This is a genomic window from Erythrobacter sp. JB1-15, assembly GCF_057365035.1.
In genome coordinates this window covers 1,429,069-1,483,221 of sequence record NZ_CP200295.1, presented here as the reverse complement: position 1 = coordinate 1,483,221, position 54,153 = coordinate 1,429,069, and the positions used below count along the sequence as shown (strand labels likewise).

Annotated in this window: 59 protein-coding genes and 1 tRNA gene (1 of these 60 only partly in view); 29 read left to right on the top strand and 31 right to left on the bottom strand. The window is 58.1% G+C overall.

The window, feature by feature from the left end; all coding sequences use genetic code 11:
* Positions 1 to 259, bottom strand: the 5' portion of a protein-coding gene (gene flgC / locus AC0V6L_RS07125) for a flagellar basal body rod protein FlgC (RefSeq protein ID WP_486153613.1). 173 nt of this gene lie to the left of the window's left edge; 259 of the gene's 432 nt are visible here — the first part of the coding sequence; its start codon is at positions 257 to 259; its stop codon lies off the left edge, out of view.
* 3 nt (positions 260 to 262) lie between these two features.
* On the bottom strand, positions 263 to 607 hold the full coding sequence (gene flgB, locus AC0V6L_RS07120) for a flagellar basal body rod protein FlgB (protein ID WP_486149597.1): 345 nt from the start codon (positions 605 to 607) through the stop codon (positions 263 to 265).
* Between the two features lie 294 nt (positions 608 to 901).
* Between flgB and AC0V6L_RS07115 the strand changes: the two genes are divergently transcribed.
* Together AC0V6L_RS07115 and AC0V6L_RS07110 are read left to right on the top strand one after the other, a co-directional pair.
* Positions 902 to 1,600 (top strand): MotA/TolQ/ExbB proton channel family protein, encoded by a 699-nt coding sequence (locus AC0V6L_RS07115; RefSeq protein ID WP_486153612.1) that lies wholly within the window; start codon positions 902 to 904, stop codon positions 1,598 to 1,600.
* A complete protein-coding gene (locus tag AC0V6L_RS07110; protein WP_486153611.1) occupies positions 1,597 to 2,028 on the top strand; it encodes a hypothetical protein in 432 nt (143 codons plus the stop codon). Before AC0V6L_RS07115 ends, AC0V6L_RS07110 begins: the two co-directional genes overlap by 4 nt.
* Positions 2,029 to 2,058: 30 nt before the next feature.
* Here the strand turns inward: AC0V6L_RS07110 and AC0V6L_RS07105 are convergent, their stop codons facing one another.
* A complete protein-coding gene (locus AC0V6L_RS07105) occupies positions 2,059 to 3,174 on the bottom strand; it encodes a GGDEF domain-containing protein (RefSeq protein ID WP_486153610.1) in 1,116 nt (371 codons plus the stop codon).
* Positions 3,175 to 3,378: 204 nt separating this feature from the next.
* Here AC0V6L_RS07105 and AC0V6L_RS07100 point away from each other — a divergent pair, with 204 nt between their 5' ends.
* The 6 genes from AC0V6L_RS07100 (at position 3,379) to AC0V6L_RS07075 (ending at position 8,865) form a co-directional block, all read left to right on the top strand.
* Complete coding sequence (locus tag AC0V6L_RS07100; protein WP_486153609.1) at positions 3,379 to 3,909, top strand: flagella basal body P-ring formation protein FlgA; 531 nt, start codon at positions 3,379 to 3,381, stop codon at positions 3,907 to 3,909.
* 78 nt (positions 3,910 to 3,987) lie between these two features.
* A complete protein-coding gene (locus AC0V6L_RS07095; RefSeq protein ID WP_486153608.1) occupies positions 3,988 to 4,290 on the top strand; it encodes a flagellar biosynthesis anti-sigma factor FlgM in 303 nt (100 codons plus the stop codon).
* 10 nt (positions 4,291 to 4,300) lie between these two features.
* Positions 4,301 to 4,636, top strand: coding sequence for a flagellar protein FlgN (locus tag AC0V6L_RS07090; RefSeq protein ID WP_486153607.1), 336 nt, complete (start codon positions 4,301 to 4,303; stop codon positions 4,634 to 4,636).
* A 154-nt stretch (positions 4,637 to 4,790) separates the two neighbouring features.
* Positions 4,791 to 5,867: a transglycosylase SLT domain-containing protein gene (locus AC0V6L_RS07085; RefSeq protein ID WP_486153606.1), complete on the top strand. Its 1,077-nt coding sequence runs from the start codon at positions 4,791 to 4,793 to the stop codon at positions 5,865 to 5,867.
* A 68-nt stretch (positions 5,868 to 5,935) separates the two neighbouring features.
* Complete coding sequence (locus AC0V6L_RS07080; RefSeq protein WP_486155070.1) at positions 5,936 to 8,059, top strand: flagellar biosynthesis protein FlhA; 2,124 nt, start codon at positions 5,936 to 5,938, stop codon at positions 8,057 to 8,059.
* Positions 8,056 to 8,865 (top strand): sigma-70 family RNA polymerase sigma factor, encoded by an 810-nt coding sequence (locus AC0V6L_RS07075; RefSeq protein ID WP_486153605.1) that lies wholly within the window; start codon positions 8,056 to 8,058, stop codon positions 8,863 to 8,865. The genes AC0V6L_RS07080 and AC0V6L_RS07075 overlap by 4 nt, the downstream gene beginning before the upstream one ends.
* Here the strand turns inward: AC0V6L_RS07075 and AC0V6L_RS07070 are convergent.
* The 4 genes from AC0V6L_RS07070 to AC0V6L_RS07055 are packed head-to-tail and all read right to left on the bottom strand — an operon-like array spanning position 8,777 to position 13,672.
* Positions 8,777 to 10,063: an acyl-CoA dehydrogenase family protein gene (locus AC0V6L_RS07070; RefSeq protein ID WP_486153604.1), complete on the bottom strand. Its 1,287-nt coding sequence runs from the start codon at positions 10,061 to 10,063 to the stop codon at positions 8,777 to 8,779. The two genes, AC0V6L_RS07075 and AC0V6L_RS07070, sit on opposite strands and share 89 nt — an antisense overlap.
* A complete protein-coding gene (locus AC0V6L_RS07065; RefSeq protein WP_486153603.1) occupies positions 10,064 to 11,434 on the bottom strand; it encodes a phosphotransferase in 1,371 nt (456 codons plus the stop codon).
* 6 nt (positions 11,435 to 11,440) lie between these two features.
* The gene (locus tag AC0V6L_RS07060) at positions 11,441 to 12,214 is read right to left on the bottom strand and encodes a M48 family metalloprotease (RefSeq protein WP_486153602.1); all 774 of its coding nucleotides are present in this window, start codon (positions 12,212 to 12,214) and stop codon (positions 11,441 to 11,443) included.
* Between the two features lie 30 nt (positions 12,215 to 12,244).
* Entirely contained in the window at positions 12,245 to 13,672 is a 1,428-nt protein-coding gene (locus AC0V6L_RS07055) for an aldehyde dehydrogenase family protein (RefSeq protein WP_486153601.1), read from the bottom strand.
* 189 nt (positions 13,673 to 13,861) lie between these two features.
* Here AC0V6L_RS07055 and AC0V6L_RS07050 point away from each other — a divergent pair, with 189 nt between their 5' ends.
* Both AC0V6L_RS07050 and mtnP read left to right on the top strand, forming a co-directional pair.
* A complete protein-coding gene (locus AC0V6L_RS07050; RefSeq protein WP_486153600.1) occupies positions 13,862 to 14,581 on the top strand; it encodes a glutathione S-transferase family protein in 720 nt (239 codons plus the stop codon).
* A 51-nt stretch (positions 14,582 to 14,632) separates the two neighbouring features.
* Positions 14,633 to 15,496 (top strand): S-methyl-5'-thioadenosine phosphorylase, encoded by an 864-nt coding sequence (mtnP, locus tag AC0V6L_RS07045; protein WP_486153599.1) that lies wholly within the window; start codon positions 14,633 to 14,635, stop codon positions 15,494 to 15,496.
* A 19-nt stretch (positions 15,497 to 15,515) separates the two neighbouring features.
* Here the strand turns inward: mtnP and AC0V6L_RS07040 are convergent, their stop codons facing one another.
* Positions 15,516 to 15,812 (bottom strand): YciI family protein, encoded by a 297-nt coding sequence (locus AC0V6L_RS07040; RefSeq protein ID WP_486153598.1) that lies wholly within the window; start codon positions 15,810 to 15,812, stop codon positions 15,516 to 15,518.
* A gap of 168 nt (positions 15,813 to 15,980) precedes the next feature.
* On the opposite strand from AC0V6L_RS07040, the gene putA reads away from it, so the two are divergent.
* The 4 genes from putA (at position 15,981) to dcd (ending at position 21,687) form a co-directional block, all read left to right on the top strand.
* The gene (gene putA / locus AC0V6L_RS07035) at positions 15,981 to 19,136 is read left to right on the top strand and encodes a bifunctional proline dehydrogenase/L-glutamate gamma-semialdehyde dehydrogenase PutA (protein ID WP_486153597.1); all 3,156 of its coding nucleotides are present in this window, start codon (positions 15,981 to 15,983) and stop codon (positions 19,134 to 19,136) included.
* Between the two features lie 40 nt (positions 19,137 to 19,176).
* Positions 19,177 to 19,716, top strand: coding sequence for a hypothetical protein (locus AC0V6L_RS07030; protein ID WP_486149563.1), 540 nt, complete (start codon positions 19,177 to 19,179; stop codon positions 19,714 to 19,716).
* Positions 19,662 to 21,044 (top strand): YncE family protein, encoded by a 1,383-nt coding sequence (locus AC0V6L_RS07025; RefSeq protein ID WP_486153596.1) that lies wholly within the window; start codon positions 19,662 to 19,664, stop codon positions 21,042 to 21,044. Before AC0V6L_RS07030 ends, AC0V6L_RS07025 begins: the two co-directional genes overlap by 55 nt.
* Before the next feature lie 88 nt (positions 21,045 to 21,132).
* Entirely contained in the window at positions 21,133 to 21,687 is a 555-nt protein-coding gene (gene dcd, locus AC0V6L_RS07020) for a dCTP deaminase (RefSeq protein WP_486153595.1), read from the top strand.
* 71 nt (positions 21,688 to 21,758) lie between these two features.
* Here the strand turns inward: dcd and AC0V6L_RS07015 are convergent, their stop codons facing one another.
* Complete coding sequence (locus AC0V6L_RS07015) at positions 21,759 to 23,621, bottom strand: vanadium-dependent haloperoxidase (protein WP_486153594.1); 1,863 nt, start codon at positions 23,619 to 23,621, stop codon at positions 21,759 to 21,761.
* 583 nt (positions 23,622 to 24,204) lie between these two features.
* On the opposite strand from AC0V6L_RS07015, the gene AC0V6L_RS07010 reads away from it, so the two are divergent.
* Positions 24,205 to 25,380, top strand: a complete 1,176-nt coding sequence (locus AC0V6L_RS07010; RefSeq protein ID WP_486153593.1) for a saccharopine dehydrogenase family protein — start codon at positions 24,205 to 24,207, stop codon at positions 25,378 to 25,380.
* An 83-nt stretch (positions 25,381 to 25,463) separates the two neighbouring features.
* Here the strand turns inward: AC0V6L_RS07010 and AC0V6L_RS07005 are convergent, their stop codons facing one another.
* Positions 25,464 to 27,611 (bottom strand): TonB-dependent receptor, encoded by a 2,148-nt coding sequence (locus AC0V6L_RS07005; protein ID WP_486153592.1) that lies wholly within the window; start codon positions 27,609 to 27,611, stop codon positions 25,464 to 25,466.
* A gap of 486 nt (positions 27,612 to 28,097) precedes the next feature.
* Between AC0V6L_RS07005 and AC0V6L_RS07000 the strand changes: the two genes are divergently transcribed.
* From AC0V6L_RS07000 to AC0V6L_RS06990, 3 genes are read left to right on the top strand one after another with little or no spacing between them, the layout of a single operon-like run.
* Positions 28,098 to 28,673: a hypothetical protein gene (locus AC0V6L_RS07000; RefSeq protein WP_486153591.1), complete on the top strand. Its 576-nt coding sequence runs from the start codon at positions 28,098 to 28,100 to the stop codon at positions 28,671 to 28,673.
* Between the two features lie 19 nt (positions 28,674 to 28,692).
* Positions 28,693 to 29,016 carry a hypothetical protein gene (locus AC0V6L_RS06995; RefSeq protein WP_486153590.1) on the top strand — a complete coding sequence of 108 codons (324 nt, stop codon included), beginning with the start codon at positions 28,693 to 28,695 and terminating at the stop codon, positions 29,014 to 29,016.
* 2 nt (positions 29,017 to 29,018) lie between these two features.
* The gene (locus AC0V6L_RS06990) at positions 29,019 to 29,531 is read left to right on the top strand and encodes a hypothetical protein (RefSeq protein ID WP_486153589.1); all 513 of its coding nucleotides are present in this window, start codon (positions 29,019 to 29,021) and stop codon (positions 29,529 to 29,531) included.
* Positions 29,532 to 29,582: 51 nt separating this feature from the next.
* On the opposite strand, the gene AC0V6L_RS06985 is transcribed toward AC0V6L_RS06990, so the two are convergent.
* A tRNA-Gly gene (locus AC0V6L_RS06985) sits at positions 29,583 to 29,657 on the bottom strand.
* A gap of 235 nt (positions 29,658 to 29,892) precedes the next feature.
* Between AC0V6L_RS06985 and AC0V6L_RS06980 the strand changes: the two genes are divergently transcribed.
* Positions 29,893 to 30,819: a tetratricopeptide repeat protein gene (locus AC0V6L_RS06980; protein ID WP_486155069.1), complete on the top strand. Its 927-nt coding sequence runs from the start codon at positions 29,893 to 29,895 to the stop codon at positions 30,817 to 30,819.
* A gap of 18 nt (positions 30,820 to 30,837) precedes the next feature.
* On the top strand, positions 30,838 to 31,449 hold the full coding sequence (locus tag AC0V6L_RS06975) for an LON peptidase substrate-binding domain-containing protein (protein ID WP_486153588.1): 612 nt from the start codon (positions 30,838 to 30,840) through the stop codon (positions 31,447 to 31,449).
* A gap of 4 nt (positions 31,450 to 31,453) precedes the next feature.
* Here AC0V6L_RS06975 and AC0V6L_RS06970 read toward each other — a convergent pair whose 3' ends face one another.
* The 5 genes from AC0V6L_RS06970 to argB all read right to left on the bottom strand — a co-directional run bounded on the left by AC0V6L_RS06970 (position 31,454) and on the right by argB (position 35,135).
* Positions 31,454 to 32,080 (bottom strand): MarC family protein, encoded by a 627-nt coding sequence (locus AC0V6L_RS06970; protein ID WP_486155068.1) that lies wholly within the window; start codon positions 32,078 to 32,080, stop codon positions 31,454 to 31,456.
* Positions 32,081 to 32,139: 59 nt separating this feature from the next.
* Positions 32,140 to 32,904 (bottom strand): hypothetical protein, encoded by a 765-nt coding sequence (locus tag AC0V6L_RS06965; RefSeq protein ID WP_486153587.1) that lies wholly within the window; start codon positions 32,902 to 32,904, stop codon positions 32,140 to 32,142.
* Positions 32,901 to 33,794, bottom strand: coding sequence for a bifunctional methylenetetrahydrofolate dehydrogenase/methenyltetrahydrofolate cyclohydrolase FolD (gene folD / locus AC0V6L_RS06960; RefSeq protein WP_486153586.1), 894 nt, complete (start codon positions 33,792 to 33,794; stop codon positions 32,901 to 32,903). The genes AC0V6L_RS06965 and folD overlap by 4 nt, the downstream gene beginning before the upstream one ends.
* Before the next feature lie 7 nt (positions 33,795 to 33,801).
* Positions 33,802 to 34,092: a YggT family protein gene (locus AC0V6L_RS06955; protein ID WP_486149539.1), complete on the bottom strand. Its 291-nt coding sequence runs from the start codon at positions 34,090 to 34,092 to the stop codon at positions 33,802 to 33,804.
* A gap of 122 nt (positions 34,093 to 34,214) precedes the next feature.
* Positions 34,215 to 35,135 (bottom strand): acetylglutamate kinase, encoded by a 921-nt coding sequence (gene argB, locus AC0V6L_RS06950; protein ID WP_486153585.1) that lies wholly within the window; start codon positions 35,133 to 35,135, stop codon positions 34,215 to 34,217.
* A gap of 188 nt (positions 35,136 to 35,323) precedes the next feature.
* Here argB and AC0V6L_RS06945 point away from each other — a divergent pair, with 188 nt between their 5' ends.
* The 4 genes from AC0V6L_RS06945 (at position 35,324) to AC0V6L_RS06930 (ending at position 37,077) form a co-directional block, all read left to right on the top strand.
* Positions 35,324 to 35,662: a BufA1 family periplasmic bufferin-type metallophore gene (locus tag AC0V6L_RS06945; protein WP_486153584.1), complete on the top strand. Its 339-nt coding sequence runs from the start codon at positions 35,324 to 35,326 to the stop codon at positions 35,660 to 35,662.
* Between the two features lie 152 nt (positions 35,663 to 35,814).
* Positions 35,815 to 35,994, top strand: a complete 180-nt coding sequence (locus AC0V6L_RS06940) for a hypothetical protein (protein ID WP_486149533.1) — start codon at positions 35,815 to 35,817, stop codon at positions 35,992 to 35,994.
* A gap of 81 nt (positions 35,995 to 36,075) precedes the next feature.
* A complete protein-coding gene (locus AC0V6L_RS06935; RefSeq protein WP_486153583.1) occupies positions 36,076 to 36,603 on the top strand; it encodes a thermonuclease family protein in 528 nt (175 codons plus the stop codon).
* 108 nt (positions 36,604 to 36,711) lie between these two features.
* Complete coding sequence (locus AC0V6L_RS06930; protein ID WP_486149529.1) at positions 36,712 to 37,077, top strand: DUF4870 family protein; 366 nt, start codon at positions 36,712 to 36,714, stop codon at positions 37,075 to 37,077.
* A 15-nt stretch (positions 37,078 to 37,092) separates the two neighbouring features.
* Here AC0V6L_RS06930 and AC0V6L_RS06925 read toward each other — a convergent pair whose 3' ends face one another.
* Positions 37,093 to 37,362, bottom strand: a complete 270-nt coding sequence (locus tag AC0V6L_RS06925) for a hypothetical protein (RefSeq protein ID WP_486153582.1) — start codon at positions 37,360 to 37,362, stop codon at positions 37,093 to 37,095.
* Positions 37,363 to 37,750: 388 nt separating this feature from the next.
* On the opposite strand from AC0V6L_RS06925, the gene AC0V6L_RS06920 reads away from it, so the two are divergent.
* The 3 genes from AC0V6L_RS06920 to AC0V6L_RS06910 all read left to right on the top strand — a co-directional run bounded on the left by AC0V6L_RS06920 (position 37,751) and on the right by AC0V6L_RS06910 (position 39,493).
* Positions 37,751 to 38,332 (top strand): thermonuclease family protein, encoded by a 582-nt coding sequence (locus AC0V6L_RS06920; RefSeq protein WP_486153581.1) that lies wholly within the window; start codon positions 37,751 to 37,753, stop codon positions 38,330 to 38,332.
* Between the two features lie 59 nt (positions 38,333 to 38,391).
* Positions 38,392 to 39,075, top strand: coding sequence for a hypothetical protein (locus tag AC0V6L_RS06915; protein ID WP_486153580.1), 684 nt, complete (start codon positions 38,392 to 38,394; stop codon positions 39,073 to 39,075).
* A gap of 61 nt (positions 39,076 to 39,136) precedes the next feature.
* On the top strand, positions 39,137 to 39,493 hold the full coding sequence (locus AC0V6L_RS06910; RefSeq protein ID WP_486153579.1) for an endonuclease domain-containing protein: 357 nt from the start codon (positions 39,137 to 39,139) through the stop codon (positions 39,491 to 39,493).
* A 140-nt stretch (positions 39,494 to 39,633) separates the two neighbouring features.
* Here AC0V6L_RS06910 and AC0V6L_RS06905 read toward each other — a convergent pair whose 3' ends face one another.
* From AC0V6L_RS06905 to AC0V6L_RS06845, 13 genes are all read right to left on the bottom strand, one after another.
* Positions 39,634 to 40,077 (bottom strand): hypothetical protein, encoded by a 444-nt coding sequence (locus AC0V6L_RS06905; protein ID WP_486153578.1) that lies wholly within the window; start codon positions 40,075 to 40,077, stop codon positions 39,634 to 39,636.
* Complete coding sequence (locus AC0V6L_RS06900) at positions 40,070 to 40,621, bottom strand: hypothetical protein (RefSeq protein ID WP_486153577.1); 552 nt, start codon at positions 40,619 to 40,621, stop codon at positions 40,070 to 40,072. The genes AC0V6L_RS06905 and AC0V6L_RS06900 overlap by 8 nt, the downstream gene beginning before the upstream one ends.
* Before the next feature lie 52 nt (positions 40,622 to 40,673).
* Entirely contained in the window at positions 40,674 to 41,717 is a 1,044-nt protein-coding gene (locus tag AC0V6L_RS06895; RefSeq protein ID WP_486153576.1) for a ribonucleotide-diphosphate reductase subunit beta, read from the bottom strand.
* A 210-nt stretch (positions 41,718 to 41,927) separates the two neighbouring features.
* Positions 41,928 to 42,218: a hypothetical protein gene (locus AC0V6L_RS06890; RefSeq protein WP_486149517.1), complete on the bottom strand. Its 291-nt coding sequence runs from the start codon at positions 42,216 to 42,218 to the stop codon at positions 41,928 to 41,930.
* A gap of 45 nt (positions 42,219 to 42,263) precedes the next feature.
* Positions 42,264 to 42,449, bottom strand: coding sequence for a hypothetical protein (locus AC0V6L_RS06885; RefSeq protein WP_486153575.1), 186 nt, complete (start codon positions 42,447 to 42,449; stop codon positions 42,264 to 42,266).
* A gap of 121 nt (positions 42,450 to 42,570) precedes the next feature.
* Complete coding sequence (locus AC0V6L_RS06880) at positions 42,571 to 42,918, bottom strand: PilZ domain-containing protein (RefSeq protein ID WP_486149513.1); 348 nt, start codon at positions 42,916 to 42,918, stop codon at positions 42,571 to 42,573.
* Positions 42,919 to 43,074: 156 nt separating this feature from the next.
* Positions 43,075 to 45,171 (bottom strand): ribonucleoside-diphosphate reductase subunit alpha, encoded by a 2,097-nt coding sequence (locus AC0V6L_RS06875; protein WP_486153574.1) that lies wholly within the window; start codon positions 45,169 to 45,171, stop codon positions 43,075 to 43,077.
* 492 nt (positions 45,172 to 45,663) lie between these two features.
* The gene (locus AC0V6L_RS06870) at positions 45,664 to 46,578 is read right to left on the bottom strand and encodes an alpha/beta fold hydrolase (protein ID WP_486149509.1); all 915 of its coding nucleotides are present in this window, start codon (positions 46,576 to 46,578) and stop codon (positions 45,664 to 45,666) included.
* Positions 46,579 to 46,639: 61 nt separating this feature from the next.
* The gene (locus AC0V6L_RS06865; protein WP_486153573.1) at positions 46,640 to 47,575 is read right to left on the bottom strand and encodes a TraB/GumN family protein; all 936 of its coding nucleotides are present in this window, start codon (positions 47,573 to 47,575) and stop codon (positions 46,640 to 46,642) included.
* Between the two features lie 25 nt (positions 47,576 to 47,600).
* A complete protein-coding gene (locus AC0V6L_RS06860) occupies positions 47,601 to 48,350 on the bottom strand; it encodes a hypothetical protein (RefSeq protein ID WP_486153572.1) in 750 nt (249 codons plus the stop codon).
* On the bottom strand, positions 48,347 to 49,951 hold the full coding sequence (gene nadB / locus AC0V6L_RS06855; RefSeq protein WP_486153571.1) for an L-aspartate oxidase: 1,605 nt from the start codon (positions 49,949 to 49,951) through the stop codon (positions 48,347 to 48,349). The genes AC0V6L_RS06860 and nadB overlap by 4 nt, the downstream gene beginning before the upstream one ends.
* A 362-nt stretch (positions 49,952 to 50,313) precedes the next feature.
* Positions 50,314 to 51,318 carry an MBL fold metallo-hydrolase gene (locus AC0V6L_RS06850; RefSeq protein WP_486153570.1) on the bottom strand — a complete coding sequence of 335 codons (1,005 nt, stop codon included), beginning with the start codon at positions 51,316 to 51,318 and terminating at the stop codon, positions 50,314 to 50,316.
* Between the two features lie 29 nt (positions 51,319 to 51,347).
* Positions 51,348 to 52,301 carry an ABC transporter ATP-binding protein gene (locus AC0V6L_RS06845; RefSeq protein ID WP_486153569.1) on the bottom strand — a complete coding sequence of 318 codons (954 nt, stop codon included), beginning with the start codon at positions 52,299 to 52,301 and terminating at the stop codon, positions 51,348 to 51,350.
* Positions 52,302 to 52,395: 94 nt separating this feature from the next.
* On the opposite strand from AC0V6L_RS06845, the gene AC0V6L_RS06840 reads away from it, so the two are divergent.
* Positions 52,396 to 52,614 carry a zinc-finger domain-containing protein gene (locus AC0V6L_RS06840; RefSeq protein ID WP_486149499.1) on the top strand — a complete coding sequence of 73 codons (219 nt, stop codon included), beginning with the start codon at positions 52,396 to 52,398 and terminating at the stop codon, positions 52,612 to 52,614.
* Positions 52,615 to 52,711: 97 nt separating this feature from the next.
* Entirely contained in the window at positions 52,712 to 53,167 is a 456-nt protein-coding gene (locus AC0V6L_RS06835; protein WP_486153568.1) for a hypothetical protein, read from the top strand.
* Positions 53,168 to 53,266: 99 nt separating this feature from the next.
* Here AC0V6L_RS06835 and AC0V6L_RS06830 read toward each other — a convergent pair whose 3' ends face one another.
* On the bottom strand, positions 53,267 to 53,941 hold the full coding sequence (locus AC0V6L_RS06830) for a hypothetical protein (RefSeq protein WP_486153567.1): 675 nt from the start codon (positions 53,939 to 53,941) through the stop codon (positions 53,267 to 53,269).
* Positions 53,942 to 54,153: the final 212 nt, after the last annotated feature.

The following is a 54,153-nucleotide window of genomic DNA, read 5'->3' as shown; positions in this document are numbered from 1 at the left end:
TCTTGGTTGGTGCCGCTTCTGACCGGACCAGCGTGTCTGCGGTCACGCTCGACAGGCCCGATGCGCGGTCAAGCTCGCTTTCAAACACCGCGCGAACAGGGCGGTACGCTTCGGCCTCGGTCGTGGTGACCGATCCGGCATTGGCGAGGTTGGAGGCGGCTGTGTTCATCCGCACCAATTGTGCGGACATGGCGCGTTCGGTCATGCCGAACAGGGTCATCCGGTTGCCATCAGGCCCAATCTGATTGCCTTCAGGCATGGCCTATTCCCCTTTCAAAGCGCGCGTCATCACTGCCGCTTTGCCTTTTACAAAAGCGAGCGTTGCGCTGTAGGCGACCGCGTTTTCAGCAAAGGCGATCTGTTCGCGCGACAGCTCTACCGTATTGCCATCCATGGATGGCATGGTGGGCACTTTGTAGACCATGTGTGCATCCGCGCTGGCCGTGCGATCACCCGACAAGCGCGCATCCAGCGCTTTGGTAAAGTCGATATCGCGCGCCTTGTATCCGGGCGTCGCCGCATTCGCGATGTTGGAGGCAAGCACTCCCATGCGCTGCGATCTCAATGTCAATGCATCAGCATGAATGCCAAAGATGTTCTGGTTCATTTGCGGCGGCCTTTTTCGACTATCACACAGCGGGTTTCTCCTTGTGCGATTCAATGTGTTCGGATGAGTTTGCAGAAAGCGTGCCAAACCTGGCCTTCAACGGGCGCATAGCGGTGCAGCGCGCCAACGCGGCGCCCGCGTAGAGCGCCAAAGCGGCAATGCGCTGCCGCCTTTGGCAAAAAGCTGCCCTTCCTATGCCTTGCAGGGATGCGGGCAGCAGGTGCGCGGCCTTAAATTTCCCCGCCTCGTGCCGTTCTCAACTTGAGGCACGAACCGCAATCAAAGGACGCATAAATGGGGTATGATTGGCCGGGGATGATTGATCCCGGCGCGCTTGTCATTGTGCTTGCTGGCACCGCTTTGGCGACTTTAGCGCGCTGCGGGTGGAGCGATCTGACGCTTGCGCTGCGCGCGCTTACCCGCATTGGCACGCCCGATTTTGCGGCCGATGAAAACCGCATGGCTCTTGCCCCCGCCATCGCCGAGATAAAGCGGCGCGGCCCGATGTGCACCGATATTCCCCTGCCGCCGGATCGCTCGCTTGCCAAAGTGCTGATCGCCTTCGCCCGCGCGGGCTCGCTTGACGCGCTGCACGATACGCGCCAATCTGAAAAAGCGCGCCGCACCCGCGTATCCGACCGCGCGGTGCGCACATTTGAATATGCCGGCGAACTTGCGCCCGTTTTTGGCCTGGTGGGCACTTTGTTTGCGATCAGCCAGCTTGGGCCCCTGGGCGGCGAAGGCCCGGTGGAAAGCGCCATGGCCGCGATTGGCACCGCCGTACTCTCGACGCTGTATGGTATGCTGCTGGCGCATCTCATCTGCCTGCCAATTGCCCGCGCGATTGACCGCAAAGCCACGCGCGAAGAGGAGCAGCGCGATGAACTACTCGAATGGCTCAGCATCAGCCTGGCAGGCGGCGCGCGCATGGCGGCGAAAACACCCGCGGGTGCGCCCTTTCTGGATCGCCCCACTGGCCGAGACGCTGCATGAACCACCGCCTTACCGCAAGCTGGCAGCTGATCCTGGCCGACCTTGCGCTCATTCTGTTTCTGGTGACGCTGGCCGCGCTTGCAGGGACAAGCGAGCGCAGCGCTGCAACCGAAAATGCCTTGCCCGGCTTGTCATCCACCGATCAGGCGGTGACAGCGCCGGTGCATGCGCTTTACCGCCCTTCACCCAATGTGGACGCATTCGGCGTTTGGCTGGCCGATCAACCCAATGATCCGCGCGCGCAGGTGACGATATATGCAAATTTTGCTGAGGGTTCGCAGGCGCAGATATGGCAGCGCGCGCGGGCCATGGCGGATGATGCGCGGCGCGCTGGCCTCAGCCCCAAAGTGGTGATCGCACCGGGTTCGCGCGATGATATCTATGCCAGCATCGCTTTTGACACGCCCCCGCAATTGCAGCAGCGATAAGGCGGCCCCACCGCTTATAAGGCGATCCGCTTAAACAGAGATGACGCGATTGCGCCCGGCTTCTTTCGCTTCATACAAGGCCGCATCCGCTCTCGCGAGCGCGGCGCGGGTGTCCGTGCCTTTTTCCACCTGAGCAATACCGCCGGAAAAAGTAACCTTACCAAACGGACGCCCGGTTTCGCGGTTCATCATCAGCTTGGCCGCCTGCGCGCGCCGGATCCGGTCGAGTTTGAGATGCGCAGCCTCTTTGTCGAGACCGTAAAACAGGAGCACAAATTCCTCGCCGCCATGGCGCGCGACAAAGCATTGATCATCGGCATTGTCGCTTAGGATATCGGCAATCGCGCACAGCACTCTGTCGCCTGCATCATGGCCATGGCGATCATTGATCAGCTTGAAATTATCGACATCGCAAAACCCAACGCATAGCGGCTCATCGCGCGATTGCGCGCGTTCGGTTGCGGTGACCAGCCGGCGTTCGAATGCGCGGCGATTGGGCAGATGCGTCAGATGGTCGATATCCGCTTCCATCCGCGCTTTCGCCAGATTTTCGCGCAATTGATCGGTTTCGCTGCGGCTTTTCGCCATCGCCGCCTCGACCTGTTCGATGCGTTCGATCACAGACCGCGACAGATCCACCACTCGCGATATTTCGCGCGGACCTTCTTCCGCTGTCTCACCTGCTGTGATGGAGCGGATTTCCGCATCAATCGACGCGCGGTAATCGCCGGTATCATTCTGCGCCGATTTGGCCGTCTGCGCGAACCGGATCAAAGTGTATTCAAGCTGGTCCATCAGCTTTTCAAGCTCGCCAATGCGGCTGGTGACTTCGGGGTCTTGCCGGATAACCTCATCCAGCCATCGCTGATCGATCGGTTCACCTGAAATTTCGCGCGTGGCAAAGGTCTCTGCCAGATCGGCATTGGAACCCGACAGCGCGCCGCAGATCGCGGCGAGATTCATCGAGTTGATTTCGAGATCATGCCGGAGAGAAAATTGGCTGATCCGCTCTAACAAATCGCGGCGCGCCTCGCGCACACGAGGGGCCGTCCCAGAAATGCGTGCCGCTGTATCAGCGCCAGCACGGTTGCCCGGTGACGGGCGGAACTCTTTATCCCTCTCATCGAGGTTTGAGTATGAAGGCATTGCAAAAACCCTGCGTCTGAACTGGGACAAAATCCCATAAACATCCGACACTTAAAGTACTACTTTAAGCGCGGTAACGGATTCCACCTAGTTGCGGCCCACATTGTTCGAATCGCGCAGCTTGGCACGAGGCTTGCTGCTGTCCCACTGTTTAATCGAAAATGCTTTGGCTGAAAACCATGCATTAACAATAGGGATAAAGCGGTGGAATTGTTAGTTAACTTTGGTTTCAAAAAATGTTTCATGGTGCCTGTTGCAGCAACGCTATGCCTGGCATCGCAGCCCGTTTGTGCCGCGCCGCCAGATCGCACCGATCCGCGCGCCATTGATGCCGCTGTCGCGCAGTTTACCGGCGCACAAATCGGTGAGATTGGGGGCGCGCGTTTGCCTGCCGATCACCGCTTGCAACTGGCCGCATGTCCCACCCCTTTGCAGACCGCATGGCACGGCACCAATCGCAGCACTGTGCGGGTCGAATGCGCTGGCCCTAAAGGCTGGCGCATCTTTATCGCGACCCGCCCGCTGCCCAAACCCGCCAAAGCGGCTCAGACTGTCAAACGCGGCGATCCGATTACCGTGGTGATCAAGGGCCGCGGATTTTCCGTCCAGCAAACCGGCGAAGCTTTGGAAGCGGGCACAATCGGCGACTGGATCACGATCCGCACCGCGCGCCAGGCCGATCCGGTACGCGCACGTATTGAACGGCCCGGTATCGCGACCATTCCGGCAAGCTGACCGGCTAGAACTTTCTGCCCCTTAAACAATCCGCACCTTTGCCGTTCTGTGTTTGAGACGACCAATTGGAGACCCGAAATGCCTTCTTTCGAACTGAGCAAATTGCAAGCGGCCACTCCCGCGCGTGCGCTGTCCGAAAGCGATCGGACACAGCTTAATGCCACTGCGCAAACCGCCTCAAAGACCGCCTCGCAAAGCGCAGGTGAGCCGGGTGTGGCGCTGGAAATTGGCGCGGGCATTGATACTGCAAAGCCACCCTTTGACAGCGACCGTGTTGAGCAGATCCGCGAGGCATTGCGCGATGGCAGCTATCCATTGGTGCCTGCAAAAATCGCCGATGCGATAATTGCCGCACGCATCAGCCCCACCATTGCAAACTGAGCCTGAACCCATGAGCTTTTCCGCGTCTCAAGATAACGCTGCCCTTACGGCAAATTTGCGGCAAATGGTTGCCGTACTGGAACGCGAGCGGCAGGCGCTTGCCGGGCTGGATGCCGATGATCTGTTTGAGGCCGCGCATGCGAAAGAGGCATTGTGCGATGCGCTTCAACCATTCTCAGCCGCCCCGCTTCACACAGAGGCGCGTGAACTGGCAGAGACTGCGCGGCAGCTCAACGATGTCAATCGCCGGGTGCGCAATCTGCTGGCAGCGAATGTGTCTGCGCGGATCGAAGCTTTGGGCGGAACCCCGCGCAGCGCTTACACCGCGCAAACGGCGTTGGGATAAGCGCGCCCTCTCCCCGCGCCCCCAACGCCCCGCAACACGCTGGCATACCGGCACGCTGGCACGCCCTGCGTAATACACCTTAACCATAACTGGCACGCCAATTGCTTTGCTGCGGGGAAACCCACGCACGCCAAGCAATAGGGCCTTGCCATTTATGACACAGCCATCGCCGTTTTATCTGCCGTCTTTGCCGCAGATCCGGTTGGACACAGACCCGCGCGCCAACCCGCAGGCCAACCCGCAAGCGCGCCGTGTCACGGCTCAGCCGGTGCTGGCAGGCCCAGCCGCGTCCGCAGGCCCCGCACCGTCAGTCAAAAGCGCCATCGCCGATGCCGCCCGGCGCACCAGTGTTGATTTCGACTTTCTCATCGCGCAGGCCCAGGTGGAATCCTCAATGGACCCCCATGCCCGCGCCCGCACGTCCAGCGCGACAGGGCTTTACCAATTTATCGAAAGCACCTGGCTGGAAACCATGCAGCGCCACGGGGGCCGTTTTGGCCTTGGCGATGTCGCCAGCCAGATCAGCAGCGATGCGCGCGGACGGGCGCAGGTCGCAGACCCCGCGGAGCGCAGCGCGATCCTCGCCATGCGGTCCGATCCGCAAACCGCTGCGTTCATGGCGGCGGGCCTGGCGGAGGACAATCGCGCGCATCTGACCCCGATCCTTGGCCGCCAGCCTGATCACGGCGAATTGTATCTGGCGCATTTTCTGGGCGCGGGCGGCGCGGGGCGGTTTCTGTCGGCCATGGCTGACAATCCCGATCAAAACGCGGCGAGCCTGTTTGCCCGGCCAGCCGCTGCAAATCGCGCGATCTTTTATGAACGCGGCGGACACCCGCGCAGTCTGGCAGGCGTGATGAATGTCCTCGATAGCAAGATGGAGCGCGCTGTAATTCAGGCTGAGGAGGCGCAGGCCGCAGGGATAATCCCGGGCACCGCGATCACCGCACAGACCCCGTACCCCATAGCAAGCGGCGCAGCATCTGCACCTGTCAATGCCGCGGCAATCACAATGCGCGGCCGCCGCTCGCTGTCCGCGTCTCTATCAGCGCCCCCTGTTCCATCACGGCCCCCGGCTGGCTCTGCCTCTCGCTTGCCCATTTCGAATGTCCTGCGCGATACATTTGGCGCAGGCGCAGGCGGAGGCACAGACACAGGCGGCGGCGGGTCTGATCAAAGCGCGGTCAAAATTGAGCGCGCCTATAAACAATTCCGGGCGTTCGGCCTGTGAGCGGTAATGTGAGCGGTAATGTGAGCGGCCCTGGGAGCGCACACGCCGCCCTGCCCCAAAGCCCGCTGATGGAGCGCCTGCGCGCAGCCCCTGCGGCCATGGCGCTGCCGGTTGGCATCTTTGCGCTGTTCGTGCTGATGGTGCTGCCGATCCCGCCGCTCTTGCTCGACATGTTTTTCGTGCTCAACATCGCTATTGCTGTCGCGGTGTTGATGGTGGCGCTGAATGCGCGCACCCCGCTTGATTTCTCCTCCTTCCCCAGTGTTTTGCTGTTCGCAACCCTGCTGCGGCTCGCGCTTAATGTCGCCTCCACCCGGATCGTGCTGGTGAACGGCCACGAAGGCGGCGCGGCAGCGGGCGATGTGATCGAGGCGTTTGGCCAGTTTCTTGTAGCTGGAAATTTTGCTGTCGGGCTGTTCGTTTTCACCATCCTGCTCATCATCAATATGATCGTCATCACCAAAGGCGCAGGGCGCGTGTCCGAAGTGTCTGCAAGGTTCGTGCTCGATGCTTTGCCCGGCAAACAGATGGCGATTGACGCCGATATCGCCGCTGGCCTGATCACCGCCGAAGAAGCCCGCGAGCGCCGCCGCGAAACCACGGTGGAGGCGGATTTTTATGGATCGATGGATGGCGCATCGAAATTCGTCAAAGGCGATGCGATTGCCGCCTTGCTGATCCTGGCTGTCAATGTGATCGCGGGGCTTGCGCTTGGCATGATTAGCCACGGCCTATCGCCAGCCGAAGCGGGCGAATTGTACATCACGCTGGCGGTTGGCGATGCTTTGGTGGCGCAGGTGCCCGCCTTGCTGCTTTCGATTGCGGCTGCGGCGATTGTCACCCGGGTATCGGATACGCGCGATCTGACTGGGCAGATTGGCGGACAGTTTTCCGATCCGCGCGGCTGGTTGCCGGTGGCCGTCATTCTGCTCGCCATTGGCGTTGTGCCTGCGATGCCGCAAACCGTATTCCTGCCCGCTGCCGCGATTGCGGGCGGGATCTGGTGGGCGCTCAAATCGCGCACGGGTCAGCCGGAACCCGAACCCACCACCGCCGAAGAAACCTCCACAGACCGCATCGACATCGCCGATGTCAGCGATGCGACCATGGTTACAATAGAGCTTGGCTATGGCCTTGTGCATCTGGTGGACGAGGCCAAAGGCGCGCCATTACTCACCCGGATCACTGGCATTCGCAAGCAATTGTCGCGCGAAATGGGCTTTGTCCTGCCGCAATTCCGTATTCGCGATTCGCTTGATTTTGGCCCCAATGATTATGCTGTCGTGCTGGGCGGGGTCACCATTGCCAGCGGCGCTGCGAAACCTGCCAAATTGCTCGCCATTGATACAGGCGATGTGCGCCCCGGCCCCTATGCGCAGCTGGGTGTGGTGGGCGAAGAAACCCGCGATCCCAGCTTTGATTGCCCCGCTGTTTGGATTGATCCCGGCACGCGCGATCACGCCATTGCTGAGGGGTTTCTAACCGTCGATCCCAGCACTGTGATCGCGACGCATGCCAATCAGGCTTTGATGGGGATGTGCGACCAATTGCTTGGCCCCGAAGAAGTGCGCGCGCTGCTTGATGATCTGAAAGAACGCGCGCCTGCCCTCGTCGAAGCGGTCCATCCCGAACCCCTTTCTCTGGCCGCTGTCACGCGCATTTTCCGCGCGCTGATCGCTGATGGGATTGGCCTTTCGCATCCCCAGCCCGTGTTCACTTCGCTCGCCATTGCGCTGCAATCGACGCAGGATTTCAATGCGCTGATTGATGCGGTGCGCGTGGATCTGGGCGCGCGGCTGGTGGGGCGGATTTGCACCCCGTCTGAAAAACTGAAAGTCATCACCCTGGATGCAGGGCTGGAAGCTACCGTGCTGGGCGGAATGCCTGATCCTGCCACGGGCCAACCCATGATCGAACCTGATCTGGCAGGCCTTATCGCGTCAAGCGCTTCTGACTATGCGACAGAGGCTGGCGCGCCGATTGCGCTGATCGTTCAGCCGCCCGCGCGCCGCGCCATCGCCCAACTTTTGCAGACCCGCGCACCGAGCTGCATGGTTCTGTCAATCAATGAATTGCCCGCGACCCAGCCTGTCGAAGTGATCGGCCTGATCGGCAGCACTCCTGATTCCGAAAACGCAGGCGTTTCCGAAAATGCAGGTGGGGCACCCACCAATCCGGCGATCGCGGCATGAAGCACGATCCCAAAAGCTTTGCTCAGGCGTCGCCCTATGCATCCACCTCGCGCGCCGAAGTCGAAGCGCGCGTGCGCCAGTTTCTGCCGCTGGTCCGGCGTGCGGCCTGGCATATCTATGGCTCTGGCCGCGAAGGGCTTGAGATTGAAGATCTGATCCAGGCGGGCATTCTTGCGCTGACCGAATGCGCGCAGAAACACACCGGCGCTGTCGAAGATGGCTTTGCCGCCTATGCCAAATTGCGCGTGCGCGGAGCGATGCTGGACCAGATCCGCAAGCTGATGAACGACACTCGCACCGCGCGCAAAAAACGCGCTGCGTTTGAACGGACAGCGGCGATTTTGCGCGGGCAATTGGGCCGCGATGCCACCCGCCATGAAGTCGCCAAGGCCATGCAAATTTCGGATGCGGAATTGCTCGAGATTGAAAATTCCAACGTCTCTGTCTCGTCAATCTCGGACGAATATGATGAAACCAGTTCTGCCTTTGCCGCGCAGGAGCCTGACCCGTTCGACATTCTGTCAGGCGAAGAGGATCGCGACCGTCTGATCGCAGCCATGACCAAACTGCCCGACCGCGCCAAACTGGTGCTACAATTGTTCTTTGTCGAAGAGCTGAACCTGACAGAAATCGCCGCCGTGCTGGAAGTGAGCGTACCGCGCGTGCACCAATTGCGCGCCAAAGCGCTGAAGGATCTACGGGCGCTGCTGGAGGGGGTTAGCCGTACATCCCCCGCTTCGGCCCCAAATACCCAAACAGATACGCACCCACTTTGCGCATTTGAATTTCTTCGCTGCCTTCGGTGATCCGGTAACGGCGGTGATGGCGATATATGTGTTCGAACGGCGTGTGGCGTGAATAGCCGATACCGCCATGGACCTGCATCGCGCGGTCGGCGGCTTCGCAGCACAGGCGGTTTGCCCAGTAATTGCACATGGAGACTTTGTCGCTGATCGTGCGCTCAATCTCCTCATGCGGCATATTGTCCATCTCCCAAGCGGTTTTGAAGATGAGGAGGCGCAGCATTTCTGCCTGTGTGGCGAGTTCCACCAGCGGAAACTGGATCGCCTGGTTCTTGGACAGCGCTTCGCCAAAGGGTTTGCGCATTCGCGCGTATTTGACGCTTTCATCGATGCAGAACAGCGCCGCCCCGCAGCTGGAGGCGGCCTGACGAATGCGGTTTTGGTGGACGAAACTTTGCGCCAGCGCGAGGCCGCGCCCTTCTACGCCGAGCACAGCTTCATCGGGCACCCACACGTCTTTGACAGACAGGCGCGGGTGATCGGTGGGCATGTTGAACGTCCACATCCATTCCTCAATCTCGATGCCGGGATCAGGATTGGGAACGAGGAAACAGGTGATGCCGCTCGCCTGCCCCGCCTCGCCTGCGGTGCGCGCAAACATTGCGCAGTGGGTGGCGGTGTGCATGCCGGTGATCCACATCTTCTCGCCATTGATCAGCCAGCCATCCTCGCCATCGCGGGCCTGCCGGACGGCGGTGGTTTCCATATGGGTCGCGTCCGAACCGTGATCGGGTTCAGTAAGGCCAAAGGCGACGCGGCGGGTGCGTTCGAACCCGCCGGTGATGAATTCGTGTTTCTGCGCCTCGGTGCCCCATTGATCGAACATCGCGACGAAGGGGAAATTGCCGACGATGGAGTGTTCGTTTTGCAGATCATTGTGGAGGCCCAGACCTTTCCTCGCAAAATGCTCGCGGATCACCGCCATCCAAAGGTTTGAGCCATCCTTGCCGCCATAGCGCCCCGGTGCAGAGAACCGCCAATGGCCGGCCTTGTCAGCGCGCGCGGTGGCTTCGCGCAGCAGCGCCTCCCATTCCTCACGCGGGAGGCCGCCCTTGTCCCAATCGGTGCGCGCATGTTCGCGGCGGTGATCAAAGAAGCGGATGTTGTCGTCCGCCTGCTCAAGCGGCTTGATCTCGGCCTCGATAAAGGCGTCGAGTTCTTGCAAGTAGGCCTGAAGGTCGGCGGGAATTGCGAAGTCCATTTAGTCTTCCTCGTCAGAATTAAGTGGATCCGGATCCAGCCAGAGCTCTTTAGCGACCGCCAAAGCTGGGTAAGTGGGTACGTCCGCCGCGAGCTTTTCGAGCGCATTCTGACGAAGATCACCCAGCACTCCCGAGGTCGACAAAGTGGTTTCTCCGGCAAGCAGAGCTTTCGACAACTCCCAATCGAGCGGATTAGTCCAGTAGACTTCTTGTCGCCTTATCATCTTGAGCGCATTTCGAGCCACTGCATGCTGAAAACGATCGTGCCCTCGCATCTGAGGCTTTATCGTCTCGAGCCATTCGAGCACCGCCTGAGCCAGTTCCCCATTCATGGCCTCACCCGGATTGTCCGGGAGCTCTTCTAGAACGCAAAATGGCTCCCGCTCTTCCTCCGGCGCATCCTCCTCCAACAGCATTAGCAAGTCCAATTCCTGCTCGCTTGTCCGCCGCGAGATCACCACGCGCTCCAGCATTCGATCCTCACCGCTGCGCCAAATCGCTGCCATTTTGAGGCAGCCGAGTGCCCACCAAACGGTGCGGTGGATCAGCCAGTAGCGGAAGCGTTTGCGGTCAACTTTGCGCCCGCCATTTGTCTCATAGGCTTCGAAATAGGCTTCCAGATTGGACAGCCCCAAAGCAGGCCTGTCATATCGGTGGAAGCGCCAAACGGCCATGCAGCCGAACGCCAGATCCTCGTGGTAATCGCCAAAATGCGCCAGCTCCCAATCGAGCACGCCGGTGAGCCAGCCATCTTCTACCAGCAGATTGCCCATCCGGTAATCGCCGTGGATCAGCACAGGATCATCGGCCTGCGGCGGGCAATTGTCTTCCAGCCATTTGATCCCCAGCGCGATGATCGGGCGGTCGCCGCCTGCTTCGTCAAATTGCTTGCGAAAATCGGCGATGGCATCGCGCGTGTTCAATTCGGGCACTGAACCGGGCACATCACCCGGTTTGATCGAGTGAATGCTGGCAAGGTTGGCCGCGCATTCGGCGATCAGCCGGTCTGGCTCATCTGTTTCAAGGATCTGTTTGGGATTGGGCGTGCCGGGCAGCGCCTCCATCACAAAGCCCGAGCCGATCCCGTCACCCGGCTCCAATTCTGCCACTACAACGGGCGCCGAAACCCCTGCAGCCTTTGCGGCGCGAATGACCGCAGCCTCGGTATCGTGGCCGAACGGACGATCTTTCATGAAATCCGCCGACGGCGCGCGGCGCAGCACAAACGCGCTGCCGCCGCTTTCAAACCGCCAGCTTTCCATTGTCGCGCCGCCGGTCAAGCGCGCAAGGCCGGTGGGGGCAGACAGGCCAGCACGCGCGCATACACGTGCCAGCCCTTCTAACAGGTCATCGGCGGCGGCATCCCCCACCGCGATTTAGCTGAGCTTTTTGCGCATCCGCTTTGCGCGCGCTTTCGGGCTGGGATGCGTTTTGGTCCATGCGAGCCCGCCGCTGGGACCGCCCATGGCTTGCAGTTTTTCAAGCGCGGTCACGCAGGCATTCGCGTCATAGCTGTTGGCCTGCATAAATTCGAAAGCGTAATCATCGGCTTGTTTCTCGTGCTTTTGGCTGTGCTGCGCGCTGATCACATCTCCAAAGAATTTGCCAAGCTCGGTGTTGGACAATTGCCGCGCGCGATCATCAGCGGTTTGCGCGACGGACAGCGCGGCATCGCGCTGCAACGCGCCCTGCATGCGTTTCTTGGTGTGTTCGCGTTTCACATGGCCGATTTCGTGGCCGATGACATAGCGGACCTCGTCATCGGTAAATTCATCCATCAACCCTGCGAACACGCGAATGGTCCCGTTGGCCATCGCAAAAGCATTCACATCGCGCACCAGATAAGCTTTGATATCAAGGTTCAGCCCGTCATAGCTTTCCAGCCCCTGCGACAACGCCGCCATGCGCTGGCCGTAAGGATTGTCCATGCCAGCGACGGGGTTCTTGTTATCCATGTCCGCGCTCATCTGGTCGAAGAACACTTTCATTTCGGCATCGGAATAACTCGCCGCCTTGGCGACTTTCTCTACCGACTTCATGATATTGCCAAAACTCTGCGCGCTGGCGGGGGCTGCAATGCTCATCCCGCCAAACAAAGTGGCCATCGCGACAAATTCGCGCCGCGATGGGGTATAATCGTGCTTACTCATAGTACCCTCATGCAAACAATAGGATCCGGTTTACGCCGGAACGTTTTGTTTATTCACCATAATCACTTGAGGATAGGTAAATTCCAGTAGGCCTTCTTTGCCATATTCCGCGCCAAAGCCTGATTGCTTGTGCCCGGCAAAAGGCGTGTGCGGGGTGAGTTTGAGGAACTGGTTGACCCACACAGTGCCCGTTTCCAGTTTCTCGGCGATTTCCACCGCCTTGTCCTCATCCGCTGACCAGACCGCGCCTGCCAGACCATATTCGGAATTGTTCGCGCGTTCGATCACTTCATCCTCGCTTGAGAATTTCATGAGCGGCATGACAGGGCCAAACTGTTCCTCTGCCACAATCCGCGCGTCTTCGGGCGGGTTGTCGAGAATGGTGAGCGGCACGAAATAGCCGGTGCCCGATGGATCGGTGTCGCCGCCGGTGAGGAATTTATAGCCTTTGTCCTTGGCATCCTCGATCAGTTCCAGAACGCGCTCATACTGTTTCTTGTTCTGGATCGGGCCAACGCCGGTGCCCTGTTCACTGCCATCGCCAACGGTCACGTTTTTCGCGTAATCGGCAATGGCCTGGCTCAATTCGTCATAGATATCTTCGTGGATATAGACCCGTTTTGCCGCGATGCAGATCTGGCCTGCATTGGTAAAGCTGGACCAGAACAATTGTTCAGCCACCTTTTTCGGATCAGCATCGGGCATTACGATGCTGGCATCATTGCCGCCCAATTCCAGCGTGATGCGTTTGAGATCAGCCGATGCGCCTTCCATGATCTTTTTGCCGGTCGCGGTGGAGCCGGTGAATGTGATCTTGTCGATATCGGGATGCGCGGTGATCAGCGGGCCAAGGCTGTCTTCGCCCGTGATGATATTCACAACGCCGGCAGGCGCCGCATCCGCGATCAGTTCGGCAATGCGCAGAGTTGTCAGCGGGGTGAAAGGCGAAGGTTTCAAAATGATCGTGCAGCCCGAAAGAATTGCCGGGCCGATTTTTTGCACCGCCATGGAAACAGGGAAATTCCACGGCACAATCCCGCCCACAACGCCAACGGGCACGCGGCGGGTGCGGATGGACTCCTTGTCATCATCCTTGTTCATTTCATCATCAAGGTCGAGTTCTGATTGCGTCGCCATCATATAGGCCGCGCCCATGATTTCGCCTTTGGCCTGAGCATGCGGTTTGCCCTGTTCTGCGGTCAGCAGGCGGTACAATTCTTCGGTGTTGTCCGATATCGCCTTGGAGATCGCCATCATTGCCTTGCGGCGCTCTTCGATCGGAGTTTTCTTCCAGCTTTCAAACGCGGCGCGCGCTGCGGCCACCGCTTTATCCAGTTCACCCGCCCCGCAAGCGGGCACCTGGCCGATCACTTCTTCGGTGGCCGGATTGACCACATCGAGCCAATTGCCTGTTTCGATCATCTCACCATTGATGAGATTTTTGTACTGTGTCGCCATCGGATTTTCCTCTCAAAAAACATGGTCGCAGCATCGCGGCCGCGCAGATTTGCTGTTTGCTTTATGAAGGTGGCGTGTTGCAGATTAAAACGCAACTGCGCATTCAATAGGTGCCTTTGCAAACTGGCGCTTCTGGTTGCGCTATTGTCATGGCAGCGTATGGCACGCCTCAGCAGGAGAACCGCAGATATGTCTGATAGCCCCATGCCGGGAAACAAAGCCGATCTCGTCTTTTACGGCAGCCCCGTTTCGCCTTTCATGCGCAAAGTGGCTGGTGTTTGCATTGAAAAGGATGTGCCGTTTGAAATTGAAGCGGTCGATGTGTTCAATCCGCCCAGCTGGTTCACCGAAATCTCACCGATGAAACGCATCCCGGTGATGCGCGACCGGTCCATCGCCAGCGAAGGCACGGGCGGCACAATCGCCGATTCCAGCGCAATTTCAGGCTATATCGAGAAAAAGCACCCCGCCGCGCCGCTTTATCCCGCAGAACCGTTCGCCCATGGCCGCGCGCTGTTTTTCGAAGAATATGGCGACACCGCGCTGGCCGCAGCGGTTGGTCTGGGCATTTTCCGCCCGATCTTTTTCGCGATTATGAAAGGCTCTGAGCCAGATGTGGCCGCCGCCAAAAAGGCGTGGGCGGAGCAGATGCCGCCCGTCCTCGATCACCTCGAAGGATCGCTGACCGGCGCGCAATATTTGGCAGGGGATGCGTTCTCGATTGCCGATATCGCGGTGGTGTCGTGTTTTATGCAGGCAAGCCTTGTGATCGAAACCCCGATTGATAATTGGCCCGCATTCAAGGAATATTTCGAAAGGCTCAGCGCGCGTCCGGCAATCGCACAACCCTATGCGATGGCAGACAGGTTTATCCGCAAAGCCTTGCCCGAACGCTTTGACCTAGCATAAAGCGCTGCTGTTTAACCCAATAGATACAGATTGAAGGCACGCGGGATAACCATGGCGAGCGACTGGTGCATCGGGATCATTGGCGGCTCAGGGCTCTACGAGATAGAAGGCCTTGAGGATGAACAATGGATCGCGATTGAAACGCCTTGGGGCGATCCGTCCGACGAGATTTTGTGCGGCACTTTGAACGGGGTGAAAGTGCGCTTTCTCCCTCGCCATGGCAGAGGCCATCCGATCAGCCCGACAGAACTGAATGCGCGCGCCAATATTGATGCGCTCAAACGCGCCGGCTGCACCGATATTCTGGCGATTTCTGCGGTGGGTTCGCTGCGAGAGGCGATTGAGCCGGGCCGCTTTGCGATTGCCGAACAATTCATTGATCGCACCGTGGCGCGCGCTTCCACCTTTTTCACCAGCGGGTTTGTCGCGCATGTTTCCATGGCCGATCCCGTCTGCCCGCGCCTGTCTGAAATGGCAGCAAAAGCGACTACGGCGTGCAAAGGCAAAGTGGCCACTGGCGCGACGTATCTTGCCATGGAAGGCCCGCAATTCTCCAGCCGCGCGGAAAGCCGGATGTACCGCCAATGGGGCGCGGACATTATCGGGATGACCGCCATGCCCGAGGCCAAGCTCGCCCGCGAGGCAGAGCTGCCTTATGCGCTGGTCGGCATGGTGACAGATTATGATTGCTGGCGAGAAGGCGACGCGGTCGATGTCGCGCAGGTCATCGCGCAGATGAGCGAGAACGGCGCATTGGCGCGCGAAATGGTTGGCAAATTCATGGCCGGCCTGCCCAAAAAGCGCAAAGCCTCCCCGATTGATACCGCTCTCGATGATGCCGTCATCACCGCGCCCGGCGAACATGACCCCGCGCTGGTTGCCAAACTGGATGCAGTGGCGCGGCGCATATTGTAAGCGAGCGCGCGTCTCCTGCCTACCCGATCCGCTTTGCCCAATCGCCTTTGAGTGGTTCAAATTCGTCCACTCTGATCGCCTGCCACACGCCGCCAGTGTAATAGGGATCCGCTTCGAAAATGGTGCGCGCTTCTGCTTCGTCTTTGGCTTTAATGACAAGCAGCGAACCGATCATTTCGCCGCCGCGTTTCAACGGCCCGCCAACGGCGTATTTGTCTTCAAGGCTGGCAACATAATCGAGATGCGCGGCGCGGTGGACCATGCGCAATTTCGCGCCCATTTCGCCATCGCGGCAGTGAAAGCAGAACATAGGCATGGCTGATACGCTCCTTTTCGCTTCCCCGACGCGCATCCCATCTAGCCAGCCAGTGATGCGCTATCAAGGTGCGCTATCAAGGTGCGAGAGGCTTGATCCGGCACGCGGTGAGGCGCAAGTTGCAATTGCAACTATTCGAGTCGCGCCAGCAAAGGATCATGCACGCCTGTGACCACGCCCGATCTGCCATCCGGCTCCACCCACCAGATTGATCGCGCAGCCCTGCGCCGGGCCTATCGCGCCGACGAAGACACCTGCATTGCCGAGCGTCTCAAGCAGGCAGCGCCCGCACGCCGGGTCAGCGCCGGCGCGGCCGCGCTTGCGATTGATCTGATTGAGGGCGCGCGCCAACAGAAAGCGAGCGGCATTGATGCTTTCCTCCAGCAATTCGGTCTCGACACCGAAGAAGGCATTGCGCTGATGTGCTTGGCCGAAGCGTTGTTGCGCGTACCCGATGCCGAGACCGCTGACGCGCTCATCCGCGACAAAATTGGCGATATTGATTGGGGCGAACATCTGGGCGAAAGCAGCTCAACTTTTGTCAATGCGGCGACTTTTTCGCTGATGCTGACAGGCGAAGTGCTTGATCCGCCCGAAGAAAAGCAGAAAGGCATGGGGCCAGCGCTCAAACGGGCAATGAACCGCATGGGCGAACCCGTCATCCGCACCGCCACATTGCAGGCCATGCGCATTTTGGGCGGGCAGTTTGTCTATGGCCGCTCAATCGAAGAGGCTTTGAAACGCGCCGCACCGCAGCGCGCCAAAGGGCTGACTCATTCATTCGATATGCTGGGCGAGGCGGCGATGACATTCGCCGATGCGGCCAAATATCGCGCTGCTTATGAGGGCGCGCTTGATCGACTGGCGAAAGAGGCCAAAGGCGGCGTTGGCCCATCACCGGGCATTTCGGTGAAACTGTCCGCGCTTCACCCAAAATACACCTTTCTGCACGCGGGCGAGGCGCGCGCCGATATTGTGCCTGTGGTCCGCGATCTGGCAATCAAGGCCCGCGATGCCGACATTCATTTCACCATTGATGCCGAAGAGGCAGAGCGGCTGGAACTCAGCCTTGATATAATCGAGGCACTGGTTGCAGACGACACCTTGTTTACTCGCGCCGATGGTTCGCGCTGGGATGGGTTTGGCCTGGCGCTGCAGGCCTATCAGAAACGCGGCGTGCCATTGTGCGATTGGGCCGCGAAATTGGCTCGCCGTCATGGGCGCAAACTGTTCGTGCGGCTGGTAAAAGGCGCCTATTGGGATGCGGAGATCAAGCTGGCGCAGGTTGGCGGCTTTACCGATTATCCCGTCTTCACGCGCAAGCTTGCCACCGATGTATCCTACCTTGCTTGCGCAGCGCGCTTGTTTGAGCATGACGATGCAATCCGTCCCGCCTTTGCCACGCATAATGCATACACGATTGCGGCGGTAAAACAGATGAGCGGCGGCAAACCATTCGAGTTTCAGCGCCTGCACGGCATGGGCGAAGAAGTGTATGATGCGCTGCGCAAACTTGAAGGCAGCGCGCCCACCCCAGTGCGAATTTATGCGCCTGTTGGCGGACACAAGGAATTGCTCGCCTATCTGGTGCGCCGCCTGCTTGAAAACGGAGCCAATACCAGTTTCGTCAACCGGATGGGCGATGCAGGGACACCCGCTCAGGACCTGGTGAGCGATCCTGTGGAAGAGCTTGACGCGCTTGCCCCGCGCCGCAATCCGGCGATCCCCCTGCCATGCGATATCTTTGCAGACCGGGTGAATTCAGCAGGCGTGGACCTATCTGATCCGCTGGTGACAGCCCCTTTGCAGGCGCAGCTTGATGCGCTGGCCACGCGCCAGTGGCATGCCGCCCCCACATTTTGCGAAGCTGATCCGGGCGAAATTGCCCCCATCACGATGCCGCATGATCGCGCAGCGGCAGTCGGCACGCGCCGCGATGCGACGCAGGCGGAAGTGGAGGCAGCCTTTGCGCGCGCTGCTGAAATTCAACCCGGATGGGACGCGTTAGGCGGCGAAAAACGCGCGGTGCTGCTTGAAGAAGCGGCCAATCTTTACGAAGCGCACACAGCAGAATTTCTGTCGCTGTGCACGCGCGAGGCAGGCAAGACGCTGGTCGACGGCGTTGCCGAATTGCGCGAAGCGGTCGATTTTCTGCGCTATTACGCTGCAGAGGCGCGCCGCCAATTTGCCGCCCCGGTGATACTGCCCGGCCCGACGGGCGAGGAAAACACATTGAGCCTGCATGGGCGCGGCGTGTTTGCGGCGATATCTCCGTGGAATTTCCCGCTTGCGATTTTCACAGGCATGATGTCGGCAGCGCTGGCAGCGGGCAACACCGTGATTGCAAAGCCTGCTGAACAAACTCCGCTGATCGCCGCCTTTGCGGTCGAATTGTGCCACAAGGCAGGCATTCCGCCAGAGGCCTTGCAACTGATGCCAGGCGCAGGCGATGTTGGACAAATGATCACCGCCGATCCGCGCCTTGCAGGCGTCGCTTTCACAGGCTCCACGCAAACGGCGCGCGCAATCAACCAGACACTGGCCGCGCGCGATGGGCCGATTGCTACCCTGATTGCGGAAACAGGCGGGCAGAACGCGATGATTGTCGACAGTTCAGCTTTGCCCGAACAGGTCGTGCGCGATGTGCTGGCAAGCGCGTTTCAATCAGCCGGCCAGCGCTGTTCGGCGCTGCGCGTGCTCTATCTTCAAGATGATGTCTATGACGATATGTTCGCGATGATCCGCGGCGGGTTTGAGGCGCTATCGGTTGGCGATCCTGCGCAGCTTTCCACCGATGTCGGCCCTGTGATTGATGAAGACGCGCAGGCCGCGCTTGAACGCCATATCGCCCGGCGCCAGCAATCAGGCCGCACGATTTGGCGCCATGCACATGCATCTGACCCTGTTCACGCTTATGGCCAAAGCTGCTTTGTCGCGCCCACCATTATCGAGATTGACGGCATTCTGGATCTGAAGCGCGAAAATTTCGGCCCTGTCCTGCATGTGGCGCGCTTTACAGGCGATCAGCTGGGCGCAGTGATCGATGATATCAATGCCTGCGGATATGGGCTCACTTTGGGCCTCCACAGCCGGATCGCTGCCACGCGCCGATTTGTGCAAAGGCGCGCGCGGGTCGGCAATTTCTACGTCAACCGCAACCAGATCGGCGCGATCGTGGAAAGTCAGCCTTTTGGCGGCGAAGGCTTGTCGGGCACTGGCCCCAAAGCGGGCGGCCCGCATTACCTTGCCCGGTTCGCGGCAGAGCGGGTGGCCTGTGTCGACACAACCGCAGCTGGCGGCAATGCGAGCCTGTTGGCAAGCTAACCCCTTGGCGAGCAAACGTTAGCGCGGTAAACGCTCCGCCATGACCCAACGCCTTCGCCATGCGGCCACTTTGCTCGTCACTTTGTTTGCGCTCACCTGGAGCGGGACCGCCTTTGCCGCTGTCCAGATCCATTTTCACAGCTTTAACGGCTCTGTCCTGTTTGGCCGCTATCCGCACACATTCATCGTGCTCGAAGGGACGCTTGATGCCACGGGCGAGGTGATCAAGGAAAATTACGGCTTTTCCGCCCGCAAGGCGAATATGTCTGTGCTCAATGGCCCGGTTGAACATATGGTGCTGGCGGAAAGCGATAAGAATGTGAAGAAGACCAATCGTCATTTCTCTATGACAATCACTGATGCGCAATACCGCCGGATTATCGCCGAAGTGAAGAAATGGCAGAACGCGCCGGGCAAGTATTACGACCTCGACACGCGCAATTGCATCCATTTCGTGGGCCGCATGGGCGAGCTTTTGGGCCTCAAGGTCGAATATCCCAAAAAGATGCTGCGCCGCCCGAAAAAGTGGCTGAACCATATCACCGCGCTGAACCCCAAATTGGGCGCAAAGGCGATTTGACGATACGTTTTGCCCCTGCCTCTGTCCCTGTTTCTGCCTTGGCTGCGGCTGCGGCGCTCGCTTTTGGGCTTTCGCCCGCGCTCCCCCTTGCTGCGCAAAATGCCGAAGCGCAGGCTGATAGGCCAGAGCTGGAAGAGGTCTGGACCATCACTGGCGGCCCCTATGGCTCCAAGCGAAAATTAGACCCGACTATCGCGGTCACACCCGGCACTGTCTTCATTGATGCCATGGTGCCCAAAGGAAACCGGGATCACGAAATCGTGCGTTCATTCGGCACCCGCGACGGCAGGCCGGGCGCGGTGATCCAGCATCCTGACGGCGAAGCGTTTGAAGGGCTGGGCGACAATATCGCTGCCAATGCGCGCTTCACGGTCACCGCTATCAGCGGGAAAGCGCAATTTGGGCGCGGGGGTGAATTGCTGGTCTATGACACGGCCACTCTCAAACTGCTGCACCGCATCAGAAACCCGCGCGCCGCCGCATCATATTACTTCGCCAGCACCGGAATTGCGCTTGTGGGGAGCCGCATTCTTGCTGCTGTCCCGCAGACCAATGACAATATCTCCACTGCCTGGGTGTTTGATGCAGCGACCGGCAAAGTTCTGCTGACGATCGACGAGCCTGACCTGCCCGATCCCAAGCTTGGCAAACCAAGACGCAGCGTGTTTGGCCGCAGCGTGGCAATGAATGACCGATATATCGCCATTTCTGCCAATGGCCGAACAGGACGCGGCGGCCTTTACGCCAAGGGCATCGTCTATGTTTTCGATGCGCGCGATGGATCGCTGCTTCACCGCCTCACATCACCCGGATCACCCAAAGCCAGCCTGTTTGGCGCTGGTCTTGCGATGTCGAAGGAACGCCTGTTTGTAACCGGGCTGGATGAAGTGAAACTCGATCCCGAAGGCGTGGCGACCGGCGGCGATATAAACTGGCCGGTGGGCAAGCTGCATGCCTTCAATCTGGCAACAGGGGCGCTTGAATACACTTTGTCTGATACCGGAGCACCCGAGACTTTAACCGATATAGGTGCCGGCAAAGAAGGCTGGGGCCTTGGCAATGCGATCAGCGCGGATGGGCCATATCTGATATCAGGCCTTCCCGACTGGTCAGGGGCGCGGAAAAACCAGGGCGGCTTTATCGTCTTTGATGAACGGACCGGCGAACAATTGCTGCGATATGCGCACGAAAGCGGCCCGGCCTATGGCAGGTTTGGCAAAGCCATTGCAGCGCGCGGCGGGCTGATTGCTGTCATGGGCGAATATGAAGAAGGCGGGCCGGGCGCCGAACGCGTAGTGCTTTACCGTTTGAAAGAGCGCGCAGAGTAAAGCGTGTCAGCGCCAATGCGCCGAGACACCCCCAACAAAGTTCCTCCCGCATCTTGCCCTAAGCCGCGCCTTGCGAGAACGTGTCCTCATGGCAATTCTTTCAGACAAATGGATTCGCGACCGCGCGCAGAACCACGGCATGATCGAACCTTTCGTGGAAGCGCAGCGCCGCGAAGGGGTGATTTCCTATGGCCTGTCCTCCTTCGGCTATGACGCGCGGGTTGCGCCTGAGTTCAAGATTTTCACCAATGTAAACTCAGCCACCGTTGATCCCAAAGCGTTTGATGCCGGCAGCCTGGTCGACCGCGAAACCGATGTGTGCATCATCCCGCCCAATTCCTTTGCGCTGGCACGCACGGTCGAATATTTCCGCGTTCCCGAAGATGTGCTGGTGATCTGTCTTGGCAAATCAACCTATGCGCGCTGCGGCATCATTGTGAATGTCACTCCGCTGGAGCCGGGCTGGGAAGGTCATGTGACGCTGGAATTTTCAAACACCACTCCGCTGCCTGCCAAAATCTACGCCAATGAAGGCGCGTGCCAGTTCCTGTTCCTCAAAGGCAATGAACGCCCCGAAGTGACCTATGCCGACCGCGCGGGCAAATATATGGGCCAAAAAGGCGTGACGCTCCCTCGGTTATAGGGCCGGGGTTGTAGGGGCGTGCTTCACTGGGCATAGTCGCAACAGAAAAAGCCAATTCAGCACGCCGCCTTTTAACGCACTCCGATCCGTTCAACGGGGCCATCAAATGTTGGCACTGACATCACAAAGGGATCGGTGGGATAGCCAATGGCTTGCTCTTCCAGCATGCCAATCGCGATCTCTTCTCCCATTCGCACGCTGTCGTAATAATCGGTGAAGTAATGAACGCCGGCCATATTGCGCCCGATGGATATGTTCGCGGCCAGCTTGTTCAATTCCCCTTCGAGTGTCAGCGGGCATTCGATCTGATGCGCCACCAGATTTTCGCCCGTCTCATCGGTGACGATCTTGATGTATTTCACCGCAAATTTCGTCCCCTTCTGGGCCGCCGTCTTGCCCGCGATCTGTTCTGCGGTGAAAAATCCTGTTTCGCTGGTGGTGTCGCCGTTTTGCGTGGTGTCGATCTGGACCAGAATGGCCGATGTGTCGAAAAACGCCTTGAGCACAGTGACACACGCGCCCGCGACCGTTGCATGGCCTGCGCCATAAGCGGGGTGCATGGGTGACCCTTCGGCAAAGGCCATAGGCAAGAGGATCGTGTCGGTGTCCTTGCCTTTGCCGCCGATGGCGCTGTTATGCGTGCGGATAGCGGCCGCTGTCGGGTTCAATCCTGCAAGCGTGCCCGTCAGCGCGCCGCAAACGCTGGGATAAGCGCTTTCAATCTCGCACGCTTTTTCCAATCGGCCTGCCAAAGCCTCGGGGCGCAAGCGTATGTGATTGTTGAATTTTTGATAACGCACCGCTTTCAATGCGCGCGTTGCCACTTCTGTGACCAGCGTCAGGATATGCGGCCCGCCATACAGCGCAAATCCGCCTGCATTGCTGGTTTTCATATCGCCAGTTGCCGCATTGGTCAGCACGCTGAAGCCGCTGCCACCCGACAGATTGTCAAACGCCGGATCGGTTGCTGTGCCCGCAGACCACAGAATAAGACACGCATTGAGATAAGCCTGATACAGTGCATCAAAATGCACATAGGTCGCCAGATCGCGCGGTGTGTGAATGAAGCGGCGTGTCGCTCCCCTCAATGCCTGCCCCGATGGCGAACCATCAGATGCGGTCACGCCGTAACCCTGTTGCACTTCGAGCCAATCGCCAAAGTCGATCATGTAATCATCGCGCACAGGCGCTGCGGGCACTCGCTGATCCACGCTCTGCGCGCCGTACCCAATATAGCCATCGAGAACGTCGCGATTGCCCGTCCGATCCGCATTGCCCATCAACATGAAGGCGGAGAGATAGGGGCCTTTATCAGAGCCGGGAGAAGATCCGCGAAAGATGGTTTGCGCATCCAAGGCGTTGCCGCTGCCCAGTTTGCGCGGGCGGCCTTCAAATTCACAGCAATCAGACACATGCTGGATGTATTCCATAGCGTTTAACCGGTCGATGGACGCTGTGAGATCAGGCGCATCGCCATGGTCGTCAAACTGCGCAAAAGGCACATCGCGCACCAGCGCCAGTTCATAAACCTCCGCCATTTCGAAAGTCAGTTCATCGCTGCCAAGACGCGGCGCGGGTGCCATGGTGACAGCTTGCGCATCGGGCCCTTCCAAATCGAAGACCAGACCTGCTGTGGGCGCTTCCCACAGACGGCGCGGCTGCTCCATCGGAACGCAAACGCGGGTGGTGAATGCCTCGATTTCGCCCACGTCGATGGCATGGCGGAACGCCTCGAAATGATTCTTATCTATAATCAGCCCGGTGATCTTGCAGTGATCAAGCCCCTTGGTAAAGCTCATCAAATACTTGGACGAGGCAAAGGCCTGTTCATCGCCATTGGCTTTGTGTTCGGGGTGGGCGCGATTAAAGGCGAGTTCCGCAGCATGTTCACGGAAACGCTTGGCTTCTATTCTACGGTCATTGTTAAGAGGCATCGCTTTATCCTTATTCATTTAAGAAACAGACTATGCGACCCGTCTATGATTTGGATAGATAGACGCCTTTTCGAATAAATATTTGTACAGATACGACTTTAATTTACGCGTTTACTAAAAACGGACTAATATTAGGTAATGTGAATAATATTGATGGCAGGCGGTTCTGAAAACGCGATGGGTTGAGGGATTTTTGCGCCGCGCATTTTCCTACAGAACCGGATTTTGCTTTAAACGCGCGGATGAATGCTGAAATCTCTCCTGTGTTGGCTCTCTTGTCGGGCGTGTTTGTGGTCTCGGCACAAGGGGCAAGGTGTGCGCTTCAAAAGCGGCTCAGTGCGCCGCACTACGGTGGCATGTTGGCAGTTTTGGGTGACACAGCGCGCGGCTACAGTGACGCTTTGCGCAAATTGGTGACGGTTTTGGGGCAAGAGTGACGCAATGGCGGTTTTACCCTCTGGACCGTGTAACATGCGGTCCATGTGTTCCTCACGCACGATGAACCGAGTGCTTGTGGCAGCGGCAGATCGGGCTTTGACACTGGCCTGCTCCGCGCGCATGGGAGAGGCAAAGGAGACACACAATGGCAGACACTGAATTCGACATCATCGTATATGGCGCAACCGGCTATACCGGACGGCTGGTCGCTGAATATCTGCACAACCACTACGGCGCATCGGGCAACGCGCCCAAATGGGCAATGGCGGGGCGTTCGGCGGATAAGCTGGAAGAAGTGCGCGACCTTATCGGCGCACCTGCAGATACGCCGCTGGTGGTGGCCAATGCCGACGACTTGGGCGAACTCGAAGCCATGTGCGAGCGCACCCGCGTCGTCATTACTACAGTCGGCCCCTACCAGCTTTACGGCGATAAGCTGGTGCAAGCCTGCGTCACCACAGGCACCGATTATGCCGATCTGTGCGGGGAACCTGCATGGATGGCGGACAAGATCGCTCAGCATCAGGATGCCGCCAAAGCGTCCGGCGCGCGCATCTGCTTTTCCAGCGGGTTCGACAGCATCCCCTTTGATCTGGGCGTCATGATGACGCAGAAGGAAGCGGCAAAACGCTTTGGTGCGCCAGCAAACCGCGTGCGCGGGCGCGTGCGGGCAATGGCGGGCACGTTTTCAGGCGGGACCGCAGCCAGCCTGACGGCGACGATGAAAGCGGCAGCGAAAAACCCCGCGATCTTCAAAACGCTTGCAAGCCCCTTTGCGCTGACACCTGGTTTCGAAGGGCCAAGCCAGCCGACCGGCATGGTGCCGCAATATGAAAAAGACCTCGACAAATGGGCCGCGCCGTTCGTGATGGCGCCAATCAACACCAAAAACGTGCACCGCACCAATTTCCTGCTTGGTCATCCTTATGGTGAGGATTTCCAGTATGATGAAATGATGCTGACCAGCCCGGGCGAAGCGGGCAAGAAAATGGCCGAGGCGGCGGCTGATATGATGAAAAACCCGTTCGGCTCAAAACCGCCAAAGCCGGGTGAAGGCCCATCCAAGGAAGAACGCGAAAACGGCTTTTACGATGTGCTGTTTGTCGCCGAAGGTCCGGATGGAGAGAACCTGCATTACGGGGTCAAAGGCAAATATGATCCGGGCTATGGATCAACCAGCCGCATGATCGCAGAAACAGGTATGGCGCTGCTGGAAAGCAAAGCAGAAGGCGGCGTTGGCACACCTGGCGCGTTTCTAGGTGAAGCGCTGGTCAAGCGCCTTGAAGAACACGCCGATCTGACATTTACACTGGAAAACTAGGCGAAAAAAGGGCGGCCATTCGGGGGGATGAATGGCCGCCCTGCTCCCGGGTCGCTTGGGAACTTGAGAAACGGTGTGAGCTTTTAGAAACTGAACCGCACGCTCGCGCGGAAATTGCGTCCGGGCAAAGGCACAAAATCCTTGGTAAAGCTGGTGTGACGGCGGCCGGTTACATCAAAGATGTTGTCCGCGCTCACCAGCACAGTCACGCTGTCATTGGTGGGGATCGGCTGCCAGGACGCGCCAAGGTTTACGAGAGTGAACGCATCAGTGGTGGTTTCAAACGCGGCCACATCGTTCTGCTCGGCGAACCATTCCACTTCGCCGCGCACGCCAAACGCGCCCATTTCCGCATCAAGTGCGGCCAGCAGGCTGAATGGCGGCAAACGCGGGACAGACCCATCTGTCCCGCCCATCATGGGATCGCCATGGAGATCAGCCGAAACATATTCAGCCCGCAAATCGGCGGTGAGGGCAAACGTGTCCTGCTGAACCAGCGGAACGATCAAATCGGCCTCAAACCCAAAGAAGGACGCATCTTCCTGAAGGATCTGGAACACGGGCAAATCATCTTCTTCATCGCCTGTGGGCGACAGGAAAATGAAATCATCAAATGACTGATAGAACACCGCAAGATTAAACCGCGTATCGCCAAGGCCTGCGCTTACGAACGCTTCCAACCCCCATGCGCTTTCGGTGTCGAGATCCGGATCACCAATTTCAAATGCCTGCGTTGCGATATGCGGGCCATTGGCGAACAGCTCTTCACCAGCGGGCGCGCGTTCGGCGCGCGAACCGGTCAGGCCAAAGCGGGTGCCGCCTTCGGTAACGAGGACGGCGGACAATGCGCCGGAAAACAGGTCAAAATCACGATCGAGCGCAAGGGCATCAGAGCTGACATCGACATGCTCATAGCGCCCCGCTGCCTCGATCTGCACGCCGCCAAGGTCAAATTCCTGCACCGTGAACAGCGCAAATTGGGTTGTGAAGTTGGGCGGCACGAACGCTTCTTCGCCCACGGCGGAAAAATCGCGCGCGGTGTATTGCGCGCCAATAACGCCGCCTTCGCGCTGGATCAGTTCGGCGCGCGCTTCGAAACTTTCGGTGTCGAATACAGTGCCAACTTCATCGCCTTCAAATTCGGTGTGCGTGTAATCGGAATAACCTGCACGCACATTCAAGGCTGAGAAGAACCCGCCGCCCAGCACGATTTCAGCGCGCATATCGGCGCGGAATTGCTCAAGGCCGATTGAGACAACTTCTTCGCCCTCTTCCTCTTCGCCTTCTTCTTCGCCTTCTTCGCCATGCGCATGTTCGCCGCCCGGACGGCCAATCAGGCCGTAAAAGGTATCGTAATACCCGAGAGAGGCCCCAATGCTGTGTTCGCCAAGAAAGGCGGTAAACCCGCCATTGACCGTCCAGGTTTCGGTCCCGCTATTGGGCAGGAACCCGCGTTGATCGGCGGTTTCGCGCAGTTCTTCGGCTTCTTCGAATTCGCCTTCTTCTTCCTCTTCAGCAGCATCTGCGAGCAAATCAGCGCGCAAATCATCGGTCAGCTGAAAACCGGGAATGGAAACATTGCCCGTATCGCGCCAGCTGCCATCGACATGCAGCACCAGGTTGGGGCTGACAGCGAAATCGACAGATGCACCGCCCGATATGAGATCAGTCGCGGTGTCTGCGGCGGCAAGGGCATCAACACTGAACCCGTTTTCGGGCACTTCGCGCGGGATACGCTTGTCGATCACATTGACGACGCCGCCGATTGCCTGGCTACCGTAAAGCAAAGACGCAGGCCCGCGCAGAACTTCGATCCGTTCAATGGTGAGCGGTTCGGCCGTGACGGCATGATCGGCGGATGTGTTGGACACATCTGCGGTGCCCAGCCCATCGATCAGGACCCGCACACGCTCCCCGTCAAATCCGCGCAGGATTGGCCGCGATGCGCCGGGGGCAAAACTGCTGGCCGAAACACCGGGCAATTTGGCCAGCACTTCGCCAACCTGTCCATTAAGATCGCGCTGAATGTCCTCTTCATCGACAACCGATTTGCCAGCAAGGAAATCGAGCTCTTTCAATCCTTCAGCGCTGACGATGATCCGGTCGCGGCCTTCGGCGCCATCGCCCGTTTCATTTTCCTCGTTAGCAAGAGCAGGAGCCGCGCCCATTGCGGCCAAAAATGCTGTCGCAATCGCAAAGCGCGAAGCACCATTCACTTTGAGGCTGGTCATTATAGCTTCCCGTCAAATCCGTGTGATAATATATCATTCATCTAACGTGATGGGTTCGCAGCGCAAGGGGCAAACGCCTTTTTCATGCCTGCGGGCGCAAAAACCAAACTGGCGCTGCACCTGCGGCATGAAGGACACACTGATCACCGGCAGACGGCAAAACCAAGGGCTCGGTGCAATCTGGCTGCGCTACCTGCGGTGCTTCGCTTGCTCCGGCCTAGAGCGCGGGAATGGCCGATTTCGCTTCTGCGGGCGCGTCATATTGATTGGCGAGACTGTGCTTCAATACTGCTGCGAACCATTGGCCTGCAAAATTGATGATAAAATTTTTTTGTAAATCAAACGACTTATCCATTTTACTTTGATTTCATTGGAAACGAATTTTGTAGGGAAAGACTAGCCCTCGCCAATTCTTCTGAATTGCCCAAGTGACGAGTGTTTTGATCGATTCCGTTGCTTGAATAATTCGCGAAATTTCGTATAGTAATGACTATGGCCGAAATCCTAGAACCCGAACTTGCTGATCCTCTCGAAGGCGTCCGCGAAGATGCGAAAAGCATGCTTGCATCGCTGTCCGCGCGCCAGAAAGAAGTGCTTGAGCTTAAGTCGCGCCGCCCCACCCCTTCGAACAAGGAAATTGGGCGCAGCGTTGCTGGCGGTGCGATTTCGCCCAGCATGGTTGAAAAGCACCTCACTCGCGCGAAGGTCAAAATGGGCGCGGAAACGATTGACGATGCCATCGTCGAATTTGTGATGGCCAGAGCGCTTGTGAAAGACCCCACGTGGGGCTTTGGAGACCTCGAATTGGGTGAGGCTGTCGTCCAAAAACTGGCTCGGGCGCTGCCATCGGATGTCGGGCACCAGTTTTGGACCTCACCTGAGTTCAAAGACTTTGTGAAAGACCTCCGCGGCAGCGGCCCGAAGGCTTGGGATGCCCAATTTGGGTCGGCATGGCGATTGATACCAATTGTCATGATAGCCGTCACAGCGCTGCTCTTAGTGGGCAGTTCATTGGTGATTGCTAACGCTCTGGATGAAAGGCATGCTGAACAGCCTTCGTAACCGCCATCGGAGACGAAGTATGACCCTGCACACCACTGTTCAACACATGAGCGATGAGTTCCATTCCATGACGAATGAGCTCGACACATTGATCGAAAGCCTGTCCGGCCAATTGGCAAACGCCACACAAGTGCGCCGTGAAGCTGGCATGACCGGCGTTGAAAGCCAGCGGACCATCGCGCACCTGACTGATGCCCTTTCGCGCGCTACCGAGCTGCGCAAAAGCCTGACTTTGGCACACAGCTCTTCAGAAAAAGACGCAGCCAAAGCCGATCTGCCATTCACATGCCCAGACTTTGCTTCGCTTGAAACACCTTATCTGCGTGCTGTGGGCGACAGCTAAGAATGTATTTGCCGGACCTCGCGATCCCCGCAGTTGCCGTATTCTTCGCGTTTTACGGCGCTGTGTTGATGTTGGCTTGGTTGCTGGGCGGTGCACCTGAACGGACGGGCGTTTACACGCTCGCCGGAATGTTCATCGCCCAAGTCGCCTTGTATTCAGTTTTCGGCGACCCTCGCTTTGAGGATGTCGATGCTGTCGCAGCAACATCGGACGCGATTGGTCTGGCTGGCTTTACCGCTATCGCGTTGAAAGCCGATCGGCGCTGGCCGCTATTTGCAGCGGCCATGCAGTTGGTCAGCCTTATGGCGCATTTTACGCATGGATTTCAGGCCATGATCGGCCAATCCTATGCTGATTTTAAATCGGTCCCGACAATCGCAGCCATCGCCTTTCTGCTTGTCGGCTTAGTGTTCCACCGGGCGCGGCTGTTTTCGCGCGGATTTGATCGCGACTGGGTTCCGTTCAAGGAATATGACGAGTACCGAAAACTCGCGAGAGAAGCGGAAGAATACTGATTGTCGCAAAGCCGCTTGGCGGGAAATCAGCATTCGTCAGCCTTCGATAAATGGAGCGGGCGAGGCGATTCGAACGCCCGACCCCAACCTTGGCAAGGTTGTGCTCTACCCCTGAGCTACGCCCGCTCACTGACGTCTCCACAGATTGGCGAAATTCGCACATCTCTGCTGGGGAGGCGGCGCAAGTAACAGCGCTCCTCGCACCTTTCAAGCACAAATATTGCTTGATCCTATGCGGCCAAGGCTTCAGCGAGGAGATACGCTTCACAAACCGCCTGCAAACCCCACATGATGAAGCCAGCAATCCGCGCAAGCATGCGTGACGACACAATCGCCCAAAGGAGCACGAGCATTGGCCAGCATGGGTCTTAACATTGACGAGCAGAAAGCTGTCGAACGGTTTCGCACTGAAGTGGTTGAACCTTCGCAGACGAAACTTGTTGTCCTCGATTTCTGGGCGGAATGGTGCGGCCCGTGCAAAGCGCTCGCCCCGATGCTGGAAAAAGTGACCGCCGAATATGCGGATAAGGGCGTAGTTCTGGCGAAACTCAATGTCGATGAAGAGCAGTTCATCGCTGGTCAGTTTCAGGTCAAATCGATCCCGACTGTCTATGCCATGTTTCAGGGTCAACCGGTCGCTGATCTGACAAGCGCACGCACTGAGACACAGTTCAAGCAAATGCTTGATCAATTGCTTGAACAGTTGCCAATCACTGCGGGCGCACCGGGCGATGCGCTCCAAGGCCCCTCAGCGGAGGAAATCGAACAATACATTGCCCTAGGCGAAGAAGCGCTGACCGCGGGCGATGCACAGCGTGCCGCCGGTATTTTTGCTCAAGTGACCGAATTTGCGACCGATAATGCGCCCGCGCATGCCGGGCTTGTGCGTGCACTGGTGCAATTGGATCAGGTTGATGAGGCGACTAAAGTGCTCGAGGCGATCAGCGCCGATCCCAAGCTGTCCGCCGACCCTGCAATAACTGCTGCCAAAAGCGCAGTGGAGCTTGCTGGTACACAGGTGGATGATGGCGAGCTGGCTGGGCTCAAATCTGCCGCTGACGCCGCGCCTGATGATATGGATGCACAGCTGGCCTATGCCGAAGCAGCCTTTGCAGGGGGCGAACGCGATGCAGCGGCCGAAACGCTGCTGGCCATGGTCAAAGCCGACCGTGAATGGAATGACGGGGCTGCGCGCGCCAAGCTGTTGCAGATTTTTGAGGCGACCGGCCTTGAGGATGAATGGGTGGTGGCCACGCGCCGCCGGCTATCCAAGATCCTGTTTGATTAAGACAGGACACACCCGAAAATGCCCACTCGCCTTTCGATCTTTCCGCTAACCGGCGCCGTGCTGTTTCCCGGCCTGCAATTGCCGCTGCACATCTTTGAGCCGCGTTACCGCGCATTGGTTGGCGATTCGCTTGTGCGCGACCGGCGCATCGCGATGGTTCAGCCGCAAATGCCCACCGATGGCGCGCCGCTCTACTCAGTTGGCTGTGTCGGACGGATTGGCGAGATCGAGGCGATGGAAGATGGCCGGTACAATCTCATCCTTGAAGGCGAATCCCGATTCAAGATGCTTCGCGAACTAGACGTGACCAGCGCGTTCCGTCAGGTCGAAGCGGACCTGATCGAAGACGATGAGAACGAAACACTAAGCCATGCACAGCGTGGGGGTTTCGAAAGCGAAGCGCGCGCTTTTGCCGATATGCAGGGTTACAAAGTTGATTGGGATTCGGTTGAGCGGCTGGACGATCAATCGCTTATCAATGGCGTATCGCAGATCGCGCCGTTTGATCCGGCATCGAAACAGGCCTTGCTCGAAGCGCCCACCTTGTCAGACCGGTGCGAATTGCTTGTTCAGCTGATGCAGTTCTTTGGCCGCAGCGACGGCACCGAAGAAATTACAACCTTTCAATAAGCCCCTATGCGAGCGAAAACGCACCGCGCAGGCCATCAATGACATATTGCGCCGCAAGCGCTGCCAAAAGCACACCCAGCAGCCGTGTGACAACCGCTTCGACATTATCGCCCAACAGCCGGATCAACGGGCCAGCGGCAACCAGCGCTGCGGCCGTGATGACCAGCACCACCCCCAAAGCGGCAAACACTTCTATCGTCTGAGCCGGAGTATCCGCTTCATTCATTAGCAGCATGACCGCCGCAATCGCGCCTGGTCCTGCAAGCATGGGCATTGCCATGGGGAACACCGACACATCTTCAACTTCAGGATTGGCATTGACCTTGTCAGCGCGTTCGGTCCGGCGTTTGGTTCGCTTCTCAAACACCATTTCAAACGCGATCCAGAACAGCATCAGCCCGCCTGCAATGCGGAAACTATCAAGCTCAATATGCAGCGCGCCCAAGAGCGCCTCACCGAAAAAGGCGAAGATCGTTAGAATGATCGCTGCGATCCCGACAGCGCGCAAAGCCATGTTGCGCGCCTGCGCAGCGCTGGCCTCTTTTGTCAGCCCGGCATAGATCGGCGCGCAGCCTGGTGGGTCGATCACCACAAACAGCGTGATAAAGGCAGAGACAAAAAGTTCGGGCAGCATCATGGTCAGGCAGCAATCAGGCAAAGTCGAATGGAGTCAGGCCCGCGCCCTCATCATCATTCGCTGCTGGATGCAAGCCCTTCTTCAATCGCCGTCACCCATTCGCCATCGTAGAAATAGTCTGCAACGACATAAGGATTGCCATTGGCCTGGTGTTCCCAGCGCCAACGCAAGGTGCCATCGCGCGACAATTGCGCATCGCCCGCTTCATCCCCGCCAATGGGGACAGCAGGCGGAGGCGGCACAGCATCGCCAGAGCGCGGACAGGTCGCCACCAACCCAAGCACCGCATCAATCGCAGTCACAACGATATCGCCATCTTCAAATTGTTTCCGCGGCGGGGGCTGCGGATTGTCGAGGATCGCGGTGTTATAGCTCCATTTGTAGCTGTTGTCGGCTTGTCTGACCCACGTGAAGACGTAATTGCCAAACAGCCCTTGCGCATCGCGATAGCGCCCTTGGGTAAGAGCAAGCGAGCCATCACAGCTCATCACAACGGTGCGCGTGCTCCATTCGCCGGTATTGCCTGTGGTCAGGAACGTGCCAGCTATTGCCGCAGCATCACCCGGGCCGGTTGGTGAATGCCAAATCGCGCCCGGCACGGCGAAATTGTCGCTCGCCGCCGCTACGCCTTCGGTTTTCGTGGCCTGAGCATATTCAATTTCGCGCGCGACAATCGCGCTTGGCTGCGCTTTACCCGGCGCGGTCGCCAGCACACGGTTGATAACCTTGGTCGGAGGGCCGCGGCGTTGACCGTCTGAACACGCCGTAATGGTTAGCGCTGCAACGCCCAAGACAAGCCAGGTGCCCGCGTATTTCACAAACCCTCCGGCGCGGACAGGCCCGCATTGCGGAAAGCTGCGACCAGAGTGTTTCTGAGCAAGACCGCAATGGTCATTGGCCCCACGCCCCCAGGTACAGGCGTGATCGCGCTGGCGACTTCGCTCGCCTCACCAAAGGCCACATCGCCGACAAGCCGCCCCTTATCCTTGCCCGGTTCAGGCGGCAGCCGATTGATGCCCACATCGATCACTGTTGCACCTTCTTTCAGCCAGTCCTTGCCGATCATCTCTGGCCGGCCCACTGCCGCGACCACGATGTCTGCACGCTTGACGACTTGTGCCAGATCCTTGGTACGGCTGTGCGCAATGGTCACCGTTGCATTGGCGTCCACCAGCAATTGGACCATTGGTTTGCCCACAATATTAGAGCGCCCGATCACAACCGCCTCAAGCCCCGATAGATCGCCCAAACGATCCGTCAGCAGCATCATGCAGCCAAGCGGAGTGCACGGGACAAAGCCTGTTTGCCCGACGCTCAACCGGCCTGCATTGATAACGTGAAAGCCATCGACATCCTTGTCCGGACTGATCGAGGCAATGATCGATTGTTCATCAAGATGACCAGGCAAAGGCAACTGCACCAAGATGCCATCGACGCTGTCATCCTTGTTCAGCTGATCGATCAAAGCGAGCAGATCAGCCTCTGACGTATCGGTGGGCAGTCGGTGTTCAAAACTTGCCATATTGGCAGCGACGCACGCTTTGCCCTTGTTGCGGACATAAACCTCGCTCGCCGCATCTTCGCCCACCAGCACCACGGCCAGCCCTGGCTTTCGCCCGGAAGCATCAGCAAAACCCGCAGCAGAAACGCCGACGCGTTCGCGCAGTTTTGCAGCAAAAGCTTTGCCGTCGATCCGGGTCGCCGTCATCGTTTCGTTATCCGTAAATTATAGCCGAAAGCACAATCAGCACCGCACGTAGAGCCAAAATCAGCACAATCGGCGAAAAATCTATCGCGCCTGTATCGGGCATAATGCGCCGAATGGGCCGCAATATCGGATCGAGCAACGAATTGATCGAGCTGTAGAACGCCATCAGAAACTGATTGGTCGGGCTGACAACATTGAATGCAAACAACAGTCCGATCACGAACTGGATGATGATGAGCATCACAAAGACGTTCACCACCATGGACAAGATATCAAACAGAACTTCCAGACCAGCCATGTATTCGTTTTCCTAGGTCGCGACCGCTTGTGCGGCATGGTTCATTTTCTCGAGGCGTATTGCTTACCTAATACGCCTTATAGGATCGTCAAGAGCCTTGGCCTGAACGCCTAGCACCCCGCCTATGCTCGCACCAGCGTCCCTGCGCCGCGCGCGGTAAAGAATTCCAGAAGCATCGCATGGGCAACCCGCCCGTCCAACACAACCGCAGCCTCGCAGCCCGATTGCACGGCGGAAACGCATGTCTCAAGCTTGGGCACCATCCCGCCTTTAATGACACCATCCTCGCGCAATTTTGCGATGTCGGCAGGGGTTAAATCGGTCACCAAATTGCCAGATCCATCGAGCACACCGGCCACATCGGTGAGCAGGAACAAGCGCGCCGCACCCAATGCAGAAGCGATCGCGCCCGCCATCGTATCCGCGTTGATATTATAGGTCGCGCCATCATCCCCTGCCGCGATGGGGGCGATGACCGGGATCATGCCTGCGCTGACAGCGGTATCGATCACGCTGGTATCAACCTCGGCGGGTTCGCCCACAAACCCCAGATCGACCACTTGTTCGATATGGCTTTCAGGATCGCGCGCGGTCCGGCTGACTTTACGCGCGGTGACCAGCCCCCCATCCTTGCCCGAAATGCCAAGCGCCTTGCCGCCCGCTTTACCCAGCCAACCCACGATTTCTTTGTTGATGGCCCCTGACAGGACCATTTCGGCCACCTTGGCTGTAGCCTCATCCGTGACCCGCAAGCCATCGACAAAAGTGCTCTCCACACCCAGCTTGGTCAGCATCTCGCCAATTTGCGGGCCGCCGCCATGAACGACAACCGGATTGATCCCAACCGCTTTCAGCAGCACAATATCCTCGGCGAAATCGCGCGCGGCCTGAGGCTCACCCATGGCGTGCCCGCCATATTTCACCACGAAAGTGCGCCCGGCATAACGCTGGAAATAAGGCAGGGCCTCGATCAGCACTTCGGCTTTGGCAAGGCTGGGGGCGCGATCAGTATCGCCTGTATTAGCAGAAGATGTGCTGTTCATGCCCGCGCGTCTAGCCATTTCGCGGCACGAGTGCAAAAGCCAAACCCCTTCGCTGGCGCGCGACCCTTGAATTGAGGCAGGTTGACACATTTGCACTTGGCAGAGACTTCAAATGCCTGTCTTGTGCGAATCGTCTTGAAGGTGGAGCGGGATCCGCATCATCAGGACTATCTTGTGGAAGGATTGTTATGAACACGACTCGTTTGAAGGGCTCAATCGCTCTCGCCGCTGCAGCTGGCCTGGCCGCCGCATGTTCGGGCGGCGCTGATGCCCCAACCGAAGCAGCCGAAGCTGGAACCGAAGCCGAAGCGCTCGCCGATGCCGGCGGCGGCGAAAAAGAGAAATGCTATGGAGTCTCGCTCGCAGGCAAAAACAGCTGCGAAGCCGGCCCCGGCACCAGCTGCGCGGGGACCAGCGTAATCGACTACCAAGGTAATGCCTGGACCTATGTCGATGCAGGCACCTGCCTTGAGATCGAGCGTCCAGATGGCAGTTTCGGCTCACTTGAAGAGACCGAAAACGTCTAATTCGGTCGTCACCGTCAAGGCGGTGATAACTGGAACTCAAAGCCGCGCAGGGTTGACCTCGCGCGGCTTTTTGTATGGTTTACAATTTGGTACATAGTCACGTCCGCGCTGTAATGGTACACAGTCACCCGCAAACTGGTCTGGAGGTGACGATGAACGACACGCAGGATGAACCAGACACAGCTGGTAGACGCCGCCAAGGCGATCGCCGCAAGGCGCAGCTGCCATTCGATGGCGAAGATCGGCGCAAGGCTGATCGGCGCTCTGGCGAAGAACGGCGCAAGAATGAGCGGCGTTCCGGAATAGACCGGCGGGGCGAGGGGCCTGATTGAAACCACCTCCTTTGGTCCCCGGCCAACGCCTTTCAACACGCTGTGCAGATCACCCTTGCTTGAGTAAACGTGTCGCCAGTCATGCTCAAACGCTCACGCAAATCCAACCGCATGCTCTCTTGGTGGCTCTTGTGGCGCGTGCCTATCATCGCGCTCATCGTCATGGGCGGGTGGTGGTATGGCATCCGCCCGATCACCGCAGAGCAAGGCTGGGTTCGGATAGACCAGACCTTCCCCATTTGCGGCTCTGCTTCCAAAGGCGCCGAGGGCTGCATCGCTGACGGCGACACCATCATCATCGGCTTCGGCCCAGGACGCCGCCGCATCCGGCTCACTGGCTTTGACACGCCAGAGCTTGACGGCCAATGCACCGCCGAACGCGAAACCGCGATCAATGCCCGCACCGCTTTGCGCGACTGGCTGGCGCGCGGGCCGTTTGAGTGGGACGGTGCGGATGACCCACCCTATGACCAATATGGCCGCGAATTGCGCGCTATCCGCCGCACGCGCCCCGATGGCAGCCACGAACACCTCGCCGACACCATGATCGCACGCGGCCTGGCAGGCGGCAGCGGCTGGGGCGAAGCGCCGGTCGATTGGTGCCGATAGCGTTCCCACCGCCTGCCCAATCGGCCCTTTTGCACAAGCCCCCTTGCCCTATGCACCTGTTTGCGTAGTCTACACCCGCATAACGCACGGCAATACAGGGGATCTGCCATGAACGAGCCAACTGAGCGACCAGACACCAATTCCGGTTTTGACTTCAACCAGCCCACGATCATCTCGCTTTGCTATCTGGGGAGCTTCATCACTGGTTTCTCCGGCCTTGTTGGCATTGTCCTCGCTCATGTCTGGCAGGGCGAGAACGGGGAGGATTGGGCCGCGTCCCATTTCACCTATCTCATCACCACGTTCTGGGTCGGCTTTCTCGCCTCAATCGTCGCGAGCGTTCTGATGTTCGTGCTCATCGGCTTTCTGCTTTTGCCTCTGATCGCGATCTGGGTCGGCGTTCGCAGCGTCATGAGCCTCATCAAAGCGCAGCGCCGTGAGCCCATGCCAGAGCCCAAGACGCTGCTGTTCTAGAGCCTACCTCTTAGCTCACTGGTCCACCGGATCGTCGATCTCGGCGTAGTCAGCATTGCCCGGCTCCTGCATCTCGGCCGTGTTGGGCGTATCGCCTTCGGGAGCTGCTTCCTCGATACCGGGGACAGCTTCCTCGATTTCCTCGCCCGTTGCCGCTTCGCCGTCATTGACAGCCTCTTGCGGTTCAAGCGCGCTATCGCCAGCGGATTGCTCGGCCCCGCAGGCTGTCAAAGCCAGCGCGGCTGCGGCAATCGCAGGGGCGGCGAGTTTGGAAAGGGTACGCATATCGTTCTCCTGTGTGTCTGCCCCTAGCAACACCGCAGCGCCGCTGACGGTTCCAAGAACGCTCGCCTTGATGGGCCGGTCAAAGCGCCGACAAGCCCCCAATCCCGCATGAGACATGGACCGCATGTTACACGGTCCTGGAGTTAAAAAACCAGCGGTTTTCTGCCGTTTTCGTATAGCGGCGCGCTGAGCGCATGTAGGAGACAGACGGGCGGTCATAACGGCCGCTCTTTTAGCGCGCCGCAGCGATGTAGGAAAATACGGACGATGCTCCTTTACTCACTCAATCACGTGAGTGCAGGCAGGCCTTCACGCTCCCGATCAAAAGGGTAAACAACCGCGCCCGCGTTAAAGTGTTTTTGACGAAAAGACGCAAAATTACCGCGCCATGGGCAAGATCAAACGCAATTCCCGCTGGCGAAAATCAACCAAACGCCGCACCCCGTCCCCAGCCCGGTGGTTCCCCATCGCGCTCGTTACTCTGCCATGCGCTGCTTTTACCGCCGTGCTGCTCGCGCCTTCCTTTGGCGAGACACCGCAGGCCATGGCGGCCGATAGCAGTAGCAATGGCTCCGCTGTCAGATCAGGGGCAGCCAGAGCGCGCGCTTCGGATAATGAACGTGCTTTCTTTACCCGCTGCAGCGGCCCTACCCGCGTCACCTGTGTCGTGGATGGCGATACGATCTGGTATCGCGGCGAGAAGATCAGACTGGTCGGCTTTGACACGCCCGAGATTAGCAATCCGGGTTGCCCGCGCGAGGCCCGGCTTGGCGCAGAGGCCACATCAGCCTTGCAGGACTGGCTCAATCAGGGTGCTTTCACCCTGTCCCCCAATCCCGATGGACGCAGCCAGGACCGCTATGGCCGGTCCTTGCGCGTCCTGTCGCGCGGCGGCGTGAATGTGGGCGAAATGCTGCTTGGTGCCGGTCTGGCCGAAAGGCGCGGCGGCAGGCGCAATGTCTGGTGCTGAAATGGGCGCTGCGCCGGAAAAACGCGACAAACCGGCCTGCCCGCTCTAGCATCACCGCCATGATGACACACCGCGCACGCTCGCTGCTTTTCGTTCTACCGCTCACCCTTATGGCTGCCTGCGATGCGCCTGACTTGGCGCAGGCCAATCTCAATTCAGATCCCACACCAGACCGCCAAGACATGTTCTGGCAGGCGCTGACCAGCCATTGCGGCAAGGCCTATTCGGGCAGTTTGGTAAGCGAGGATGCCGCCGATGCCGATTTTGCAGGCGCCGAGATGGTCATGCATGTGGCTGAGTGTTCGGATAAGCAAATCGCCATCCCATTCCATGTCAAACTGGGCGGCGAATGGGACCGATCGCGCACCTGGCTTATCACGCGCACAGATGACGGCAGCGAAAAAGGCCTGCGCCTCAAACACGATCACCGCCACAAGGACGGCGAGCCCGACGCGGTGACAATGTATGGAGGCGACACGGCAGACAGCGGCACGCAGCGCGTGCAGGCGTTTCCCGTCGATGATTTCAGCGTCGAAATGTTTGAGCGCGAGGGACTGAGCGCTTCTGTCACTAACGTATGGAGCGTGGAGGTAGACCCGGCGGTAAGCAAAGGCGGCACTTTCGTCTATCAACTCAAACGCACGGTCGAAGGCGGAGCGCCAGAGGACCGGCTGTTTCGGGTTGAGTTTGACCTGAGCGAAGAGGTGGACGCGCCCCCGGCGGCGTGGGGCTGGGAGAATTAAGAAAGCGCAACCATCTCCCCTCCCGCTTGCGGGAGGGGCTGGGGGTGGGCACGAACATGGAATGCCGAACTGGCAGCCGCGAAACACCAATCGAGCCCGCACACTCCGGAGCGAGGCAAGCCCTGACGAGCGCGCGCTCTGGCAGCACCTGTCCCGAAGCCAGCTCGGCGCGAAATTCAGCCGCCAAATGCCGCTTGGACAGTATTTCGCCGATTTCCTGTGCCGCGAGCTAAGACTTGTGATCGAGCTGGATGGCCACAGCCATGATGTCTCGCCAGCAAGTGATCGCGCCCGCGACGCGTGGATGAGGCGCGAGGGCTACACAGTCATGCGCTTTACGAACGCAGATGTCAGAGGCAATCCAGAAGGCGTGGTCACCGCTATCAGCGAGAAGATCAAAGAATTGCGCGCAATCTGACCCCACCGACCTGCGGGTGGGCGTTCTCCACTTCTCCCCTCCCGCCTGCGGGAGGGGCCGGGGGTGGGCGCGTATCCGAAGAACCAGACCAAGCCAGGCCCACCCCTAACCCCTCCCGCAAGCGGGAGGGGAGTACCTGCTCAACCGAAGATATGGATCCGGGGCTGTCCTTCGGGTTTGTCTGCTCGCGCTTTTCTAAGGGCGCTTAAAAGCCGCTTCGTAGAGAAGATGGCGGACACAAAAAAATAAACAAGTGACATGAATGCCAATACAAAGACCGTGCGAGTTGGTCTAAGTTGCTCAATGTCCGTCAAAAATGGCACATAGAGCTGACTTGAGGACAGAAAGTAAAAAAACAAACCTACTTGTGAGTAGACAAAAAGGAAAGTCAAAAGGATCAGGGGGATAGCTTTGTATACTAAGGCACCTACCAGGTTGCTGATATAAATCTTTCGGTCTGCATAATGATTGGGGCACTTTTGAGACAGAACAGCTTCAACGTCAGTCGACCAACTCCCAAATAGCAACCCGAGCACACCTGCAAATAAGCTGATGGCGTTTATTGCTTCCCCGGGGTCAAGCATATTGCTCCAAGAGAATGTTATAGGAAGCAGGCGCGACTTCGTAGGTGGCCACTGTACCTCTCACCTTTACCACAGCGCTGAGGCTTCCGTCAGCTTTCGCTAGGGTGGAGTTCAAGTGATTAATAACTGTCAGGTTATTCACGGTAAGTCTGAAACGATCACTATCATCATCGAGTTCTGCTGTTTGAAGTATTTCTAGAATACTACCCTTAATCTGTTGATGTAAGCCGCGCTGAAACTTAGCTGTGACACCGCCTAAACGGGCACGGGCTTGTTGCGGAGAAAGCTGAAAAAATCGACAAATCATGCTTTCGTCTGGAAGTCGCCCGTCAAGTACATGTTGGATCATGAGATAAATTCTGAATTCTAAGAAATCGATTGCTGATTTTTGCGACTGACCCAGCAACATTCGAAGATATTCGTCAGCGCCGGCTTTCGCGAATTTAGAGAACTCAGCATCAAGCTCGTGATCTTCACATTCTATTACGTCACAAAGGGTCGCCCGTTCGCGATCAGGAAGGTCGAGTTCGAAGTTGATCTGCACAGAAGCTCCTATCAGTATTAGGTTAGTGTGAACTCGACCGAGCCATCACCCCTCACTCCGCAGCTTCAAACATATCCGCATCACCCTCAGGCGTAGGGGCATCCTCGTTCACTGCTTTCGCCTTTTGGCGGTTGTCGAAGCTTGACCACACGGTGTTCCAGTCGCCGGTCGTCGCGCCTTTGGAATATTCGGTGGCGCGCGTTTCGAAGAAGTTGGCGTGCTCCACACCGTTCAGCAGCGGGGTGAGCCATGGCAGCGGGTGTTCGTCGATCATGTAGATTTCTTGCAGGCCCAGCTGCTTCAAACGCCAATCGGCGATGTAGCGGATGTATTTCTTGATCTCTTTCGCGGTCATCCCCTCAACCGGGCCCATTTCGAACGCGAGATCGATAAACGCATCTTCGAGCCGGACGGTTTTCTGGCAGATGTCGATGATGTCTTCCTTGACCGCTTTGGTCAGGCAATCACGCTCTTCGCAGAATGTGTGGAACATCTTGACGATGCCTTCGCAGTGCAAGCTTTCATCGCGCACTGACCAGCTGACGATTTGCCCCATGCCTTTCATCTTGTTGTGGCGCGGGAAATTCATCAGCATGGCAAAGGATGCGAACAGCTGAAGCCCTTCGGTAAAGCCGCCGAACATGGCGAGCGTGCGCGCGATGTCTTCGTCGGAATCGACGCTGAACTGGTGCATGTAATCATGCTTGTCCGCCATTTCCTCGTAATCAAGGAAAGCGGAATATTCCGATTCGGGCATGCCGATCGTGTCGAGCAGGTGCGAATAGGCGGCGATGTGCACCGTCTCCATATTGGAGAACGCGGCGAGCATCATTTTCACCTCGGTCGGTTTGAACACGCGGCCATATTTGTCGTGATAGCAATCCTGCACTTCGACATCGGCCTGAGTGAAGAATCGGAAGATCTGGGTGAGCAGATTGCGCTCATGATCGGTGAGGTTTTGCGCCCAGTCGCGGCAGTCCTCTCCCAGAGGCACTTCTTCGGGCATCCAGTGGATTTGCTGCTGGCGTTTCCAAAAGTCGTAAGCCCAAGGGTATTGGAACGGCTTGTAGGTCTTACGGGCTTCGAGCAACGACATCTTGTGTTTCCCTGTGTTTGAGTGCGCTTATCCTTATAGGAGAACAAACTACGAAGCGACAGGCAAGGGGGGATGATTTGCCGGGGATAGACCGTGCAAAATCTGAGTCGAATTGAGTCCGCGAAAGGCCAGCGAAGGCGTGTGTTGCACGCCCTTCATCATCTTAACCTTTGGCGCGCCCACCAGCCTGCGCATTTGCCCTTATGCGGTCTATCCGCCGCGGCTTTTCTTTGAGCCGAAAAAGCTGCCCCCGCCCAGCACCGTGATGCCGAGGAAAAAGCCGAAATCGTACCATCCGCCCGAATTGGGCACCGCGTAAACGGCGATATCGGGTGAGAACAGCGAGCCAATAAAGCTCCACGGGAAGATAAAGCCGTGCCACAGCCCCCACAAAAATCCGGGTGCGCTGGCCGCTTCGCTGACGCCGGCATCAATCTGGCTGGCGCAGGCAGAAACCAGCAGAGCAAGGCCAAGGGCCAGCGCGATCTGGCGAAGTTTCATCGTCCCTATCTCACTCAGTCCGGTCTCACTCAGTCCAAGCCCGCCTTAGCTCATATAGGCAAAGATGATCAGCAGGCTGGCCGGCAGAAACAGACCCGCCATCCCGGCATGGATCATGGCAGCGTTGTGTGTGTGGCCAACCCCTTCGGTTTTCAGCACACGGGCAGCGTTCAACAGATAGACCAGCGATACGATAAGGCCGAAAATACCGGCAATAACAGGAAGGTTCATTTGAGCTTCGTCCTTTTGCTAAGCGCCGATCCCGCAGCGCTGTAAGGACAGTATGACACACAGATGCGTCAAGCGCGAGAGGCTTGTCCGCGCGGCGCTTTCAGCCCGGCCAGCGAGCGCATCAAACGAAGCGGCGGACCATGCCTTCTGAGCGGGTTTCGTGAAAGGCGGTGCCGGCCGCATCCCAATCCGCTTCGGCCAAATGTCCGAACAGGCGCGGGGGAAGCGGACGCAAAAACGCCAGCCCCGCCTGACCCGAAGCGCGCCAGACAACCTCGGCCATATGCGGCCCGGTGCCTGCGATGAAAAAGCGGACATATTCGCCCAGCCGCAAACCCGAACGCGGATCATGCACCCGGCACCCGCCATGCGACAGATCGGCCAATTCCACATCCCATTGCATGCCCTTGGGCGTGCGATAAGAGCCTGCAGCCGAAGTGGTGACGCGTTTGGATTGGCGAGCTTTCATGACGGTCCGCGTACCATGTTTGTGGTTACCAAAGTCTTTCAGAATTTACATTTGGGAATAGAGTCTTTGCCATGAAGCAAAGAAAACCCCGTAGGCCAGTGTGACCTGCGGGGTTTTCTGGATAGTGAGCGATCATCAGCGGTAACTCACAGCATCTCACTGACAGCTCAAGCATTCCTCGTAATCGGTCTGCTGTTCGCCCAACTCCGCTTTCAGTTCGATTTCGGGGGCGTTGGCGGTGTTGTCCGCTTCGACGCCGCCTGCAAAACCGGCGCGCTGCACGGATTTTGAACGGAGATAATAGAGCGATTTGATGCCTTTTTCCCACGCTTGGAAATGCAGCATCATCAGATCCCATTTATCGACATCCGCCGGGATAAACAGGTTCAGCGATTGCGCCTGATCGACATAGGGCGCGCGGTCGGCTGCGAATTCCAGCAGCCAGCGCTGATCGATTTCAAAGCTGGTTTTAAAGCTCGCCTTTTCCTCATCCGACAGAAAATCGAGATGCTGGACGCTGCCGCCTTTTTCGAGGATCGAATTCCACACATTGTTGGAATTTTTCGATTTCTTGTCGAGGATCTTCTCAAGATACGGGTTCTTGACGATGAAGCTGCCCGACAAGGTTTTGTGCGTGTAGATATTGGCCGGGATCGGTTCGATGCAGGCGCTTGTCCCGCCGCAAATGATCGAAATCGACGCGGTCGGAGCAATCGCCATTTTGCACGAGAAACGCTCCATCGCGCCCATTTCAGCGGCATCCGGGCACGGCCCGCGCTCTTGCGCAAGCAGCATGGAGGCTTCGGATGCTTTGGCCTGAATATGCTTGAACATTTTCAGGTTGAGCGCTTTCGCCATCGCGCTTTCAAAACCAAGCCCCTTTTGCTGGAGGAAGGAATGGAAGCCCATCACGCCCAGCCCAACAGACCGCTCACGCTCGGCTGAGTATTTCGCGCGGGCCATTTCATCAGGCGCGCGGTCAATATAATCCTGAAGCACATTGTCGAGCATGCGCATCACGTCTTCGATAAACTGCTTATCACCGCTCCATTCGTCCCATTTTTCAAGGTTGAGCGAAGACAGGCAGCACACCGCCGTCCGGTCATTGCCAAGGTGATCGATCCCGGTTGGCAAAGTGATTTCGCTGCACAGATTGGACGTCGACACTTTCAGACCCAGTTCGCGGTGATGCTTTGGCATCATGCGGTTCACCGTGTCGTTGAACACGATATAGGGTTCCCCCGTGGCCAGCCGCGTTTCGACCAGTTTCTGGAACAAAGAGCGCGCATCAACCTTGCCGCGCACTTCCTGGGTCTTGGGCGATTTCAATTCAAATTCGGCCCCGTCGCGCACCGCTTCCATAAACTCATCGGTGAGCAGCACGCCGTGATGCAGGTTCAATGCCTTGCGATTGAAATCGCCAGACGGTTTACGGATTTCGAGGAATTCCTCAATTTCAGGGTGTGACACATCAAGATAGCACGCTGCCGATCCCCGGCGCAGCGATCCTTGCGAAATTGCCAGAGTCAGCGAGTCCATAACCCGCACAAACGGAATGATGCCGCTGGTTTTGCCATTAAGGCCAACCGGTTCACCAATGCCGCGCACATTGCCCCAATAGGTGCCAATGCCACCGCCTTTGGAGGCTAGCCAGACATTTTCATTCCAGGTGCCGACAATCCCGCCAAGGCTGTCTTCGACCGAGTTGAGATAGCATGAGATCGGCAGGCCGCGCGATGTGCCGCCATTCGACAGCACCGGCGTTGCAGGCATAAACCAAAGGTTTGAAATGTAATCATACAGCCGCTGGGCATGCTCCTGATCATCGGCATAGGCATCTGCGACCCGCGCAAACAGATCCTGGAATTTCTCACCGGGCAGCAAATAGCGATCAATCAGCGTTTCCTTGCCGAAATCGGTGAGATTGGCATCGCGGCCTTCATCGGTTTGGATCGTAAAGCGGCGATCATTGACCTTTTTGCTGTCAGGAATGGCTGCGTCCTTGGCCGCAGCAGCAACCGCATTGCCAAGCGCCTGTGCACCTTTGGCCGCAATCAGCTCTTCGCTGCCGGGATCGGATTTGTCCATTGTCATTGCCTTTTCCTGCCCTGGCTTTGCCTGCGCCGACTGCCCGTCTGCCAATCGATCACCTGCCAATCGATCATCTGCCACTGGGGCGTTGTTCGCATCGCTGTCATTCAGCAAATCCAAATTGCTTTCTACTGGCACGCCATCACTCGCTTTAAAATCCATGTAAGCCCCGTATTGTCCTCGGAATTGAACGCTTGCGCAAGCGCAAATGTTCCAATTCTGTTCCGTCTCTCTTTGTCGACTGATTGCCCACAACCCATCCCCATGATGGCCACAGACTTATCCGTCCTTTATCCCCCAACTCGCCTTGCCACGCCCAAATCTCAGCGACTCCCTCTCCATCCCGCTGCAATCAGCGGCCACGGCAAATCACCTAATTGTGGGGGTCCAATGCGAACCGAACCACTAGATGATGAATCAGAGAGGATTGCGGGTCAACCAGTGATTAACCCTAAATCGGATGAAATCGGCGGTGTGTTACCCCGATCAACCACCGCGACGCGTGGAGAAAGCTAGAGTCGCGGGGGCGCAAGCCCCAAATTGAATCTGTGAAGAAAAATATGGTGATTGTTAGGTGTGAATCAATCTGTGGAGCAATCGAATCCGTAACGGCAATTCTATTGCTCAGGAGCGCGCAAGGGGGCTGAGAAAGCCCTATGTCGCAGCGAATTCAGAAACGCTCGCGGATTTTGCGTGGGCAGCGATTTCATCGGCCAGTTGCTCGGTCAATTCGCCCGGCAGATCATGGCCCCAGCCCGCAATGGTCACCAGCTTTGCGCCGGGAATATGTTTGGCCGTCTCTCGCCCTGCTTCAACCTTGACCAGCGGATCGCCCTCGCCATGCAGCACAAGTGTGGGGGTGGTGATCCCTTCCAGCCGTTTGCGCCGGTCGCCATCATCGATAATCGCGGCCAATTGGCGCGGCAGTCCGGCGGGATAGACCGAGCGGCGAATACCTTTGAGCACCAGATCGCGCCGCCGCTCAGGATCGCCTTGAAAACCGGGCGAGCCAATCTTGGCGCGAATGTGCAGCCCATGCGCGAGCAGATCATCCTCTTCCATCGAAGGCAGCGGAGCGACCAGCGCCTCCATCGCTTCCTTGTCAGCCTGCGGCAATTTGGGATTTCCGGTGGTGGACATGATCGAGGTGAGCGACAACAGCAAATGCCGGTGATGCACCGCCATCAGCTGAGCGATCATCCCGCCCATGCTCGCGCCCACCACATGCGCTTTTTCAATGCCGAGCGCTGTCAGCAGCCCTGCGCCATCATCCGCCATATCTTTGAGCGAATAAGGCACCGCCGCAGGCCAGCCAAAGCGTTTGCGCAGCACTTGCCAGGCGATGCCGGGCGCGCGGGCATCGCCCATTTTCTCACTCAACCCGATATCGCGATTGTCATAGCGCACCACATGAAACCCGCGATCCACCAAAGCGGCGACAAAATCATCGGGCCACAAAGTCATCTGCGCGCCCAGCCCCATCACCAGCAAAATGGTCTCATTTGCCCGGTCGCCATGCTCATCATAGAACAGCTCTAAACCGGTCGTGGTGGTGGTGATGGTGGGCATGGGACGCAGCCTTTGTGCAAATTGAGTTCGGTTTTGAGACTAGTTTGCCTGGGCCATTCGATCAAGGCGCCGAGGAAAGGGGGCGCCAGTCGGGGCCGAAAATCTCGTATCCGCGTGCCTCCAATCGGTCGAGCACGCCTTTATCCTCTGCCAGAACGCGCAGCGGCACCACGGCGAGCGTCACTCCGTTTTTGCCTGCCGCATCTTCGATCATGCCTGTCCACTGCGCGCGGATGTCCTCGCCCAGTTCATCATCGGCCCACGGCCAGCATTGCCCCAGTGCTTGCTCCAGCGGATTGGCCATAACGGCAGGCACATCGAATTTGCGCCAGTCATTGCCGCGTTTTTCGATAATGGCCTGACCTTGCTCAGTCGCCGTCATGGCCGCTTCAAGACAGGCAATATGGCTTTCGGGCGGAGCATCTGCGAGATTGTCGAGCAAATCTTCGCCCCTAAATCGTTCGGGCCGGGTGACAGGCACGTCGCCCTTTTTGGCGGCCTTTTTAACGATGTCGGTCGCGTCTTTGGTGGTCTCATCATCAAAGTCGAGCCGGCGAGCGAGCAGGTCAAAGCCTGTCATCAGAAAACTGCCGCGATCATAATCCTTGTCATATGTCTCTTCGAGAGCCGCCAACCGCCTCCGCTGATCGGGCGAAAGGTAATCGGATGCGACCGTTTTACCGGGAAGCTTGGTGAACTTGCCCCCGCTAAAGATCAGGCGAAAGGCATCACCGGGCGAAAATTTGGGCGCAGCGCGAATGATGACGCGGCTCGCCTCGGCAGTCGCCTCTTTGAGCCTGTCCGGCTGCCAAGGAGTGGATTTGGGCACGGCGCGGATTTCGCCGACCAGAATGATTGTCCCGCTCGCGGTATCAATCGTCCACATCGGCGCGCCAGAGCGCTGCGCGGTGACGACGATTTGGTTGGGGGTGGGCGGCTCCAGGGCTCCGAGGGGGGCGGCAACGGACAATGCGACAAATATTGATAAGCGGCGCATAAAAGTGCCTTTCCTGCCCGGTGCTCTATTGCCCCTCTTGCTTATTCGAAGCAGGCCGCAACTGAACGATCAATGAAGTCTGCTCGCTGTCATCATCATACGCGCAGCGCAGGCGCATCAGCAGAGGCAGTTTCGCTCTGCCCGGAGCCCAGTAATCATAAACGCCATCGGATACGCATTGGGCAGCAGAGATCGTCCGCTGTTCAAAATACTGCTGCGTCGTCATGGATGATGAGCGCGGGTGCTCGGCGACATTGGTGACAAAAAAGGCCTTTTGCGATTCCAGCCTGTCCTGAACCGCATCACGCGATATGCGATGCGTGCCGCCATACGTAACCGTGATCCCGTCGGGCTGATCTTGGACGATGGGAGGGGCGGACAAGCTAACGGGGCGAGACGCGGCAATCCACGGAATGCCCCCGCGTTCGGTCATCATGATGTGCGGGCTGCGCGGTTCCAAATCTTTGTCGCGCTTAATCGAATAGCCTTGGGGCTCACCCTCTGCGTCATAATCCATCGACTTGACGAAGCGATCCACCACCAGCGTGGTTTCTGCGCCTGTTTCCCAATGGATCTGCACGAAATAAACCTCAACGCGCGAAGCCTCGTGATATCCCAAATTGTCGGTCGACACGCGCAGAAGAAACAAATGGTCCTCGCTCACCCCGATCGGCTCCTCGACAAAGTCGATAAAGACATCAGGGCTTGCCGAGGCAGGCGCGGCCATAAACAGGGCAATAGCAGTCATGGCGGCTTTGAGTGGATATGTCGTCACGGCACCAGCACCGTGTCTTTCACAAGCTCTCCCGTTTCCGGGTAATCGAGCGTGTAGTGCAGCCCCCGGCTTTCGTGCCTTTCCAGTGCCGACCTGACGATCAGCTCGGCCGCCTGCACCAGATTGCGCAGTTCAATCAGATCGGTCGTCACTCGGAAAGCGCCGTAATAATCCTCAATCTCCTGCTGGAGCAATTCGATCCGGCTTTTGGCTCGCTCCAGCCGTTTGGTTGTGCGAACGATACCGACATAGTTCCACATGAAGCGGCGGATTTCGGTCCAGTTCTGTTTGATGACGACTTCCTCATCGGAATCGGTCACGCGGCTTTCATCCCAGGGCAGGATTGCGGGCGGTTCCGCCAAAGTGCCCCAATTTGCGAGGATGTCTTCAGCTGCCGCTTCGCCAAAGACAAAGCATTCGAGCAGGCTGTTCGACGCCAGACGGTTTGCCCCGTGAAGGCCGCTTTCGGTCACCTCGCCAGCAGCCCACAGGCCCGGCAAATCGGTGCGCGCGTTAAGGTCCACCACCACCCCGCCGCAGGTGTAATGCTGCGCAGGGACGACCGGGATCGGCCCGGTCGTCATATCAATGCCCAGCCCGATGAGCTTTTCATCAATCGTGGGGAAATGGCTGCGGATGAAATCGGCGCTTTCGTGGCTGATATCGAGATGCACGTAATCAAGGCCAAAGCGTTTGATCTGATCATCAATCGCGCGCGCCACCACATCGCGCGGGGCCAGCTCCATGCGCTCAGGATCATAGTCCGCCATGAACCGGTGACCCGTTTCGGGATGGTAGAGCCTTCCCCCTTCGCCGCGAACAGCCTCTGTGATGAGGAAGTTTTTGACTTCGAGATTGTAAAGGCAAGTCGGGTGGAACTGCATCATCTCCATGTTGGATACGCGCGCGCCTGCCCGCCATGCCATCGCAATACCATCGCCCGTCGCGCCCCGCGGCGCGGTTGAGAATTGGTAGACGCGCCCTGCTCCCCCAGCGGCCAGAATAGTCGCGCGGGCGATATGGCGCTCAACCCGTCCGGTGTCCTCGTTCAACGCGTAAACGCCCCAAACCCGGCCTGCGGCAGAGAACTTCTCGCCATGCCGGTCAGTGATGAAATCGACGCAGGTGCGCCCGCCCAGCATGGTGATATTGGGATTGGCCTCTGCTGCTTTGAGCAATGCGGATTGCACCGCCCAACCTGTCGCATCATCGACATGCACAATCCGGCGATGCGAATGCCCGCCTTCGCGCGTGAGATGCAGATCGCCCGAATCCTGATTGAACGGCACGCCCAGTTCAACCAGCCGGTCAATCGAGGCGGGCGCGCCTTCGATTACAAATTCGACAGTGTCGCGGTCATTCAAACCCGCGCCTGCCACCATCGTATCGCGCACATGGTTTTCAAAGGTATCGCCCGCATCCAGCACGGCGGCGATCCCGCCCTGAGCCCAAGCGGTGGAGCCGCCGGTCAGCGATCCCTTGGCCAAGACCAGCACACGTTTGCTTTCCGCCAATTCCAGCGCAGCGGTCAGGCCAGCGGCTCCCGATCCGATTACGATTACGTCAAAAAGAGAATTCTTGGTCGTTGAGGTGCTCATCATCAGAGCAATGCCGCCCAATTCGTGCAGGGGCAAGCAGATTGGCACCAACCATAAAGCGGCCGCGTTACAGCCCTTTAATGGTTAGGGCCATGGCGCACCTGCGGGTGACTTGTAAATTGGCGCGAATCCCGCCTGCACGGCGACCACAACGCTTATCAGCAAAGGACACCAAGGCCGCATGTCCCGCTTGCATCACCCCATCAAAAGGTTGCTATGCGTCTTTGGCCGCCATGCGCCCCAGCGCGGCAAGGTTGTTTGGGACGGACGGCGCTATGTGGGCAATTGCAAGCACTGCAAGAAGCCGCTTTACAGGGTCGCGCATAAGGTCTGGCGCGCGCAGCTTGATGACAGAACCGGTGCCGCTAGAGCGCGTAGCAATCAAGGTCATCAGCAACACTGACAGGCCCCTTATATCCGCCGCTTATCGCCTCCAGCCCGCTGTCTATCCGGCTGAGCGAGCGCTGCATATTGTGCGTCAGCACCAGCCTTTCTGCTTCCAACGCGCCCGCCAATTCGCCGATCTGCTCGGGCGTTCGGTGCAGCCCGCGCGGCTGACCATCTTCGCCATTGATCACGTGATGGGCGAACAGGATGGCGGGCTTCGTCCCTGTAAGGTCAGACAGGAACCGCTCGCTTAAAAAGCTTTGATCGCCCGTAATGACAATGCTTTGGTCGCCCCACTGTATGGCATATCCCAGCGCGGGCACCGGGCCGTGATGAACGGGATGCGCCATCACCGAATAATCGTTGGAGATATCCAGCCCTGTTGGCGCGGCGGCACCTTCGCTTGTGACAATATCGCGCGGCTGCAAAATTGGCTTGTTCTCGCTGCCGTCCAGAAATCCGCCATTATAGGCGAAAGCGCCCGTATCCTTTGACATCAGCCGCGCGAGAAACTCGCTCGTCCCAGCAAATCGCGGTGCGCTGCCCGGGCCGATGACAGGCAGAGGCGTGGTGCGTCCCTCGAACCCTCCGGAATTGAGCACGTCAATCACATCGCCTGCATGATCAGCATGCAGATGGGTGAGCAGGATCGCATCCAGCTCAGCGATGCTGGCACCCGCCTCGGCAAAGCGCACGAAACTGCCCGATCCCGCATCGATCAGCAATCGCGCCGCGCCATTAATCCAGAACAGATAGGATGTGCCCGCGCGCGCCTGATCGCCCCCTTCTGCTATAGGCCCCCCGCTGCCCAGCACTTGCAGGGCCGCCCCCTTAGATGGGCATTCGGCAGATTGCTCCGCGCGGGGCAGCGCCAATGTGGCATCTGCCGGGCTGTTTTCAGGCATTGCGGTGTTATCTTCAAAAGCGAGCCAGCCGCAACCGCCCAATGCGATCGCAGCCATCGCAGGCAAAACGGGGCGCACCGCGCGCCTAATCCTTATGTCCGAAAATCTCACGCGCCTGTGCCCGTCAGCTGCACAAATACATCTTCGAGGTCCGCCTCGCGCGTGGTCACATCCTCAATCGTCAACCCCTGATCCTGAAGAATGGCGAGCACCTGGCCCGCGCTCATCTGATCCTTGTCATAGGTAACTTCGACCCCGCGCTCGCCCGTTTGGACCACTTTGGCAAAGGCATCATGCGCCGGCTGTGCGGCAAGGTCATTCGCGACCGTTACCGCAACGATCTTTTCGCGCGCCATATCGACCAGTTCGCGTGTGGGCTTGTTCGCGATTAATTGGCCGTGATTGATGATCGCGATCCGGTCGCACAATTCCTCGGCTTCTTCGAGGTAATGCGTGGTGAGAACCACCGTCACCCCTTCGCGGTTGAGCTCAGTGACAAGCTCCCACAATTGACGGCGCAATTCGACATCAACCCCTGCGGTGGGCTCATCCAGCACCAGAATGGGCGGGGAATGCACCATCGCCTTGGCCACCAGCAGCCGCCGTTTCATCCCCCCGGACAAAGTGCGGGCATAGGCATCGCGCTTGTCTGCCAATCGGACAGCGGCGAGCAATTCCTCGCTGCGCCGCAGAGCTGCAGGGATGCCGTAAAAGCCGCCCTGGTTCTCCAGCACCTCAAACGGCGTAAAGAACGGATCGAACACGATCTCTTGCGGAACAATGCCAATCGCTCGGCTGGCATTGCGGCGCTGTTCATCAATATCAAAGCCCCAGATATCCGCGCGCCCGCTCGTTTTCATCACGATGCCCGCAAGGATGTTGATCAGCGTCGATTTGCCCGCGCCATTGGGGCCAAGCAGTCCGAAGATTGATCCTTCGGGCACATCAAAGCTGACCCCATCAAGCGCCAATTTGCCTTGCGCGTCCTCGCCCTTGGCCCCTTTGGGCGCAGCATAGCGTTTGACAATGTTGTCGATACAGATGGCAGGGGCATTGGTCATAGGCGGATGCCATAACGATCCTGCCGCCTCGCGCCAAGCAGGAGCCATGAAACAGCGATTGAATTTTTAAGGTCTGCCTTTTATCGCTGCGGCCATGACAACAGCCCAATCTCAAACCGCACCCGAAACCGTCTTTGTCGAAACCCGCCGCGTCAGCTGCGATGGCGCAAGCCAGATCCGTTCAGGCGCAGGGTATCGCCCGTCCGCTCTGGGGCATCCGCTCGTCTATCTTGAGATTGATGAAAGCGGATTTGCCGAATGCGGCTATTGCGACCGTAGGTTCGTTTTGAAAGGCGGCGCGGCGGATGCATAAGGCCCCTCGGCCTTACACCATTGAGCCAGTCACAGCCCATTCAGCATTGTAAACCTAATGTTGCGATGTGGATGGGGATGGCAGAAGGAATAAAGGCATGACACGATCCGCTATGTTTGGAGCCGCCATGGGCCTCGCGCTCGCGGCAAGCCCTGCGGTTATGGCGCAGGATGCTGATATTGAGACCGCGCAATCGGATGATGCGGTAGAAATGACAAAAGGCGAGAAACGCCTCGCCAAATTGACCGAAGGCCGCGTTGCTGGTGAACCTGTGCGCTGCATTCGCACGCGGCCAAGCGAACGCCTGACAGTCATTGACGATACCGCTTATGTTTATGGGAGCGGGAACACCATTTACGTGCAGCGCACGAAAAACCCGGACCGGATCGACCGCGATGATGTGCTGGTGTCGCGCCGTTTCAGCGCAACTCAATTGTGCCGGCTTGATGTAGTCACGACAATTGATCGCGTTTCAGGCTTTTTCAGTGGCGCGGTATTCTTTGAAGACTTTGTGCCTTACACGCGCGAAAAGAAGGACGCGGAGGCCAGCTGAATTTGGGGCGGACACTGCACGCAGGTCCGCTCCCAATTTCTTGAAAACACAAGCTAAGCAAGTGTGCGTGCCAGCCACGTGGGTTTGGGATTAGCGCAATTAGGGCGCGCTGTTGATCCGTTGCAGGCTATCAATGGAGCTTTGATAATGATCCAGAACCTTTGCGCTGGTTGAATCCACGCAATCCAGGTCCATCCCCACTTCAAAATGGTCCCAAACACCTTCAGTGCGCCGGATCGCTTCGGCTTTTGCGTGCAACTCCGACAAAACGGGCAATTCAGACAAAGGGCGCGATGTGGGTATGGCAGCCAAGACATCGAATTGCTTTTGATCCCGGTCTCCAGCATTTTTGCGCTCAGTATTTGAACGACCGATCCGTGCATCGGGCGTTTTTGGCGCATCGATGGCGGGCGAGTACGCTGCAGGCACGAGCCGGAGATCGCCCGCCCTGTGCTCAAGATCCCTCATTCCAAAGTGAAGTGCAGCGCGGCCGTCATCCTGATCAAACCTGCAACCTTGCATCTGATCAAAGAATCCTCGCTTGGGTTGTTTTGCATTGTGACCCGCTCTTGCGCCGGATATTGCCGCGGCGCGTTCAGCGCCCGGCTTGCTAGGCAAGCTCAACGGTTCGTACTCATACAATCCGCCTGCATCGACTGTCCCGATCAGCTTGCGCATGCGTTCTGATCCGTTCCAGTCGCCAATTAGCCAACCTGTTATGCAGGACGCACCGATCAAGGCCATCCACACTTCTACTGCAATCACTTGTTCCACACCGTTTCCCTTTGTCGAGCGCGACGCCTCCCAAACGCTGAACTCTTATGCTGCCCCTTATTCCACCAGCGGAATAACAGGCACATTTCAGAGGCTGCGATCCGCCATTCGAACCCGATCAAAGATCGAACAGCAGCGATCACAACATGCGTATCTTTACCGGGGTTTTGAGGGATTTTTTATCCGTATCGTTACGTATGTGGGCGGTAACA

What these genes read in the sequence shown, in the direction of transcription:
- flgB (WP_486149597.1), bottom strand. Translation starts at nt 607, where the DNA reads ATGAACCAGAACATCTTTGGCATTCATGCTGATGCATTGACATTGAGA.
- AC0V6L_RS07115 (WP_486153612.1), top strand. Translation starts at nt 902, where the DNA reads ATGGGGTATGATTGGCCGGGGATGATTGATCCCGGCGCGCTTGTCATT.
- AC0V6L_RS07110 (WP_486153611.1), top strand. Translation starts at nt 1,597, where the DNA reads ATGAACCACCGCCTTACCGCAAGCTGGCAGCTGATCCTGGCCGACCTT.
- AC0V6L_RS07105 (WP_486153610.1), bottom strand. Translation starts at nt 3,174, where the DNA reads ATGCCTTCATACTCAAACCTCGATGAGAGGGATAAAGAGTTCCGCCCG.
- AC0V6L_RS07095 (WP_486153608.1), top strand. Translation starts at nt 3,988, where the DNA reads ATGCCTTCTTTCGAACTGAGCAAATTGCAAGCGGCCACTCCCGCGCGT.
- AC0V6L_RS07090 (WP_486153607.1), top strand. Translation starts at nt 4,301, where the DNA reads ATGAGCTTTTCCGCGTCTCAAGATAACGCTGCCCTTACGGCAAATTTG.
- AC0V6L_RS07085 (WP_486153606.1), top strand. Translation starts at nt 4,791, where the DNA reads ATGACACAGCCATCGCCGTTTTATCTGCCGTCTTTGCCGCAGATCCGG.
- AC0V6L_RS07080 (WP_486155070.1), top strand. Translation starts at nt 5,936, where the DNA reads ATGGAGCGCCTGCGCGCAGCCCCTGCGGCCATGGCGCTGCCGGTTGGC.
- AC0V6L_RS07075 (WP_486153605.1), top strand. Translation starts at nt 8,056, where the DNA reads ATGAAGCACGATCCCAAAAGCTTTGCTCAGGCGTCGCCCTATGCATCC.
- AC0V6L_RS07070 (WP_486153604.1), bottom strand. Translation starts at nt 10,063, where the DNA reads ATGGACTTCGCAATTCCCGCCGACCTTCAGGCCTACTTGCAAGAACTC.
- AC0V6L_RS07060 (WP_486153602.1), bottom strand. Translation starts at nt 12,214, where the DNA reads ATGAGTAAGCACGATTATACCCCATCGCGGCGCGAATTTGTCGCGATG.
- AC0V6L_RS07055 (WP_486153601.1), bottom strand. Translation starts at nt 13,672, where the DNA reads ATGGCGACACAGTACAAAAATCTCATCAATGGTGAGATGATCGAAACA.
- AC0V6L_RS07050 (WP_486153600.1), top strand. Translation starts at nt 13,862, where the DNA reads ATGTCTGATAGCCCCATGCCGGGAAACAAAGCCGATCTCGTCTTTTAC.
- mtnP (WP_486153599.1), top strand. Translation starts at nt 14,633, where the DNA reads ATGGCGAGCGACTGGTGCATCGGGATCATTGGCGGCTCAGGGCTCTAC.
- AC0V6L_RS07040 (WP_486153598.1), bottom strand. Translation starts at nt 15,812, where the DNA reads ATGCCTATGTTCTGCTTTCACTGCCGCGATGGCGAAATGGGCGCGAAA.
- AC0V6L_RS07030 (WP_486149563.1), top strand. Translation starts at nt 19,177, where the DNA reads ATGACCCAACGCCTTCGCCATGCGGCCACTTTGCTCGTCACTTTGTTT.
- dcd (WP_486153595.1), top strand. Translation starts at nt 21,133, where the DNA reads ATGGCAATTCTTTCAGACAAATGGATTCGCGACCGCGCGCAGAACCAC.
- AC0V6L_RS07015 (WP_486153594.1), bottom strand. Translation starts at nt 23,621, where the DNA reads ATGCCTCTTAACAATGACCGTAGAATAGAAGCCAAGCGTTTCCGTGAA.
- AC0V6L_RS07010 (WP_486153593.1), top strand. Translation starts at nt 24,205, where the DNA reads ATGGCAGACACTGAATTCGACATCATCGTATATGGCGCAACCGGCTAT.
- AC0V6L_RS07005 (WP_486153592.1), bottom strand. Translation starts at nt 27,611, where the DNA reads ATGACCAGCCTCAAAGTGAATGGTGCTTCGCGCTTTGCGATTGCGACA.
- AC0V6L_RS07000 (WP_486153591.1), top strand. Translation starts at nt 28,098, where the DNA reads ATGACTATGGCCGAAATCCTAGAACCCGAACTTGCTGATCCTCTCGAA.
- AC0V6L_RS06995 (WP_486153590.1), top strand. Translation starts at nt 28,693, where the DNA reads ATGACCCTGCACACCACTGTTCAACACATGAGCGATGAGTTCCATTCC.
- AC0V6L_RS06990 (WP_486153589.1), top strand. Translation starts at nt 29,019, where the DNA reads ATGTATTTGCCGGACCTCGCGATCCCCGCAGTTGCCGTATTCTTCGCG.
- AC0V6L_RS06980 (WP_486155069.1), top strand. Translation starts at nt 29,893, where the DNA reads ATGGGTCTTAACATTGACGAGCAGAAAGCTGTCGAACGGTTTCGCACT.
- AC0V6L_RS06975 (WP_486153588.1), top strand. Translation starts at nt 30,838, where the DNA reads ATGCCCACTCGCCTTTCGATCTTTCCGCTAACCGGCGCCGTGCTGTTT.
- folD (WP_486153586.1), bottom strand. Translation starts at nt 33,794, where the DNA reads ATGACGGCGACCCGGATCGACGGCAAAGCTTTTGCTGCAAAACTGCGC.
- AC0V6L_RS06955 (WP_486149539.1), bottom strand. Translation starts at nt 34,092, where the DNA reads ATGGCTGGTCTGGAAGTTCTGTTTGATATCTTGTCCATGGTGGTGAAC.
- argB (WP_486153585.1), bottom strand. Translation starts at nt 35,135, where the DNA reads ATGAACAGCACATCTTCTGCTAATACAGGCGATACTGATCGCGCCCCC.
- AC0V6L_RS06945 (WP_486153584.1), top strand. Translation starts at nt 35,324, where the DNA reads ATGAACACGACTCGTTTGAAGGGCTCAATCGCTCTCGCCGCTGCAGCT.
- AC0V6L_RS06940 (WP_486149533.1), top strand. Translation starts at nt 35,815, where the DNA reads ATGAACGACACGCAGGATGAACCAGACACAGCTGGTAGACGCCGCCAA.
- AC0V6L_RS06935 (WP_486153583.1), top strand. Translation starts at nt 36,076, where the DNA reads ATGCTCAAACGCTCACGCAAATCCAACCGCATGCTCTCTTGGTGGCTC.
- AC0V6L_RS06930 (WP_486149529.1), top strand. Translation starts at nt 36,712, where the DNA reads ATGAACGAGCCAACTGAGCGACCAGACACCAATTCCGGTTTTGACTTC.
- AC0V6L_RS06925 (WP_486153582.1), bottom strand. Translation starts at nt 37,362, where the DNA reads ATGCGTACCCTTTCCAAACTCGCCGCCCCTGCGATTGCCGCAGCCGCG.
- AC0V6L_RS06920 (WP_486153581.1), top strand. Translation starts at nt 37,751, where the DNA reads ATGGGCAAGATCAAACGCAATTCCCGCTGGCGAAAATCAACCAAACGC.
- AC0V6L_RS06915 (WP_486153580.1), top strand. Translation starts at nt 38,392, where the DNA reads ATGATGACACACCGCGCACGCTCGCTGCTTTTCGTTCTACCGCTCACC.
- AC0V6L_RS06910 (WP_486153579.1), top strand. Translation starts at nt 39,137, where the DNA reads ATGCCGAACTGGCAGCCGCGAAACACCAATCGAGCCCGCACACTCCGG.
- AC0V6L_RS06905 (WP_486153578.1), bottom strand. Translation starts at nt 40,077, where the DNA reads ATGCTTGACCCCGGGGAAGCAATAAACGCCATCAGCTTATTTGCAGGT.
- AC0V6L_RS06895 (WP_486153576.1), bottom strand. Translation starts at nt 41,717, where the DNA reads ATGTCGTTGCTCGAAGCCCGTAAGACCTACAAGCCGTTCCAATACCCT.
- AC0V6L_RS06890 (WP_486149517.1), bottom strand. Translation starts at nt 42,218, where the DNA reads ATGAAACTTCGCCAGATCGCGCTGGCCCTTGGCCTTGCTCTGCTGGTT.
- AC0V6L_RS06885 (WP_486153575.1), bottom strand. Translation starts at nt 42,449, where the DNA reads ATGAACCTTCCTGTTATTGCCGGTATTTTCGGCCTTATCGTATCGCTG.
- AC0V6L_RS06880 (WP_486149513.1), bottom strand. Translation starts at nt 42,918, where the DNA reads ATGAAAGCTCGCCAATCCAAACGCGTCACCACTTCGGCTGCAGGCTCT.
- AC0V6L_RS06875 (WP_486153574.1), bottom strand. Translation starts at nt 45,171, where the DNA reads ATGGATTTTAAAGCGAGTGATGGCGTGCCAGTAGAAAGCAATTTGGAT.
- AC0V6L_RS06870 (WP_486149509.1), bottom strand. Translation starts at nt 46,578, where the DNA reads ATGCCCACCATCACCACCACCACGACCGGTTTAGAGCTGTTCTATGAT.
- AC0V6L_RS06865 (WP_486153573.1), bottom strand. Translation starts at nt 47,575, where the DNA reads ATGCGCCGCTTATCAATATTTGTCGCATTGTCCGTTGCCGCCCCCCTC.
- nadB (WP_486153571.1), bottom strand. Translation starts at nt 49,951, where the DNA reads ATGATGAGCACCTCAACGACCAAGAATTCTCTTTTTGACGTAATCGTA.
- AC0V6L_RS06845 (WP_486153569.1), bottom strand. Translation starts at nt 52,301, where the DNA reads ATGACCAATGCCCCTGCCATCTGTATCGACAACATTGTCAAACGCTAT.
- AC0V6L_RS06840 (WP_486149499.1), top strand. Translation starts at nt 52,396, where the DNA reads ATGACAACAGCCCAATCTCAAACCGCACCCGAAACCGTCTTTGTCGAA.
- AC0V6L_RS06835 (WP_486153568.1), top strand. Translation starts at nt 52,712, where the DNA reads ATGACACGATCCGCTATGTTTGGAGCCGCCATGGGCCTCGCGCTCGCG.